The sequence below is a fragment of the Streptomyces sp. HP-A2021 genome (genome assembly GCF_022807935.1).
Classification (GTDB): domain Bacteria; phylum Actinomycetota; class Actinomycetes; order Streptomycetales; family Streptomycetaceae; genus Streptomyces; species Streptomyces afghaniensis.
Genome location: NZ_CP094344.1, coordinates 8,494,195 through 8,551,865 on the forward strand (window position 1 = coordinate 8,494,195; position 57,671 = coordinate 8,551,865).

At 71.4% G+C, this 57,671-nt stretch carries 45 protein-coding genes and 1 pseudogene (2 of these 46 only partly in view); 32 read left to right on the forward strand and 14 right to left on the reverse strand.

What is annotated here, in order from left to right; translation table 11 throughout:
• Positions 1 to 137, reverse strand: the 5' end (the start) of a protein-coding gene (locus MQE23_RS38340) for a non-reducing end alpha-L-arabinofuranosidase family hydrolase (protein WP_037672182.1). 1,318 nt of this gene lie to the left of the window's left edge; only the first 137 of its 1,455 coding nucleotides appear in the window; it begins with the start codon at positions 135 to 137; its stop codon lies off the left edge, out of view.
• Positions 138 to 508: 371 nt separating this feature from the next.
• Here MQE23_RS38340 and MQE23_RS38345 point away from each other — a divergent pair, with 371 nt between their 5' ends.
• From MQE23_RS38345 to MQE23_RS38355, 3 genes are all read left to right on the forward strand, one after another.
• Positions 509 to 1,939, forward strand: coding sequence for an endo-1,4-beta-xylanase (locus MQE23_RS38345; RefSeq protein ID WP_243381531.1), 1,431 nt, complete (start codon positions 509 to 511; stop codon positions 1,937 to 1,939).
• Positions 1,940 to 1,970: 31 nt separating this feature from the next.
• Positions 1,971 to 3,350 (forward strand): RICIN domain-containing protein, encoded by a 1,380-nt coding sequence (locus tag MQE23_RS38350; protein ID WP_243381532.1) that lies wholly within the window; start codon positions 1,971 to 1,973, stop codon positions 3,348 to 3,350.
• A 238-nt stretch (positions 3,351 to 3,588) separates the two neighbouring features.
• Positions 3,589 to 4,968, forward strand: coding sequence for a DEAD/DEAH box helicase (locus MQE23_RS38355; protein ID WP_243382889.1), 1,380 nt, complete (start codon positions 3,589 to 3,591; stop codon positions 4,966 to 4,968).
• A 126-nt stretch (positions 4,969 to 5,094) separates the two neighbouring features.
• Here MQE23_RS38355 and MQE23_RS38360 read toward each other — a convergent pair whose 3' ends face one another.
• Positions 5,095 to 5,730 carry a TetR/AcrR family transcriptional regulator gene (locus MQE23_RS38360; RefSeq protein ID WP_020275785.1) on the reverse strand — a complete coding sequence of 212 codons (636 nt, stop codon included), beginning with the start codon at positions 5,728 to 5,730 and terminating at the stop codon, positions 5,095 to 5,097.
• Positions 5,731 to 5,865: 135 nt separating this feature from the next.
• Here MQE23_RS38360 and MQE23_RS38365 point away from each other — a divergent pair, with 135 nt between their 5' ends.
• The 6 genes from MQE23_RS38365 (at position 5,866) to MQE23_RS38390 (ending at position 13,310) form a co-directional block, all read left to right on the forward strand.
• Positions 5,866 to 7,011, forward strand: a complete 1,146-nt coding sequence (locus tag MQE23_RS38365; protein ID WP_243381533.1) for a VOC family protein — start codon at positions 5,866 to 5,868, stop codon at positions 7,009 to 7,011.
• 28 nt (positions 7,012 to 7,039) lie between these two features.
• Positions 7,040 to 8,017, forward strand: coding sequence for a fumarylacetoacetate hydrolase family protein (locus MQE23_RS38370; RefSeq protein ID WP_020275783.1), 978 nt, complete (start codon positions 7,040 to 7,042; stop codon positions 8,015 to 8,017).
• 9 nt (positions 8,018 to 8,026) lie between these two features.
• Positions 8,027 to 9,604 carry a bifunctional 3-(3-hydroxy-phenyl)propionate/3-hydroxycinnamic acid hydroxylase gene (locus MQE23_RS38375; RefSeq protein WP_243381534.1) on the forward strand — a complete coding sequence of 526 codons (1,578 nt, stop codon included), beginning with the start codon at positions 8,027 to 8,029 and terminating at the stop codon, positions 9,602 to 9,604.
• Positions 9,601 to 11,568 (forward strand): acetoacetate--CoA ligase, encoded by a 1,968-nt coding sequence (locus MQE23_RS38380; RefSeq protein ID WP_243381535.1) that lies wholly within the window; start codon positions 9,601 to 9,603, stop codon positions 11,566 to 11,568. Before MQE23_RS38375 ends, MQE23_RS38380 begins: the two co-directional genes overlap by 4 nt.
• A gap of 636 nt (positions 11,569 to 12,204) precedes the next feature.
• Positions 12,205 to 12,585, forward strand: a complete 381-nt coding sequence (locus MQE23_RS38385) for a hypothetical protein (RefSeq protein ID WP_020275781.1) — start codon at positions 12,205 to 12,207, stop codon at positions 12,583 to 12,585.
• An 89-nt stretch (positions 12,586 to 12,674) separates the two neighbouring features.
• Positions 12,675 to 13,310 (forward strand): hypothetical protein, encoded by a 636-nt coding sequence (locus tag MQE23_RS38390; protein ID WP_243381536.1) that lies wholly within the window; start codon positions 12,675 to 12,677, stop codon positions 13,308 to 13,310.
• A gap of 29 nt (positions 13,311 to 13,339) precedes the next feature.
• Here MQE23_RS38390 and MQE23_RS38395 read toward each other — a convergent pair.
• Positions 13,340 to 13,460, reverse strand: a pseudogene (locus MQE23_RS38395) (IS5/IS1182 family transposase); the annotation flags it as partial.
• Positions 13,461 to 13,735: 275 nt separating this feature from the next.
• Here MQE23_RS38395 and MQE23_RS38400 point away from each other — a divergent pair.
• Positions 13,736 to 14,104: a hypothetical protein gene (locus MQE23_RS38400; RefSeq protein ID WP_243381537.1), complete on the forward strand. Its 369-nt coding sequence runs from the start codon at positions 13,736 to 13,738 to the stop codon at positions 14,102 to 14,104.
• Positions 14,105 to 14,365: 261 nt separating this feature from the next.
• Here the strand turns inward: MQE23_RS38400 and adh are convergent, their stop codons facing one another.
• Both adh and MQE23_RS38410 read right to left on the reverse strand, forming a co-directional pair.
• Positions 14,366 to 15,883, reverse strand: a complete 1,518-nt coding sequence (gene adh, locus MQE23_RS38405) for an aldehyde dehydrogenase (RefSeq protein ID WP_020269451.1) — start codon at positions 15,881 to 15,883, stop codon at positions 14,366 to 14,368.
• Positions 15,884 to 16,016: 133 nt separating this feature from the next.
• Positions 16,017 to 17,249, reverse strand: coding sequence for a helix-turn-helix domain-containing protein (locus tag MQE23_RS38410; protein ID WP_243381538.1), 1,233 nt, complete (start codon positions 17,247 to 17,249; stop codon positions 16,017 to 16,019).
• Positions 17,250 to 17,551: 302 nt separating this feature from the next.
• Between MQE23_RS38410 and MQE23_RS38415 the strand changes: the two genes are divergently transcribed.
• On the forward strand, positions 17,552 to 17,854 hold the full coding sequence (locus MQE23_RS38415; protein WP_020276124.1) for a hypothetical protein: 303 nt from the start codon (positions 17,552 to 17,554) through the stop codon (positions 17,852 to 17,854).
• On the opposite strand, the gene MQE23_RS38420 is transcribed toward MQE23_RS38415, so the two are convergent.
• Entirely contained in the window at positions 17,820 to 18,308 is a 489-nt protein-coding gene (locus tag MQE23_RS38420; protein WP_243382891.1) for a hypothetical protein, read from the reverse strand. The two genes, MQE23_RS38415 and MQE23_RS38420, sit on opposite strands and share 35 nt — an antisense overlap.
• 709 nt (positions 18,309 to 19,017) lie before the next feature.
• Here MQE23_RS38420 and MQE23_RS38425 point away from each other — a divergent pair.
• The 20 genes from MQE23_RS38425 to MQE23_RS38520 all read left to right on the forward strand — a co-directional run bounded on the left by MQE23_RS38425 (position 19,018) and on the right by MQE23_RS38520 (position 49,151).
• The gene (locus MQE23_RS38425; protein WP_243381539.1) at positions 19,018 to 20,883 is read left to right on the forward strand and encodes a phage tail sheath subtilisin-like domain-containing protein; all 1,866 of its coding nucleotides are present in this window, start codon (positions 19,018 to 19,020) and stop codon (positions 20,881 to 20,883) included.
• Positions 20,884 to 20,917: 34 nt separating this feature from the next.
• Complete coding sequence (locus MQE23_RS38430) at positions 20,918 to 21,442, forward strand: phage tail protein (protein WP_004003113.1); 525 nt, start codon at positions 20,918 to 20,920, stop codon at positions 21,440 to 21,442.
• Positions 21,443 to 21,463: 21 nt separating this feature from the next.
• Positions 21,464 to 22,198: a hypothetical protein gene (locus MQE23_RS38435; RefSeq protein ID WP_243381540.1), complete on the forward strand. Its 735-nt coding sequence runs from the start codon at positions 21,464 to 21,466 to the stop codon at positions 22,196 to 22,198.
• Positions 22,191 to 23,036, forward strand: a complete 846-nt coding sequence (locus MQE23_RS38440; protein ID WP_243381541.1) for a hypothetical protein — start codon at positions 22,191 to 22,193, stop codon at positions 23,034 to 23,036. The genes MQE23_RS38435 and MQE23_RS38440 overlap by 8 nt, the downstream gene beginning before the upstream one ends.
• A gap of 21 nt (positions 23,037 to 23,057) precedes the next feature.
• Complete coding sequence (locus MQE23_RS38445) at positions 23,058 to 23,933, forward strand: DUF4255 domain-containing protein (RefSeq protein WP_243381542.1); 876 nt, start codon at positions 23,058 to 23,060, stop codon at positions 23,931 to 23,933.
• 35 nt (positions 23,934 to 23,968) lie between these two features.
• Positions 23,969 to 26,149, forward strand: a complete 2,181-nt coding sequence (locus tag MQE23_RS38450) for an ATP-binding protein (protein ID WP_243381543.1) — start codon at positions 23,969 to 23,971, stop codon at positions 26,147 to 26,149.
• Positions 26,140 to 26,475 carry a DUF4424 domain-containing protein gene (locus tag MQE23_RS38455; RefSeq protein WP_243381544.1) on the forward strand — a complete coding sequence of 112 codons (336 nt, stop codon included), beginning with the start codon at positions 26,140 to 26,142 and terminating at the stop codon, positions 26,473 to 26,475. Before MQE23_RS38450 ends, MQE23_RS38455 begins: the two co-directional genes overlap by 10 nt.
• The gene (locus MQE23_RS38460) at positions 26,472 to 33,278 is read left to right on the forward strand and encodes a DUF4157 domain-containing protein (protein ID WP_243381545.1); all 6,807 of its coding nucleotides are present in this window, start codon (positions 26,472 to 26,474) and stop codon (positions 33,276 to 33,278) included. Before MQE23_RS38455 ends, MQE23_RS38460 begins: the two co-directional genes overlap by 4 nt.
• A 21-nt stretch (positions 33,279 to 33,299) precedes the next feature.
• Positions 33,300 to 33,929 (forward strand): hypothetical protein, encoded by a 630-nt coding sequence (locus tag MQE23_RS38465; RefSeq protein ID WP_037672461.1) that lies wholly within the window; start codon positions 33,300 to 33,302, stop codon positions 33,927 to 33,929.
• A 55-nt stretch (positions 33,930 to 33,984) separates the two neighbouring features.
• Positions 33,985 to 34,671: a hypothetical protein gene (locus MQE23_RS38470; protein WP_243381546.1), complete on the forward strand. Its 687-nt coding sequence runs from the start codon at positions 33,985 to 33,987 to the stop codon at positions 34,669 to 34,671.
• Positions 34,672 to 34,680: 9 nt separating this feature from the next.
• On the forward strand, positions 34,681 to 35,049 hold the full coding sequence (locus MQE23_RS38475) for a hypothetical protein (protein ID WP_243381547.1): 369 nt from the start codon (positions 34,681 to 34,683) through the stop codon (positions 35,047 to 35,049).
• Positions 35,042 to 36,181, forward strand: coding sequence for a hypothetical protein (locus MQE23_RS38480; protein ID WP_037672464.1), 1,140 nt, complete (start codon positions 35,042 to 35,044; stop codon positions 36,179 to 36,181). Before MQE23_RS38475 ends, MQE23_RS38480 begins: the two co-directional genes overlap by 8 nt.
• A 75-nt stretch (positions 36,182 to 36,256) precedes the next feature.
• A complete protein-coding gene (locus tag MQE23_RS38485) occupies positions 36,257 to 36,793 on the forward strand; it encodes a phage baseplate assembly protein V (RefSeq protein WP_020276139.1) in 537 nt (178 codons plus the stop codon).
• A gap of 19 nt (positions 36,794 to 36,812) precedes the next feature.
• Positions 36,813 to 37,157: a hypothetical protein gene (locus MQE23_RS38490; protein WP_020276140.1), complete on the forward strand. Its 345-nt coding sequence runs from the start codon at positions 36,813 to 36,815 to the stop codon at positions 37,155 to 37,157.
• Positions 37,154 to 37,546: a GPW/gp25 family protein gene (locus tag MQE23_RS38495; RefSeq protein ID WP_020276141.1), complete on the forward strand. Its 393-nt coding sequence runs from the start codon at positions 37,154 to 37,156 to the stop codon at positions 37,544 to 37,546. The genes MQE23_RS38490 and MQE23_RS38495 overlap by 4 nt, the downstream gene beginning before the upstream one ends.
• Positions 37,543 to 40,653, forward strand: a complete 3,111-nt coding sequence (locus MQE23_RS38500) for a putative baseplate assembly protein (protein ID WP_243381548.1) — start codon at positions 37,543 to 37,545, stop codon at positions 40,651 to 40,653. The genes MQE23_RS38495 and MQE23_RS38500 overlap by 4 nt, the downstream gene beginning before the upstream one ends.
• Entirely contained in the window at positions 40,650 to 44,498 is a 3,849-nt protein-coding gene (locus tag MQE23_RS38505) for a putative baseplate assembly protein (protein WP_243381549.1), read from the forward strand. The genes MQE23_RS38500 and MQE23_RS38505 overlap by 4 nt, the downstream gene beginning before the upstream one ends.
• Positions 44,498 to 46,657: a hypothetical protein gene (locus MQE23_RS38510; RefSeq protein WP_243381550.1), complete on the forward strand. Its 2,160-nt coding sequence runs from the start codon at positions 44,498 to 44,500 to the stop codon at positions 46,655 to 46,657. Before MQE23_RS38505 ends, MQE23_RS38510 begins: the two co-directional genes overlap by 1 nt.
• Positions 46,658 to 46,716: 59 nt before the next feature.
• On the forward strand, positions 46,717 to 48,261 hold the full coding sequence (locus tag MQE23_RS38515; protein WP_020276145.1) for a DUF6519 domain-containing protein: 1,545 nt from the start codon (positions 46,717 to 46,719) through the stop codon (positions 48,259 to 48,261).
• Positions 48,261 to 49,151 carry a peptidoglycan-binding protein gene (locus tag MQE23_RS38520; protein WP_243381551.1) on the forward strand — a complete coding sequence of 297 codons (891 nt, stop codon included), beginning with the start codon at positions 48,261 to 48,263 and terminating at the stop codon, positions 49,149 to 49,151. Before MQE23_RS38515 ends, MQE23_RS38520 begins: the two co-directional genes overlap by 1 nt.
• 38 nt (positions 49,152 to 49,189) lie before the next feature.
• Here the strand turns inward: MQE23_RS38520 and MQE23_RS38525 are convergent, their stop codons facing one another.
• The 6 genes from MQE23_RS38525 to MQE23_RS38550 all read right to left on the reverse strand — a co-directional run bounded on the left by MQE23_RS38525 (position 49,190) and on the right by MQE23_RS38550 (position 55,163).
• A complete protein-coding gene (locus MQE23_RS38525; protein ID WP_020276147.1) occupies positions 49,190 to 50,440 on the reverse strand; it encodes a glucarate dehydratase family protein in 1,251 nt (416 codons plus the stop codon).
• Complete coding sequence (locus tag MQE23_RS38530; RefSeq protein WP_020276148.1) at positions 50,437 to 51,345, reverse strand: 5-dehydro-4-deoxyglucarate dehydratase; 909 nt, start codon at positions 51,343 to 51,345, stop codon at positions 50,437 to 50,439. Before MQE23_RS38530 ends, MQE23_RS38525 begins: the two co-directional genes overlap by 4 nt.
• Positions 51,346 to 51,372: 27 nt before the next feature.
• A complete protein-coding gene (locus MQE23_RS38535; protein ID WP_020276149.1) occupies positions 51,373 to 52,317 on the reverse strand; it encodes a carbohydrate ABC transporter permease in 945 nt (314 codons plus the stop codon).
• Positions 52,314 to 53,225 carry a sugar ABC transporter permease gene (locus MQE23_RS38540; protein ID WP_243381552.1) on the reverse strand — a complete coding sequence of 304 codons (912 nt, stop codon included), beginning with the start codon at positions 53,223 to 53,225 and terminating at the stop codon, positions 52,314 to 52,316. Before MQE23_RS38540 ends, MQE23_RS38535 begins: the two co-directional genes overlap by 4 nt.
• Positions 53,222 to 54,541 (reverse strand): sugar ABC transporter substrate-binding protein, encoded by a 1,320-nt coding sequence (locus MQE23_RS38545; protein WP_243381553.1) that lies wholly within the window; start codon positions 54,539 to 54,541, stop codon positions 53,222 to 53,224. Before MQE23_RS38545 ends, MQE23_RS38540 begins: the two co-directional genes overlap by 4 nt.
• A gap of 229 nt (positions 54,542 to 54,770) precedes the next feature.
• The gene (locus MQE23_RS38550) at positions 54,771 to 55,163 is read right to left on the reverse strand and encodes a DUF5997 family protein (protein WP_037672488.1); all 393 of its coding nucleotides are present in this window, start codon (positions 55,161 to 55,163) and stop codon (positions 54,771 to 54,773) included.
• A gap of 123 nt (positions 55,164 to 55,286) precedes the next feature.
• On the opposite strand from MQE23_RS38550, the gene MQE23_RS38555 reads away from it, so the two are divergent.
• Positions 55,287 to 56,066: a LysR family substrate-binding domain-containing protein gene (locus tag MQE23_RS38555; RefSeq protein ID WP_243381554.1), complete on the forward strand. Its 780-nt coding sequence runs from the start codon at positions 55,287 to 55,289 to the stop codon at positions 56,064 to 56,066.
• Positions 56,067 to 56,089: 23 nt separating this feature from the next.
• Here the strand turns inward: MQE23_RS38555 and MQE23_RS38560 are convergent, their stop codons facing one another.
• Positions 56,090 to 56,842 carry a DUF4142 domain-containing protein gene (locus MQE23_RS38560; RefSeq protein WP_020276154.1) on the reverse strand — a complete coding sequence of 251 codons (753 nt, stop codon included), beginning with the start codon at positions 56,840 to 56,842 and terminating at the stop codon, positions 56,090 to 56,092.
• Between the two features lie 142 nt (positions 56,843 to 56,984).
• Positions 56,985 to 57,671: the end of a beta-L-arabinofuranosidase domain-containing protein gene (locus MQE23_RS38565; RefSeq protein ID WP_243381555.1), read on the reverse strand. It continues 2,136 nt past the right edge of the window; only the last 687 of its 2,823 coding nucleotides appear in the window; its start codon lies off the right edge, out of view; it ends in the stop codon at positions 56,985 to 56,987.

Here is a 57,671-nt window from a genome sequence, read left to right on the forward strand (position 1 = left end):
GCCTTGCCGCTGTTGCGGTTGACCAGCACATACGAGGCGTTGGGGTCTACGGTCGCCGCGCCGGCGGGCTGGGCACCGAGGAAGGTGGCCACGAGCAGCAGGGGCGCAAGGACGGCGAGTAAGCGTCTCAGACGCATCAGGGGAACTCCTTCGGGGGCGGGGGCGGGGGCGAGAGGGCCCCGAGGGAACCATCTCGAAATGTTTCGAAGAATTCCCGGAAGCTTTGACGCCACAAGCTAGGAATGGGGGGCCCTTTGGTCAAGGCCTGTCGCTGATCTGTCTACAAACAGCGCCTCGGCCAGCCTCGAATGTTTCGGACGAGAAATCGAAACTTCTTCTGTGAGGAGTATTGACGATGCATCGTCAATCCCTCAATCATCCGGTCTGAGAAACCGGCCGTAGTTCGAGATATCGAACCGCGTCGGCCCTGAGCAATCTGTGCTGCACGACAGGTGCCACTTCCCCTGCGCTCCAGTCCTTCCTTGCTTTCGACCTTGGAGGCACAGTCATGGGCTCGTATGCCCTTCCCAGACCCGCTGTCCGCCGGAAGATCCGCGGCCTGCTGCTGGCGCTGGTCGTCGGCGTCCTCGGTGTGGTCACCGCGCTGGTCGCGCCGCCGACCGCACACGCCGCCGAGAACACGCTCGGTGCCGCGGCGGCGCAGAGCGGCCGCTACTTCGGCACCGCCATCGCCTCGGGCAGGCTGGGCGACTCGGCGTACACGTCGATCGCGAGCCGTGAGTTCAACTCGGTGACGGCCGAGAACGAGATGAAGATCGACGCCACCGAACCGCAGCCGGGTCAGTTCAACTTCACCGCCGGTGACCGCGTCTACAACTGGGCGGTGCAGAACGGCAAGCAGCTGCGCGGCCACACCCTGGCCTGGCACTCCCAGCAGCCCGGCTGGATGCAGCGCCTCAGTGGCGGCGCGCTACGCCAGGCGATGATCAACCACATCAACGGCGTGATGGCCCACTACAAGGGCAAGATCGCCCAGTGGGACGTCGTGAACGAGGCCTTCGAGGACGGCAATTCGGGAGCCCGGCGCGACTCCAACCTGCAACGCACTGGCAACGACTGGATCGAGGTCGCCTTCCGCGCCGCGCGCGCCGCCGACCCGGCCGCCAAGCTCTGCTACAACGACTACAACGTCGAGGACTGGACCTGGGCCAAGACCCAGGCCATGTACCGCATGGTCCGAGACTTCAAGCAGCGCGGCGTGCCGATCGACTGCGTCGGCTTCCAGTCGCACTTCAACAGCGGCAGCCCCTACAACAGCAACTTCCGCACCACCCTGCAGAGCTTCGCCGCCCTCGGCGTCGACGTGGCCATCACCGAACTCGACATCCAGGGCGCCCCGGCCTCGACCTACGCCAACGTGACCAACGACTGCCTGGCCGTCCCGCGCTGCCTCGGCATCACCGTCTGGGGTGTGCGCGACACCGACTCCTGGCGAGCGGAGCAGACGCCGCTGCTGTTCAACGGCAACGGCAGCAAGAAGCCCGCCTACACCGCCGTCCTCAACGCACTCAACGGCGGCTCCACCACGCCCCCTGCGGATTCCGGACCGATCAAGGGCGTCGGTTCGGGCCGCTGCCTGGACGTGCCCGGCACCAGTACCACCGACGGCACCCAGCTCCAGCTGTGGGACTGCAACAACGGCACCAACCAGCAGTGGACGCACACCGCCGCCGGCGAGCTCAGGGTCTACGGCAACAAGTGTCTGGACGCCGCCGGCACCGGCAACGGCACCAAGGTCCAGATCTACAGCTGCTGGGGCGGCGACAACCAGAAATGGCGCCTCAACTCCGACGGATCCATCGTCGGCGTCCAGTCCGGCCTCTGCCTCGACGCCGTCGGAGCCGGCACCGCCAACGGCACCCTGATCCAGCTCTACTCCTGCTCGAACGGCGGCAACCAGCGCTGGACCCGCACCTGATGGGGCCTGTCACAGACGAAAGGGTGAGTCGATGAGGACCTACGGTGCGGCTTCTCCCGCCCCTCCACGCAGACATCGCTGGTGGTCCCGGGTCGCCGCCGTGGTGGCCGCGACCCTCGCGATGGGCATGCTCGCCGTGGTGAATCCGGCGCCAGCCGCGGCGGCGACGGTGGACACCAATGCCTGGTACGTCCTGGTCAATCGCAACAGCGGCAAGGCGCTGGACGTCTCCGGCACGTCCACCGCAGACGGCGCGCGGGTCAGCCAGTGGACGCGCACCGACGGAGCCAACCAGCAGTGGCAGTTCGTGGACTCCGGTGGCGGCTTCTACCGCCTCAAGGCCCGGCACTCGGGCAAGGTGCTCGACGTGGCCGGCGCCTCGACCGCGGACGGCGCCGCGATCCAGCAGTGGGCCGACCACAACGGGGCCAACCAGCAGTTCCGCCTGGCCGACTCCGACGCGGGCCACGTCCGGCTGATCAACCGCACCAGCGGCAAGGCGGTCGAGGTGCAGGGCGCCTCCACCGCCGACGGCGGCAACGTCGTCCAGTACTCCGACTGGGGCGGCGCCAACCAGCAATGGCAGATGGTCAAGCTGTCGTCCGGTGGCGGTGGCGGTGGCGGCGGATGCGGCAGCGCCCCGACCCTGACGAGCGGCACGCACACGATTCAGAGCGGCGGCAAGAGCCGCAGCTTCATCCTCAGGGTTCCCGCCAACTACGACAACAGCCACCGCTACCGGCTGATCTTCGCGTTCCACTGGCGGGGCGGCACCGCCGGCGACGTCGCCTCGGGCGGCACGAGCGGGAACGCCTGGTCCTACTACGGCCAACAGGAACAGTCGAACAACAGCGCGATCCTCGTCGCCCCCCAGGGTCTCGGCAACGGCTGGGCCAATTCGGGCGGTGAGGACGTCACCTTCGTCGACGACATGATCCGGCGCATCGAGGGCGGCCTCTGTGTCAACCCGGCACAGCGTTTCGCCACGGGATTCAGCTGGGGCGGCGGTATGAGCTACGCACTCGCATGCAGCCGGGCGAACGTCTTCAGGGCCGTCGCGGTCATCTCCGGCGCCCAGATCAGCGGGTGCAGCGGCGGCAACCAGCCCATCGCCTACTTCGGAATCCACGGCATCAGCGACAACGTCCTCAACATCGGGCAAGGACGGTCCCTGCGCGACACATTCGTCCGCAACAACGGCTGCACCGCCCAGAGCCCGCGCGAGCCCGCGCCGGGCAGCCGCACGCACATCACCAGCACCTACTCGGGCTGCCGTGCCGGATACCCGGTCCAATGGGCGGCGTTCGACGGAGGCCACATACCCGGTCCGGTCGACGGCTCCTCCGGCGAAAGCGGCGTCACCACCTGGACCAAAGCAGAGATCTGGAGGTTCTTCGCACAGTTCCAGTGACATGCCCGCGCCACGGGTGGAGCCAGGATGATCCTGGCTCCACCCGAACGGGACACGACAGGCCCGGGCGGCGTGTCCCGTGCTAGCGTTATGCGTTTGCAGCGTCGCTGTGCCGGTCTCCGTTCGGTGTCTCTGGCTGGTGGCCGCGTCCCTGCCGCGCCTTCCTCGGTACGGTCCCTTCGGAGGAAGGCTCTCTGTGAGCGAATCAGCACGTGCCGATGCCCAGCGGCAGGACGATGTGTCCGAGGCGTCGGGCGCCACTTCGGCGGCGCCCACGGCGCCGTCCTTCGCGCAGCTGGGGCTGCCGGCCGAAATTCTGCGGGCGCTCGATGAGCACGGTGTGACGGTGCCCTTCCCCATCCAGGCGGCGGCGCTGCCGGACGCGCTCGCGGGACGGGACGTCCTGGGCCGGGGCCGCACCGGATCCGGCAAGACCCTCGCCTTCGGCCTGGGGATGCTCGCCCGGACGGCCGGGCAGCGCGCGCAGCCGAAAGAGCCGCTGGCGCTCGTCCTGGTGCCTACCAGGGAGCTGGCGCAGCAGGTCGGTGAGGCGCTCACCCCGTACGTCGAGGCGCTGCGACTGCGGCTCGCCACCGTGGTGGGCGGAGTGTCCATCGGACGGCAGGCCGCCGCGCTGCGGGATGGCGCCGAGATCGTCGTCGCCACGCCCGGTCGGCTGCACGACCTCATCGAGCGCAAGGGCTGCCGACTGGGACGGGTGCGCATCACGGTCCTGGACGAGGCCGACCAGATGTGTGACTTGGGGTTCCTTCCGCAGGTCACCGAGATCCTGGACCAGGTGCGTCCCGACGGGCAGCGGATGCTGTTCTCCGCCACCCTCGACCGCGACGTCGACCAGCTGGTGCAGCGCTACCTGCGCGACCCCGCCGTCCACTCCGTGGACCCCTCGTCCAGCGCGGTCTCCGCGATCGAGCACCACGTCTTCGTCGTGCACGGCCCGGACCGGTACGCCGTGACCACGGAGATCGCCGCTCGGGACGGCCGCGTCCTGCTGTTCCTGGACACCAAGCACGGCGTCGACCAGCTCACGCGGCATCTGCGGGCCAGCGGCGTGGCCGCCGCCGCCCTGCACAGCGGGAAGTCCCAGCCGCAGCGCACCCGGACCCTGGCCCAGTTCAGGAACGGACAGGTCACCGCGCTGGTGGCGACCAACGTCGCCGCACGCGGCCTGCACGTCGACGACCTCGACCTCGTGGTCAACGTCGACCCGGCCACCGACCCGAAGGACTATCTGCACCGCGCGGGCCGCACGGCCCGGGCCGGCCGCTCCGGCACGGTCGTGACACTCGTCCTGTCGGCACAGCGCCGCGAGACGAGCCAGGTCATGGCGGACGCCGATGTCGCCCCCAAGGTCACCAAAGTGCGCTCCGGCGAGGCGGAGCTGAGCCGGATCACCGGCGCCAAGGCCCCCTCCGGAAAGCTGCTCGACGGCGGGCCGGCTGTACCGCGCCCCAAGAACCACAACGCCCCGTTCCGCGGCCTGGGCACCACCAAGGACGCCGGGGGCGGTTCCGGCGGCAGGTCATCCCGCAGGAGCAGCGAGGCCCGCAAGCTCGCGGAGGCCCGCAGGGCGGCCCGTGTGCGGCGCGGCGGTTGAGACCGGCTTCCCGGACTGCCGGGCGGTGTCTTCGTCCGCGCTGCTGGACGGATACCCGGGACCGGAGATCGGCCGGGGTCGGTCACCTTCCGGCCGGGCTTCGCGGCCATCGCGTGGCGGGGTAGGTCAGGCGGGGTCGGGCAGGGGGCGGCGGGCGACCTCGTGGGCGTCGTCCGGTGGCACGCCCAGCATGCGCAGGACCATCTCGGCCAGGTCGACCGCGGCTTCGTCGCCGTCCAGTTCGGGGCGGGCGAACCTCAGCTCCACCAGGGACAGCAGGGTTCCACCCAGTGCGGACAGCGCAACCGTCGGGTCCACGGGGGTGAAGCGGCCGGAGGCCATACCCACCTCCACGTCACGCAGCGCCCGCCGGGCCAGGCCGTTGTCCGAGTGGATGTGGCCCAAGCCCCGGCGGCGCAGAACCTGCATCAGCTCGGGGTGGGAGTCGGCCATGCGGGCGCTGAGCCGGAAGCCCGTCGCGACCAGTTCCGCCGGGTCATCGATCCCGGCCAGGCGCTTGTCGAAGTTCTGGCCGAACTCCTCCAGGGCGTCGACCACCGCCGCCTCGAACAGCTCGGTCTTGGACTGGAAGTGGTTGTAGAAGGAACCGAAGCCCACGTCGGCGCGCTCGGCGATCGCCTGGATGCTGGCGCCGGTGTCACCGGTCTCGGCGAGTATCTGCCGGGCGGCGCGAACGAGCGCGCGTCGGGTCTCGGCGCGGCGCCGCTCGAACCGGTTACTGGGTGGGGCTGACGTAGGCATGCGCTGATTCTAGCCGTCGGGACGATAACGCCAGCAGCTCTGATGAATCCATCATTTCTTGCCGCGAGCACCTTGACGATAGGCCCATCATAGTTGATGGTTTCCTCATTACGGCGATGTCGCTCGGAGGGCACCATGTCTGAAACCCGCGTCCACGGGACCGATGCCAGGACGGCCCACCAGGACCTCCACAGCGAACAGGGCGCCCTGCGCGGCGAGCACCCCGGGCGGGCGCGGAATCCCGTGATCAAGGTGGCGGACCTGGCCTGGTTGGAGTTCGAGAAGCCTGATCTGGTCCGGGCCGAGGTCTTCGCCCGGGACTTCGGGTTCCAGGTCGCCGTGCGCACCGAGAGTGAACTGTGGCTGCGCGGCACCTTCGCCGGCTCGCCGTGCATGGTCATCCGCCGTGGCCGTGCATCCCGGTTCATCGGCCCGGCGTTCCGCGCGGCGGAGTGGGCCGATCTGGACCGGCTGGCCCGGGCCACCGGCTCCGACGTGCGGGACACGGACGTACCGGGCGGCGGCAAGGCGGTCCATCTGCTCGACCCCTCGGGCTTCCCGGTGCGGGTCGTGCACTGCGGCGAGCAGTTGCCGGCGCTGCCCGAGCAGCAGCCGCTGCTGCTCAACTTCGGCACCGATCGCCGCCGTACGAACGCCACGCAACGTCCGCCGCGCGAGCCGTCCCGCATCCAGCGCCTGGGACATGTGGTGCTGGAGACCCGCGTATTCGGCCGGGCCCTGGACTGGTACCTGGACACGCTGGGGATGATCGTGTCCGACTTCCTCTTCCTGGACGGGCAGCGCGAGCGCGGACCGGTCATGGCGTTCATCCGCTGCGACCTCGGCAGTGTGCCGGCCGACCATCACACGCTGGCCATGCACCTGGGGCCGGGGACGGGCTATGTCCACTCCGCCTACCAGGTCACCGACCTGGACTCGATCGCCGCCGGTGGCGAGTACCTCAAGGAGCGCGGCTACCGGCGCAGTTGGGGCATCGGCCGGCACATCCAGGGCAGCCAGCTCTTCGACTACTGGCGTGACACCGACCGCTTCATGCTGGAGCACTTCGCCGACGGGGACCTGTTCTCCCGCGACGTCGAGCCGGGGTGGGCGCCGATGTCGACGAGCGGCCTGGCCCAGTGGGGTCCGCCCGCCACCCGCGACTTCCTCGGCGCGAGCCCTTCCCCGCAGCGGGTCCGCGACGTCATCCAGGCCCTGCGCGGTGACAACGAGATGGACCCGGCGCGCCTGCTGGGCCTGCTCAAAGCCGCCAAGTCCTGAACCCCAACCCCCTCACGAAGGTACTGACATGAGCACCAATGTCCTGCGCACCGCCGACGGATGGTGGGTCGCCCTCCCCCGAGCTCTCGACTCCGCTCGAGCAGGGGGGACCCCCATCGACCGGGCCGTCCCCGTCGACACCAAGGCCGCCACCACCGCCGAGCTGATCGCCGACCTCGACGCCGTACGAGAGGCGGCCCTGTCGGGCGACACGGGCACGCCAGTCGCCGACCTGGTCGCCCTCTCGCCGGTCACCACCCCCTGCCGGGTGGTCGCCCAGATGGTCAACTACCGCAGCCATGCCCGCGATTCGGGCTTCACCGGCGACATCCCGCCCGCCTTCTTCCGCAAGGCGTCCGGTTCGGTCAGCGGGCCTGGCGACACCGTCGTCCGGCCCTCCCACGTGAAGTTCCTCGACTACGAGATCGAGCTCGGCCTGGTCATGGGGGCGCCGCTGCCCGTCGGCACCGTCGTCGAGGAGCGGGACCTGCCGTCGTACGTCGCCGGGCTGGTGATCACCAACGACGTCAGCGCCCGCGATGTCCAGTTGACGAAGACGCAGTTCTACGAGAGCAAGTCGTACCCCACCTTCACGCCGACCGGCCCGTACCTCGCCCTGCTGGAGCCGGAGGACTTCGTCCGTCTCCTCGATCTGCGGCTGCAGTTGTCCGTCAACGGCGAGCTGCGCCAGGACCGCACGCTCGCCGACATGATCGTCCGTCCGGCGCAGGCGCTGACGCTGCTGGCCCGGTTCCAGACCCTCGACCCCGGTGACCTGCTGCTGACCGGCACGCCCGGCGGCACGGCCCTGAAGGCTCCGCCGAAGCCGGTCGAGAAGATCGGCGCGCTGCTGCCGCCCGCCCTGAAGTGGAAGGCGTTCTTCAAGTCCCAGGCGAGGAATCCGCACTACCTGCACGCGGGGGACGTGATCACCGCGACGATCGCGACCCCGGACGGCCGGATCGACCTAGGCGAGCAGCGCACACCCGTCACGGACGCGAAGTAGGGGCCTGAGGTGAGCCGTACCGAACAGCACGTACCGGTGGTCGTCGTCGGCGCCGGACCGGTGGGCGTGACCGCCGCTCTCCTCCTCGCCCGGCGCGGAGTCCGCACGGTGATCCTGGAACGCCACCGGGACCTCTACCCCCTCCCGCGCGCCGTCGCCACCGACGACGAGGTCCGCCGGATCCTCCAGGCCGCGGGCGTGGGGGAGGAGTTCGCCACGATCGCCCGTCCGGCGGGCGGGCTGCGGCTGCTGGACGCCCGGCACCGGGTGATGGCCGAGTTCCGCCGCACCGAGCACGGCCATCACGGCTACCCGCAGACCAGCATGTTCGACCAGCCCGAGCTGGAGCGGCTGCTGCGCGACGCCCTCTCCCGGCGCCCGGAGTGCGAACTGCGCGGTGGGGCGGAGGTCGTCGGCGTCGAGCAGGACGGCGACGGCCCGGTCCGGGTGACCTACCACGACGACGGGGGCGAACACCTGCTGCGGGCCGACGCGGTCCTCGGCTGTGACGGTGCCAACAGCCTCACCCGCGACGCCATCGGCGCCGTATGGGAGGACCTGCGTTTCGAGGAATGCTGGACCGTCGTCGACGTCCGCACGAAGGCCGACGTCCGCTGCTGGGAGGGCGTCGACCAGGTCTGCGACCGGCACCGCCCGGCGACCTTCATGCGCGTCGGCGAGGACCGCTATCGCTGGGAGTTCCGGCTCGGGGACGCCGAGGAACCGGTCCGCGAGCTGGTCGCGCCATGGCTGCCGCCTTCCTACGACGGGGACTTCGAGGTCGTCCGCGAGGCGCAGTACACCTTCCGGGCGCGCCTCGCCGACCGATGGCGCAGCGGACGGGTCTTCCTCCTCGGTGACGCCGCCCACCTCACCCCGCCGTTCATCGGGCAGGGCCTGTGCTCGGGGCTGCGCGACGCCCACAACCTCACCTGGAAGCTCGCCCGTGTCCTGGTTCAGGGCGGCGACGAGCGACTGCTGGACACGTACGAGAGCGAACGTAAGCCGCACGCCCGGCATATGATCCGGCTCGCGATCGCCATGGGCTGGGCCATGACCGGCGGCCAGGACGGCGCCGCCGCGGTGCGCCGCAGACTCCTGACCGCGGCCTGCCGCATACCCGGCCTGACCGCGGCGGCCGGCCGCGACCTCAGCCCGCCCCTGACTGCCGGGCCCCTCGTCCGACGCCGCATCCGCAGGGGCCTCGCGGGCGCCCACTGCCCGCAGCCGTGGATCACCGGCGACGGACGGCGCGCCCGCCTCGACGAGCTGCTCGGCGACTCCTTCACCATCCTGACCACCGCGGAGCCCTGGCCCTCGCTGAATGCGCTCGCCCAGGCGATCGGCGTCCGGGCGATTCCCGTGACCGGCCTCGGCGACGACGGCACGCTCGCGGCCTGGCTGCGCGCCGGACGGGCCGACGCCGTCCTGCTGCGCCCCGACCGCGTCGTCATGGACGTCGTCCCGGCCGGGGGCCGCGACTTCACCGGCACCGCCGCCTGGGCGGCCCTTCTGCACACCACGCGCAGCCCCCACCCACCCCGACGGACCGTCGCGAACGGCCTGCTGAGGAGCGCCACACGATGACCGTGCCCGAGCCTTTCACGACGCCCGATCCGCAGTCCGTCGCGGACAGCCACATCATGGACTTCGCCCGCCACGTCGGGATGGCCGGCTCCGACTATGCCGCCCTGCACCGCTGGTCGGTCACCGACCTGGCGGGCTTCTGGGGCGCGGTGTGGGAGTACTTCGACATCGACGCGGACACCCCGTACGAGCAGGTGCTGGCGGAGGAGCGGATGCCCGGCGCCCGCTGGTTCCCCGGCGCCACCCTCAACTACGCCCACCACGCCCTGCGCAACCTCGCCGACGACGCCGTGGCGATCATCGCGCTCGACGAGACCGGCTCCGGTTACGAGGTGACCGCGAGACGCCTGCGCGCTCAGGTCGCCTCGGTCGCCGCCACCCTGCGCGACCTTGGCGTCGGCAAAGGCGACCGGATCGTGGGCTACCTGCCCAACACCCCGCATGCGATCGTCGCGTTTCTCGCCGCCGCGAGCCTGGGCGCCGTGTGGTCGGTCTGCGGGCAGGACTACGCCCCCAAGGCCGCCGCCGACCGCTTCGCCCAGCTCCGACCCACCGTCCTGATCGGCGCCGACGGCTACCTCTTCAACGCCACCACCCACGACCGCCGCGAGGCCACCCTCGAACTCGCCGGTGCGCTGCCGACGTTGAAGGCCACCGTGCTGGTTGACCACGTGGGCCTGCCGTGGCCGTCGAGGGCGTACCCGTCGCCGGTGGTGCCGTGGGAGGACGCGGTCACACGCGCCGAGGAACTCACCTGCACTCCCGTGCCGTTCGACCACCCCCTGTGGGTCGTGTACTCCTCCGGCACCACCGGCCTGCCCAAGGGCATCGTCCACGGCCACGGCGGCGTCCTGCTGGAGCACCTGAAGACCCTCGGCCTGCACTCCGACCTGGGCCCCGGCGACCGCCTCCTGTGGTACACCACCACCCACTGGATGATGTGGAACCTGGTCACCTCCACTCTCCTGACGGGCGCCACGACGTGCACCTACGACGGCAGCCCCGCGCCCTTCGCCAAGCCCGACGTCCTGTGGGAGCTGGCCGCGCGCCATCGCGTGACCGTCTTCGGCACCAGCCCCCAGTACCTGCTGGGCATGGCCAAGTTCGGCATCGACCCCTCGGTGCACGACCTGTCCTCGATCCGCGTGGTCGGCTGCACCGGCTCCGCTCTGCCGGCCTCCGCCTATCCCTGGGTCCGCCACCACGTCGGCGACCACGTCCTGCTCGCGTCCATCAGCGGCGGCACGGACGTGGTGTCCGGCTTCGCCGGCAGCGCACCCAACACACCGGTCTGGCCGGGAGAGTTGTCGGCGCCCCACCTGGGCGTGGCGCTGGCCGCATACGACGCCGAGGGCTTCCCGATCGTGGACCAGGTGGGCGAACTGGTCGTCACCCGCCCGATGCCGTCGATGCCGCTGTACTTCTGGAACGACCCCGACGGCACCCGCTACCGCGACGCCTACTTCTCCTCCTACCCCGGGGTATGGCGGCACGGCGACTGGATCACTGTCACGGGGCACGGATCCGTGATCGTCCACGGCCGCTCCGACAGCACTTTGAACCGCAACGGCGTACGCCTGGGCAGCGCCGACATCCACGACGTCGTCGAACGCCTCCCCGAGATCGCCGAGGCCCTCGTCATCGGCACCGAGGAACCCGACGGCGGCTACTGGATGCCGCTGTTCGTGGTCCTCGCCGCCGGCGTGACCCTGGACGACCCGCTCCGCGAGAAGATCAAGGAGGCGATCCGGGCCGGCGCCTCACCCCGCCACGTCCCCGACGAGATCCTCGAAGCCCCCGGCATCCCGCACACCCGCACCGGCAAGAAACTCGAAGTCCCCGTCAAACGCCTCCTCCAGGGCGCCCCGGCCGAGCAGGTGGTCAACCCCGCGACGGTGGACGCCCCCGACCTGATCGACCACTACGCTCGGGTGGGGGCCGAACGCCGGGGGCGGTCGACGTGACGACCGCACAGTCACCCTTGCCGTCGTCCTGGTCCTGGCCTTGGTAAAAGCCCAGTTCAGGCGCCCTTCCCGGGCGGATCCGGGTGGCGGGCATCGATACCGGGAGCGTTCGGCTGGTCAGAGCCTTGTGGTCCAGGAGCGTCCACCAGTTGGTGACGCTGTGCTCCGGTGAGACGTGCTGGGCCGCGAACAAGGGCGGCTGTCGAGAACTCCGAGGCGTGCCATCGAAGTCGAGTGGCATGCGGGTCAGCGCCCCAGCATCAGGAGGTGGAGCACCGCCACCACGGCGACACCGACGACGACGGGCGATGCCGAACGGCGGGTGCTCGAAGGCGACGAGCACAGTGAGCCTTCTTCAACCTCGTTCAGGTCATGGTGCGTTGGGACAGGTACATCGCCGAGGCTGTCGAGGTTCTGGGCTCACACCCGTTGACGCGCGGTCGCCGCCGCCCCCGGAGACACTGCCATCAGCTCTGACCCCCAATGGCGCGCCGCTGAGTTACCTCCCCCGACCGCAGGGGCGATTCGGGCGAGCACGGTGAGCGCAACAAGTACGGCCGCGACCCGGACGCCAACCGCAGGGTCATCTGCCCGGACGGCTGGGCCGCCAAATCCGGCCACCCGAATACCACACCGGTGACCGACATCTCCGCCAGCGACAAGCCGTCCTGTGACGAGTTCACCTTCGCGGCGAGTTACAACAGCGGCGGGATGCCCTCCGACATGGGCGGCACCAACCCGGTCACCTCGGGAGACAAGTGCGCGCAGACCTACGCCACCAAGCTGTCGGACGGTACGTGGCGGCTGTACGATGACGAGCGCACGGCCGCGCCGACGTGGTCCGAAGTATGCGGCCGGTCCGCGATGTCCGGGTGGGTCAACTCCACCTGGATGAGCCGCTTCCCCACGTTCGCCAAGGAACTCCGGCTGATCGATCAGGACGCGTATTTCGTCAGGACGCCGGGCTTCGACAAGTGCGACGCCTCGAAGCCGACGATCAAGTGCGACATCCGGTAGCACGATACTGACGCACACCGCATGTGCGGCCCGGGGCCGGTCACAGGGCCGACCCCGGGCCGCGCCACACCGGAGAACGGAGACACGCAGTGAGTTCCGGCGGGATCACTTGGATAGCGGACGCCGACATCTCCTGGCTCGGCTACTACATCAAGCTGGCCCGAGGCCTGACCGGCGAACAGCTCGCCGCCCGCCTCGCCCCTCTCGGCGGCCCCGTACCGGTCCAGGCCACCACCGGGCCGCAGGCTGAAGCGCTCGTCGACCGGCTCGACGCGGAGCGCGGCGACGCCGACAGCATCGCCGTCCGCTACGGCGACCACGCCGGCCTGGGCTTCGCTCTTGCCTACGGCCACTGGCCGTCCGTCCTCGGGCCCGCGTACCACGACGGGACATCCCGAGACGGGGCCCACGTCTTCGAGCTTTACTACGAGAAGCAGAACCCGAAGGTCCCGCCACCCGCATTCGCCTACTTCCACGACGACCACTATGTGTGCGGCTTCGACATGTACATGCACACCTGGTCGCAGGAGATCACCGGCCCCGGCGCCGACCTCATCCGCGCTGAGATCGATGCGGCCGGAATCCCGGAGCAGAGGGAAAGGGACACGGCGCACCGTGCCTCTCTCGCCGTTCTGGAGCAGCGCTTCGAACTGGCGCTGCCGCGTGATCTGATCCTTGACGCGTCACTGCCCACTGCGCTTGTCAGAGGGCAGCAGCCGCGATGAGCCCTCCCCGGGGTCGCAGGCGGCCCTCAGCGACCCCAGTCAGGCACCCGTACCGTTCCGTCGGTGCCGCGGTATTCCTTGTCCCCCTGGCACGCCGCGGGCACGCGCGGCCCTGATGTCGCGGACGGCTCCGGGGAGGGCGGGCGATGCTGCTGTCCGCCATCGGGTACGAAGTGCCGTGTGGACCAACTGTGTTCGGTCCTTCATGAGCAACATGCCGAAGCCACAGCTGGTCTTCCTACACGGCATCGGCGATCCGCGGGATCCGGACGAGGCGCTGACCGAATGGAAGCGGGCGTTGGCAGGCGGAGCCCGCGCCGCAGGGTTCGCCTCCGACATCTCTGCGCTGACCATGGACTGGATGGCGGACTGTTCCTACGCCTACCACGGCGATCTCTTCACTGACGGTGAGAGCCAGGGAGCCGGTGACCTGGGACCCCCTCGACGAGGAGGAAACGGCCATTGTCCTGGGTCTGCTCGCCGAGTTCCTCGACGAGGAGGCGGCCCGTCCGGAGAACCGGGACAACAGGGCACTGGCACGGATGCGCGCCCAAGTGCTGCCGGACGGCCAGTCGCAGGGCGCCGGGGAGGTCGGACGGCAGATAACCATCGGCTCGCCGATCGCAACCAGTGGACTCGTGTGGCCGCGCCTTCGGCCGAGGCTGGCCGCCACACCTGGCTGTGTCGATCGCTGGTTGGACTTCTGGGACAACGACGACGTAGTCGTACCGCGGCAGAAACTCGCCGACCGACCTTTACGGGCGCGTTCGGGCAGGCGGCCAACTCCCGGGTAAGGGCTGCCTATTCCGCATCAACGACGGCGAGCTGCCAGCACATCTTCTTCGTCACACAGCTTCCAGGCTTCGGCCAGCGGCACGACGCGGTGGATGTCCAGCTTGTGTGCGTCGACCGGGCCGTTCGGTCCGCTACTGGTCCGGGAGAATTCGCTTGAGACGCCAATCCTGGCGCGAGGTGCTGAGGCGATCGCGAAGAGCAGCGTAGGTGCAGAGGTTGCCTGGAGTGGAACGGAGTCTCCAGGCAACCGACTTGAGACTCTAGAAGAACCCAAGTTTCTTCGGGCTGTATGAAACCAAAACGTTCTTCGTCTGCTGGTAGTGGTCGAGCATCATCTTGTGCGTCTCGCGTCCGATGCCGGACTTCTTGTAGCCCCCGAACGCCGCGTGCGCCGGGTACGCGTGGTAGCAGTTGGTCCACACCCGGCCCGCCTTGATCTCGCGGCCCAGGCGGTAGGCCGTGTTGCCGTCGCGGGTCCAGACGCCCGCGCCGAGCCCGTACAGCGTGTCGTTGGCGATCTTCAGGGCCTCGTCGACGGAGTCGTACGTCGTCACCGAGACCACCGGGCCGAAGATCTCCTCCTGGAAGATCCGCATGTCGTTGGTGCCGCGGAAGATCGTCGGCTCGATGTAGTAGCCGCCTTCCAGGCCGGGAACCGCACGGGGGTTGCCTCCCGTGACCAGTTCGGCGCCCTCCTTCCTGCCGATGTCGAGGTAGGAGAGGATCTTCTCGTACTGGTCGTTGCTCGCCTGCGCGCCGAGCATGGTGTCCGGGTCCAGTGGGTCGCCGCCGCGGATGGCCCGGGTGCGCTCGACGCAGCGGGCCATGAACGCGTCGTAGACGGACGAGGGGATCAGGGCGCGGGACGGGCACGTGCAGACCTCGCCCTGGTTGAGGGCGAACATCACGAAGCCCTCGACCGCCTTGTCCAGGAAGTCGTCGTCGGCGGCCATGACGTCGGGCAGGAAGATGTTCGGGCTCTTGCCGCCCAGTTCCAGCGTGACGGGGATGATGTTCTCGCTCGCGTACTGCATGATCAGGCGGCCGGTCGTGGTCTCGCCGGTGAACGCCACCTTCGCCACGCGCGGGCTGGAGGCCAGGGGCTTGCCCGCCTCCACGCCGAAGCCGTTGACCACGTTGACCACGCCGGGCGGGAGCAGGTCGGCGATCAGCTCGATGACGTAGAGGAGGCTGACCGGGGTCTGCTCAGCCGGCTTGATGACCACGCAGTTGCCGGCGGCCAGCGCGGGGGCCAGCTTCCACGTGGCCATGAGGATCGGGAAGTTCCACGGGATGATCTGGCCGACCACACCCAGCGGTTCGTGGAAGTGGTACGCGACGGTGTCGGCGTCGATCTCCGCGATGCTGCCCTCCTGCGCGCGGACGACGCCGGCGAAGTACCGGAAGTGGTCCACGGCCAGCGGGATGTCGGCGGCCAGCGTCTCGCGGACCGGCTTGCCGTTCTCCCAGGTCTCGGCGACCGCGATCTTCTCCAGGTGCTCCTCGATGCGGTCCGCGATCCTGTTGAGCACGCGCGCGCGTTCCGCGGTGGAGGTGCGGCCCCACTGGTCGGCCGCCCGGTGCGCGGCGTCGAGGGCCAGGTCGACGTCGGCCGCGGAGGAGCGGGCGACCTCGCAGAAGACCTTGCCCGTCACGGGGGTCGGGTTCTCGAAGTAGCGGCCCTCGACGGGGGCGACCCAGTCGCCGCCGATGAAGTTGTCGTAGCGGCGGGCGAAGGTGACGATGCTGCCGTCCGTTCCGGGCTGCGCGTACACCATGGCGGCTCTCCTCGGTGAGATGACGGGCGGGTTACGGCTGACGCCGTCGTGACGACCTCACTGTGCTCCCGGGAGGTTGGCGCAAGGTTGGCGCCGTGACCGCCGTGACCGCCGTGACCGCCGTGACGTGCGGTCAGTCGCGCCGGGCCGTGGTCAGGCGGCCCCGCGCGATCGCGCGGCGGGTGTCGTCCGGGCCGAGCAGGTGCAGCGCGTGTTCGTGGATCTCCGCGTCGTACGGGGCCCGTTCGCCGTAGCGCAGGGCGTGTTCCGGGCGGGGGCTCGCCAGGACGGCCTCGCGTACGGCCACTTCGAGGCGGGTGCGCCACTCCTCGATGCCGGGGGCTTCGGAGCGGGGGAGCAGCGGGCCGCCGTAGAGGCGCAGCGCGGTGTCGGTGTCGCCCAGCTCCAGGGCGCGCAGGACGTCGGCGGCGTCGCAGGACACCGGGACCGTCAGGGCGTAGCGGCGGGGGGAGACGCCGCCGCCGAGGGCGCGGCGCAGGTGGGAGATCTCCGCCTTGAAGGTGGACGCGGTGACCGGCCGGTCGCCGTACAGGGCGGCGCGCAGCCGCTCCGGGGAGAAGCCGTCGGGTTCGAGTGCGAGCAGGGTGAGGATCTCCACCTGCCGGGGACGCAGGGGGAGGGGCCGGCCCTCCCGTACGGCCGGTACGGCGTGTTCCGTGCCGAGGCAGGTGAGCCGCAGCTGTCCCGGGCGGGGCTGTTCCGTGGTGAGTCGGGCCTCGATGGTGGACACCAGGGTGCGTACGGTCGACATGGCCAGGGGGTGCGAACGGTCCCAGGTGGTCGACAGGTCCAGCACGCCGAGGACGCGCCCGTCCGGGCCGTGGACCGGGGCGCAGTAGCAGACCCAGCCGTGCAGCGCCGACACCAGGTGCTCGGCGGAGAAGACGGAGCTGGGGCGGCCGGTGCGCAGGGCGAGGGACAGGGCGTTGGTGCCCATGGCCTGCTCGTCCCACCGGCCGCCAGGCGCGAAGTTGACGCGCTCGGCCCGGCGGCGCATGGTCGGGCCGCCGCAGGTCCACAGGATGGTGCCGGACTCGTCGGTGACCGCCGTGACGAACCCGGCGTCCTCGGCGATGCTGCGCAGTTCCCCGGCGAGGCCCGAGACCGGCCGGTACAGCGGTGAGGACGTCCAGCGCTGGTGCACCGTGCCGCCGTCGGTGACCGGGGCGCTGTCCCGCCCGGGGTCCACGCTGCTCAGGGAACGCGCCCAGGACTCGGTCACCTCGTGGCGCAACGCCGCGCTGCCGCCCGGCCGCGCGCCCGCGACGCTCAGCCGCGGCACCCATCGGGACCACTCGTGCTCCAGCACGGCCCTGCGCTGCCGGAGGTCAGGGCGCTGTGACATGGCCTCTCCCTGCCGTCGTACGTCGTACCGGGAGGACCCCGTTCCGGGCGCGGTGCCGGCCCGGTCCTCGGTCCGAGGTCAGTGTTACCGGATGCGTAGGGCCGGGGTCGAGGAGACCGTCGGAAAGGGAAGCGGCGGCGCCGGAAGACTTCGCCGGGAACGATGCCGTCCTGAACGGGCGACCGGCTCACTGGATGTTTGTCCGGTGCCCGCGTGCCGCCGTACGGGTGACGGGTTCACTCGACCCGACGGACGGGGCCCGGCCCGCGTACCACCGGCGCGCCGCGTCGCGTTGCCCGGTCATGGACAGTACTGAGACGGCGCGGCGCCTTGCCGGGAACGACGCCGCTCCCCGGTCGTTCGCCGAACTCACTAGCGGGTACGGGGGGCATCCGCCCATCTACGCGGCGCTCGTCGCCGAATGGCAGGCCAGGGGCCACGCGGTCCCGGAGCACCGGGACGGCCAGTGGGTCTCCTTCGCGGCGCCGTCCGCGAGCGAGACCTGGGCCGCGCTCACCACATGGACCGCCGGCCGGCACCCGGGGACGGCCGCCCCCGACGGCACTCGCCTCACCAGCAGTCGACCACCGCGTGCTCCGCGCTGACCGGTGCCAGCACGGCGAGGGTCTCGGTGGCCTCCCGCAGGGCCGACTCCAGCGTGCCGGGGGCGTGCAGACTGCCCGTGCCGTCCGGCGGGACGAGCCACTCCAGGCGGCCGGCGGGCCGGTACGGCGGCGGCACGGCGACCCACGAGCCCCGGCCGACGTGCCGGACACCGGAACCGACCCACTCGCTGACGGGGTCCGGCGGCAGGAAGAAGCCCACTCTGTGTGCCGCGCAGTCCACCAGGGTGGGGCCGGGCACCTTCAAGGGGTCGCGCCACAGATAGTCCAGGGCGAGCAGGCCGAGCCGGTCGGGGACGCTGAGCACGTCCCAGTACCGCCCCGCCTCCACGAGCACCGTCCCCGTGCCGTAGTCCCACTCCCGCTTGCACTCCTGGGGGTCCCTCGCGGCCGCGGCGAGCCACTCGACGGCTTGCTTCCACATCACGCTCTGCATGGCCACCCCAGGCACAGTCGACAGCGCCCCGACGGGCGCACGCTGGACACGGGCCGGTGACCCGCGAGGCCTCGGGCTCCGCGTGCCGGTCCGGCACTGGCCATGCTCGTAGATATTTCTACGCGCTGGAAGGGGTGGCGCGGCCTGGCGTTTGGGTCAGGCATGTCCCGGTCGAAAGAGGGCACTCGGGGGTGGATCCCGTAAGGCATCGATCAACTTCGCGCGTGTCCATGCCGCCCCGCCGAAACCGGCCATCGACGGGTGGACGACCGGGGGAGGACCCGGGGAGCGCGCCGGGCCGATGAGGCACCGATGCCGGAAATGCGGGGTCTTCCAGGCATGCCCTCCGCCCGGCGATCACCGCCGCTGTGCAGGAGGTGTGGACCAGTCCACGAGGGCACGCGGGCGTGATGTGCGGATCGCGGAATTTTGCCTTCACAGAACCTTCCACTGTGCTGGCCAGAACCCGTCTTGTTCGGTCAACTCCGAACGCAGCAAGGTGGGTTGAGCACTTGAGCATCAGGAGTCACAAGCGCGCTGCTTGACCCGTGCGACCGAACCGCACGGGTACTGACGGGGGAACTGATGAGGTGCGCGCGTGTCCACCGCCGACGGGCGGGGGCCCGAGTCCTCGCGCATGGCCAAAACGTCCCTCCCTCACCTCTCTTGGTGCCTTCATCCGGTGCCCGAGACAGGGATAGGAGGGGGAATGCCGATGAGTGCAGTGAGCGCCGCCAAGCCGACGTATCCCGGCGTCTACGTCGAAGAGCTTCCCAGCAGCACCCGCACCATCTCGACCCTGACCACTTCGGTGACCGCCTTCGTGGGCCACACCCGGCGCGGTCCGCTGAACGAGCCGGTCCGCGTCACCAGCTTCACCGAGTTCGAGCGCCGCTTCGGGGGACTGAGCGCCCAGAGCGCCGTCGGCTACGCCGTTCACCAGTTCTTCGGCAACGGCGGCACCGTCGCCGTGATCGTCCGGGTCGCCAAGGCCGGCAGCGGGCAGGCCGCCTGCGTCACGCTGGAGTCCACCGAGGGCCACAGCGAGTGCGACGTCCTCAAGGTGCACGCCAAGGAACCCGGCGTGTGGGGCAACGGCCTGCGCGTCGCCGTCGACTACGACACGCCCCGCCCCGACGAGACCTTCAACCTGCGCGTCCACGACGCCAAGGGCGAGGCCCGCGAGAGCTACACCGGCCTGTCCACCGACCCGTCCCACGGCCGGTACGTGCAGACCGTCGTCAACGCCGGCTCCCGGCTGATCCGCGTCGAGGTCGTCGGCGAGGGCCGCCCCGACCCGTCCGGCACCGTCTCCAAGCCCTTCGGGCACGAACTGCCCGACCTCGCCGTGGACCTCACCGTCAAGATCGGCGACGTCGAACGGGAGTTCACGCTCTACGACCCCGACCACGACGGCGAGGCCCCGCACTCCGTCGCCGAGCTGGCGCTGCTGCTGGAGCGCAAGCTGCGCGCCCTGCCCGACGCACCAGGCAAGCACGCCTTCGCGGGCGCCGAGGTCACCGCCTTCGGCCGGCGCGTCCAGGTCGTCGCGGGCTCCACCGACCCCGAGGACGTCGTCCGCTTCCTCGGCGAGTGCGCCAACGACCTGGGGCTGGAGGCCTCGGTCAACCCGCCCGTCTTCCCACTTGAGGGCGGCGAGGACGGCGAGGCGCCCGGGCCGCGCGACCTCATCGGTTCCGAGGCCGACAAGTCCGGCATCCAGGCGCTGCGCGGCGTCGCCGACGTCAACCTCCTCGTGCTGCCCGAACTCGCGGCGTACGAGAAGACCGAGGACGCCGTCACCGTCGTCTCCGCCGCACAGCGGCTGTGCCAGGAACGGCGGATCTTCCTCCTGGTCGACGCGCCGGGCACCTGGGTCAGCGTGGACACCGCCCGGGCCGGGCTCGCCGCATTCGACGCCGTGCGCGGCAACCACGCGGGCCTGTACTTCCCGCACCTCCAGCTCACCGACCCCCTCACGGGCCGGCTGCGCTCCTTCCCGCCGTCCGGCGCGGTCGCGGGCGTCATCGCCCGTACGGACTCCGAGCGCGGCGTGTGGAAAGCCCCGGCCGGCACCGAGGCCCGCCTCGCCGGCGTGCACTCGCTCACCGTCAACCTGACCGACCGCGAGACCGGCCTGCTCAACCCGCTCGGCGTCAACTGCCTGCGCACCTTCCCGGTGACCGGCCCGGTGGTCTGGGGAGCGCGCACGCTGGAGGGCTCCGACGCGCTCGACAGCGAGTGGAAGTACGTGCCGGTGCGGCGGCTCGCGCTGCACGTCGAGGAGAGCCTGCAGCGCGGCCTCCAGTGGGTGGTGTTCGAGCCCAACGACGAGAACCTGTGGCAGCAGATCCGGCTCGCCGCCTCCTCGTACCTGCACACCCTCTTCCGCCAGGGCGCCTTCAAGGGCGGCACGCCCCGCGACGCCTACTTCGTCAAGTGCGACAGCGACACCACGACCGCCGAGGACATCGAGAACGGCATCGTCAACGTCCTGGTGGGCATCGCGCCCGTCCGCCCGGCCGAGTTCGTGGTCGTCAAGATCCAGCAGACGTCCGGGCAGTTCGCGCTCTAAGGAACGCTCCAAGGAATCCCTGAGGACATTTTCGATGGCAGAGTTCACGGTCAACGCCCATCGTTTCGACCCGTACAAGAACTTCAAGTTCCTGGTCCTGTGGGACGGTCGGACGGTCGCGGGCATCAGCAAGATCAGTCCGCTGAAGCGGACGACGGAGGTCGTCAAGCACCGCCACGGCGGCGACCCGTCCTCCCCGCGCAAGTCGCCGGGCCGCTCCGAGTTCGAGGGCATCACCCTGGAGCGCGGCGTCACGCACGACCCCGAGTTCGACCGCTGGGCCAACAAGGTCTGGCAGGTCGGCGCGGGCCTCGGCTCCGAGGTGTCCCTCGCGGACTTCCGCAAGGACATCGTGATCCAGGTCCTCAACGAGGCCGGCCAGGTCGCCGTCTCGCACAAGCTGTACCGGACCTGGCCCAGCGAGTACCAGGTCCTCGGCGAACTGGACGCCAACGCCAACGCGGTGGCCATCCAGTCGCTGAAGCTCGAGTGCGAGGGCTGGGAGCGGGACTACGAGGTGCCCGAGCCGGAGGAGCCCTCCTTCCTGAACCCGGCGTAGCGCGGGGCTGGGGGGAGAGGCATGGCCATCACACAGGCGGCCGAGTTCCTGGCCACCTGGGAGACCGGTCTCGACCGGGCCCCGGCCGGACGCGCCCTGCTGCTGCACGGGGCCGCCCGGCCGGACCTGGGCGGCGACCGGGAGGCCCTGCTGGCGCTGCCGGTGGGGGAGCGCGAGGCGGACCTGTTCGCCCTGCGCCGGGCCCTGTTCGGCGAGCGGATGCAGGTGCGCCTGGAGTGCGCGGCGTGCGGCGCGGACATGGAGTTCGAGCTGGACGCCGGGGAGTTCGCCCGCACCCTGGCCGACCGGGGCGATCCGCTCGTGCGGGTCGCCGAGGACGGCTGGGAGGTCGAGTTCCGGGTGCCCGCCGTCGCCGACCTGACGGCGGCGGCCCGGGACGCCGACCCGCGCCGGGCCCTGCTCGCCCGGTGCGTGGTCACCGCCGTACGCGACGGGCAGCCCGTGTCCGCGGACGCCCTGCCCGTCGCCGTACAGCGCCGGATCGCCGAGGCGGCCCGGGCCGCGGACCCGGGCGGTGACGTCACGCTCAACGTCGCCTGCCCGGAGTGCGGGGAGGGCACGCGGGCCGAGCTGGACATCGCCTCCTACCTGTGGACCGAACTGGACGCCTGGGCCCGCGACCTCCTGCTCGACGTCCATCTGCTCGCCACCGCGTACGGCTGGAGCGAGCCGGAGATCCTGGCGCTCAGCCCGCTGCGGCGCCGCTACTACCTGGAGCTGTGTGCGGATGTCTGAGTCCACTGGGGACGATCGCCAGGAGCCCGACTTCCTCGACCGGCTGCTCGCCCGGCACGCGGCGCCCACCGCGCGGCGCCCCGGCGTGGTGCGGGTACGGCCCCGGCTGGCCGGACCGTTCGAGCGGATCGAGGCGGTACGGGGCGAAGCGCCGGACCCGGACGGCACCGAGCCGCTGTGGCCCGTCGCCGCACCGGCCGCCGTCGCCCGGCCGGACCTGGCACGCCCGGCGGCCCGCGAGGTCGTCCGTACGGAACGGGAGCGGACGGTCGTACGGACCGAGCAGGCCACGGCACCGTCCGAGACCGGGACGCGTCCGGCCCGGCCGGCCGAGCGTGAGGGGCCGCTGCTGCGTCCCGTGACCCCGACGGGCCCCGCGCTGCGGCCGGTCCCCGACACCGCGCGCCGCGCGGCGGGCCGGGGCCGTACCGAGCGGGCGGCCGCCACGAACGCGGTGTCCGTGCCAACCCCCCCTGGTGCGGACGCCGCTCCCTCGCCGCCGTGTCCGCCGCGCTGCTCCCCAGCGCGGCGGACACGGCGGCAGCACGGGATGCCGTCCGGCAGGCGGCGGCGCGGCGGCCCGGGCGCCAGGCCGAGCAGGTCGTGCAGGTGCAGATCGGGCGGCTGGAGGTCACCGCCGGCGGTGCGCCCCAGGGCGGTGGCGGCAGGCCCCGGCCACGGGACGCGGAGCGCCCGCGGGCCGCGGTCAGCCTGGCGGACTACCTGGCCAGGGGGCGCGAGTGAGGACGACGAGACCGGCCGGCGGGACGAGCAGGACCAGCAGGGCCAGAGGGACCGCGGACAGGACCAGAGGGACCGGCGGGACGAGCAGGACTAGAGGGACCGAGGAACCGACGCCATGAGTAACGCACTTGCCATCGCCCACGTCACCCAGGCCCTCGCCCTGCTCATCGAGACCAACCTGCCCCCGGACATCGACATCGCGGTCAAGGTCGAGCCGCGCAAGCCCCCGGCCGACCCGCCGACCGAGCCCACCATCACCGTCTTCCTGTACCAGGTCACGCCCAACACCTCACAGCGCAACACCGACCTGCCCACCCGTGCCGCCGACGGCACGCTGGTCCGTCGGGCCGCGGCGCCGCTCGATCTGCACTACCTCATCAGCGCCTACGGCGAGGAGGCGGAACTGGTCGGGCAGCGGCTCATCGGGTCGGTCGTACGCACGCTGCACGAGATCCCCGTCCTGCCGAAGGACATCATCGAACTGGCAGGTGAGCGTGCCCACTTGTCCGGGAGCGACCTGGCCGGGGCGGTGCAGCGGGTGCGGTTCACGCCCACCGTGATGGACATCGACGAGACGTCGAAGCTGTGGGGGATGCTCCACCAGACGCCGTACACGCTGTCCGTCGTCTACCAGGCCGCCCTGGTGTTCATCGACGGCCGCGAGGTCCCGGTGCCGGGCAAGCCGGTGGAGCGGCCCGAGGTACGGGTGCTGCCGTTCGGGGCGCCCGGCGCGCCGGTGCCGCCGCGGCTTCCCCACGGGGGAGAGCAGCCGGGCGTGCGATCCGGGGCCGGGGAGCCGGAGCCCGAGCCAGTGCGGGAGGCGGGGACGCCCCCTGCGAAGGCCGCTCCTGCCAAGGCGCCCGCGAAGGCCCCGGTGAAGGCCGCCGCCAAGGCTCCGGCGCGTGCCCGCAGGACCGCGAAGAAGACCGCCAAGTCCCCTGCCGAGGAGACGAGGAACACGAAGTCCGGCGGCGAGGACGCGGAGAGCTGAGGCGGCGCATGGCAGCGACGGGGGCAGGAGACGACATGGGAGCGCACGGTTCGCACGAGGTGCGGGAGCCGCGGGCGGCCGCCGCACACACCGGCGGACCGACACTGACCGCCGAGATCCGGCGTGTTCTGGCCCGCGTCGACGCCCATGCGGAGCGGGCCGGGGGCGGTGACGGTGGCGCGTCTCGGGCGGCTTCGGCGGCTGGGGCGACTTCCGTCTCGGGGCCGGCTCCGGCGTCCCGGGCCGCTGCGGCCGCGGGCTCAGCTCAGGGGCCTGGGGCGGCTTCGGCCTCCGGGGCTGCTCCCGGCACCCAGGCCGATGACGGCGGCGGCCCGTCCGGGGACACCGCGGTAGCGGCAGTCACTGAGGGCACCGCCGGCCAAGGGGCCGCCCCCGTCACCGCCGCCGGTCCCGGGACCGCCGCCCTCGACGCCCTCGTCACCTGCTTCGGACTCACACCCTTCGAGCGCGACCTCGTCGTGCTCACCGCCGCTCAGGAACTCGAACCCACGACCGCCGCCCGCTGCGCCGCCGCGAGTGCCGACCCCGAGCGGGCCCACCCGACCTTCTCGCTGGCCCTGGCCGCCCTGGCCGAACCCCACTGGAGCGCCCTCACCCCGGTGTCGCCGCTGCGCCGCTGGCGGATCGTCGAACTGGAGGACGAGACCCGGCTGACGACCTCCCGGCTCCGGCTCGACGAGCGCATCCTGCACTTCCTGCTCGGCTCGCCCTACCTGGACACCCGGCTGCACGGCCAGGCGCGCCGCACCCCCGTACCGGACCGGCTGCCGCCGTCGTACGACGTGGCCGCGAGCCGGGTCGCGGCGGGCTGGGCGGACGGCGCCCGGCCGGATGCGCCGCTGCTCGTCGAGCTGGTCGGCGGTGACCTGCGCAGCCGCGCCGACATCGCCGCCGCGGGCGCCGCACGCGCCGGACTCGGCCTGTACACCATGAGCGCCGAGGACATCCCCACCGACGCCGCCGAGCGCGACCGGTTCGCCCGGCTGTGGCAGCGCGAGGCGATCCTGCTGCCCGCCGCGCTGCTGGTCGAGGCCGGAGAGCTGGACCGGGACCAGCGGGCCGCGACCGAGGCGTTCCTGGCCGGGGCCGCCGTACCCGTCGTCGTGTCGAGCGCCGACCCGCGCCGCAGCGACCGGCCGCACGGAACCCGCGTGTCCGTGCCGCCCCTGGACGACGACGAGCAGTTCGACCTGTGGGCGGACGCCTTCCGCGACGTGGCCGACCTCGACGACGGCGAACTTCGGTCGCTGGTCGCGCAGTTCCAGCTGCCCCCGCACGTCGTGCGTTCCGCCGCCGCCACCGTACGGCGCGAACTGCCCTACGAGGACGAGCTGGACGCCGTACAGCTGGCCTGGCGGGCCGGTCTGGACGAGGCCCGGATGGGCATGGACGAGCTGGGCCGCCGTATCGAACCGCGGGCCGGCTGGGACGACCTGGTGCTGCACGAGCGGCAGACGAACGTGCTGCGGGAGATCGTCGCGCACGTGCGGCAGCGCCCCACCGTCCACCAGGAGTGGGGATTCGCGCAGACCCTGCGCCGCGGCCTCGGCGTCACCGCGCTGTTCGCGGGCGGGTCCGGCACGGGCAAGACGCTCGCCGCCGAGGTGATGGCGAAGGAACTCGGCCTCGACCTGTTCGTCATCGACCTCTCCCAGGTCGTCAGCAAGTACATCGGCGAGACCGAGAAGAACCTACGCCGAGTCTTCGACGCCGCCGAGGCGGGCGGCGCGCTGCTGCTGTTCGACGAGGCCGACGCCCTGTTCGGCAAGCGCAGCGAGGTCAAGGACAGCCACGACCGGTACGCCAACCTCGAAGTCAGCTATCTCCTCATGCGGATGGAGGCCTACCGCGGGCTCGCCGTCCTCACCACCAACATGAAGAAGGCCCTGGACAACGCCTTCCTGCGGCGCATCCGCTTCGTCGTCGACTTCCCCTTCCCGGCCGAGCACGAACGCGCCGAGATCTGGCGCCGCGTGCTGCCCCCGCAGGCTCCGGTCAAGGACCTCGACCCGCGGCTGCTCGCCCAGCTCACCGTGGCGGGCGGCTCGATCCGCAACATCGCCCTGTCCGGGGCGTTCCTGGCCGCCGAGGAGGGCGAGGCGCTGCAGATGCGGCACATGGCCGCGGCGGCCCGGACCGAATACCTGAAGCTGGAGCGCTCCTTGACGCCGACGGAGGTTCGCGGATGGGTGTGAGCTGGGACGGCAGCAGCCGGAACGCGGGCAGGGGCCGGGTCCCAGAGGGGAACCACGCGCCGAGCGCGATCCGGGTGGACATCGGCGAACTCGTCCTCGACGGCTTCCGCGTGGACCCGGACCGGGTCTCCGCCGCGTTCGAGCGTGAACTCGACCGGCTGGTCCGCGAGCACGGCGTGCCGCTGGCGGCCGACGGCGCCCTGACCGTGGACACGCTGTCCGGACTGCCGCCGCTGCCCGCCGGGCTCTCCTCGCGCCGGCTCGGCCAGGAACTGGCGCGTGCCGTGCACGCCGGGCTCTCCGGCCGCGGGGAGGTGACCCGATGAGCGCGTCCCCGACCCAGGACTCCCGTTCCGAACAGTCCGCCGAGCAGCGCCGCCGCAAGCGCAGGGAGAAGGCGGCCAAGGCCCGCAGCCCGGAGCCCAAGAACATCGTCAGCGGCGCCGGGCAGCCCCTGGACGCGGGCGTACGGCGGGACCTGGAGGAGCAGCTCGGGCACGACCTGAGCCGCGTACGACTGCACACCGGGCCGGAGGCCGGGCAGCTGACCGAGCTGCTCGGCGCGGACGCGGTCGCGGTAGGCCAGGACGTCTTCTTCCGCGAGGGCGCCTACCGCCCCGGCACGACGGACGGCCAACGCCTGCTCGCCCACGAGCTGTTGCACACCGTGCAGAACCCGCACGGCCTGGGCGCGCTGCGGGCCGGGCGCGAACTCGGCGCGGTCAGCCTGCCGCAACAGGCCATCGAGCAGGAGGCCGAGTCCGTCGCGCAGGACCTCGCGCGCCCGCAGGCCGCGGGGAACGACCGGTCCGCCCCGGGCGCCCCGGAGCTGGAGGCGGGACAGGCCACGCCGGGCTGGCTGCGGTACGCCACCGTGGACGCGGACCGGAACCGGCTGGAGCAGATCGATCCGGCCACCATGCTGGACCGCCTGGCGAACTCGCTCGTACGATCGCTGCGCGCCGACCCGGAAGACCTCTCCAAGCGCACGCGGCAGCAACTGGTCCGCCTTCCCGAGGAGTTGCTGGACCGGGTCCTGGAGCGCCTGGAGGACAGGCTGCTCGGCTCGGAGCAGGACAAGGTGCTGGACCTCGTCGAGGAGATCGAGGCCGACGCGGCACTCGGCGGTGACGCGGAGCGTCCGTCGCTCGACGCCCCGGCCGTCGAGCCCGACGCGGCGGAGGAACTGCGGCAGGAGCGGGAGAGCGAGCAGCGCTCCGTCGAGCAGGAGCAGGCCCGGGAGGAGCGGCCGGCCCTGGCACCGGGACCGGAGAAGGACCGTGCCGAGGGGGAGAACGCCCCTGGCAGCACCCCGCAGAACGGCGGGACCGCGGAGAGCGGAAGCACTCCGCAGGGCGGGGGAGCGCCGCGGGGACGGCAGGAGACCGCAGGGGCCGGGGGCCAGAAGCCGGAAACGGCCGGGGGCCAGGAGGGCGCGCCGGCCGCGTCGCAGGAGCAGCCGGGGCGGGCCGGGGGCCGGGGCGCTGCCACGAGCGAGCCGGCCGGCGCCTCCGCGGAGGCCGCCGGGCAGGCCGGGGGGCAGAAGTCCGAGGGCTCCGGTGCGGGCCCCCAGGAGGGCAAGCAGGACGGCGGCGGGGACAAGGGCGGCCGGGACAAGCAGGGCGCGGAGGGCACGGAGGAGACCAGTCAGCAGGGCGCGGCGGCCGCGAGCAAGGAGGAGTCCGCGGCCAGGAACCGCCCGGGAGCAGCCGAGCAGCTCACCGCGGGTCAGAAGCCGAAGCAGGAGGACAAGGGCGGCAAGGACAAGCCCGCGGGTCCGGCCACGGCGGCGGGCAAGGACACCGAGCTGCCCGGCAGGACGAGCAGGCTCGACGGCGTACGCAACCAGGATCTCGAAGGGCCCGAGGAGACCGCCGAGGACGACCCGTTCGGCTCGGGCAGCGAGTCGGAGGTGGACCTCGGCGGCGTCGAGAAGAGCGCCTGGGACGTCAAGCTCCAGCCCGAGGACTTCCTGCCGGAGCAGGACCCGGACGTGTCCGGCGTGCCGACCGCGGACCGGCTCGACCCGACCTCCTCCGGCGGGCAGTCCGTCCCGTCGTTCCCGGCTCCCCCCGTGACCAGGGCCGACAAGGTGCAGGCCGAACGTGACGCGGAGGACGCCGAGGACGAGGCGGCCGAGCTGGAGCCCGAGGAGCCCGACGCCGCGGCGCCCACGGAGCCCGACCCGTCGGTGGAGACCGAGGGCGGCCCGGGGGACAGCCTCCTCGGCGGCCCGGAGGCCGGGCGGGACGCCGCGTCCCGGCCCGGGCCCGGCACACCGTCGAAGGACCCGAAGAGCGGAGACGACCCGAAGGCAGGGCCCGTCGCCGCACAGAAGACGGTGCAGGATGCCCCCGGCAACTCCGAGGGCGGCGGCGCGGAGAAGGAGACCGCCGCCAAGGAGGAGCAGAACACCCGGGCCGCGGGCGACAAGGACCAGGGCGCGCAGGAGAAGCAGTCCCAGAAGGCGGCGGGTGGTACGGCGGCAGCGCCGGAGAGCGCGGGCAAGGGCGAGCAGAAACAGCCGGACACGGCGTCCAAGGGCAGCGCCACCACCGGCCAGGCGCAGGAGGGTGCCGCCGGCTCGGCGAGCGGCGAGGAGCCGTCGGCGGAAGCCAAGTCCCCGTCCCCCGCACGCGATACGCATGTCACGGGCGGTTCCAACGCGGACACCCCGGGCGGCGCGAGCAACGAGGCGGCCGGCGGGACGCAGAGCGGGGCGCCCGACGCGGGGCCGACGAGGAGCGAGGACTCGGCGCCGGCGGCCGCGTCGCCCACGAAGGCGCCGGAGTCTCCGGCCCCCGCTGCACCATCTTCGGCACCGGCGCCGACGGAAGCCCCCGCGCAAGCCTCCAAGGGAGTCCCCAAGAACGCCCCGAAGGCCTCGGAGGAGGCACCGGAGCCCAAGGCCGCGCCCGCGCCCAGGGCACCGCGCGGCGGAGGCGGTCGCGGTGCTGCCGGTGGCGGTGTCGGTGGCGGCAAGGGGTCCGCGTCCGGCAAGGGCAAGAAGAAGGACTCGGCACCGGCGCCGAACCTCTCCCAGGTCTCCCCGGAGGCGGGCCTGTCCACGGCCGCCAAGCTCAAGCCCCACAAGGCACTTCAGGCGATGGGCGGCGTCGGCGGAGCGGTGGACCGCACGGTCGGTGACGAGCACCAGCAGCTCGCCGCCGCCCCGCCGTCGATGCAGCGCCCGGCGGGCGCGCCGCAGACCCTGGAGGGCAAGCCGAAGGCCGGCGCACCGGCGCAGTACTCGCAGGATCCGGCGCAGAAGTCCGAGGCACCCAAGGACGAGAAGGCCGAGGTCAAGGGCGAGAAGAAGCCCGAGGGCCAGATCGAGGCGGAGAAGGCCGAGGAGCCCGGCGGCTGGGACACCTTCAAGATGGCGCTGGGCTTCGTCGGCGCCAAGATCGTCAACGGGGTCACGAGCCTCTTCGGCGCCGACGAACCGGTGGTGGATCCGCAGGAGCTGGCCGCCAAGTTCGCCGGGCTGCCCACCAAGGACGAAGCCCTGAAGCAGGCCCAGGCCGGCAACGCGCCGGGCGTGGAGATGCAGGGCGCGGCCGAGCAGACGGCCGGCGAGCAGGGCGCAGCGGTCGACAGCAAGGGCCAGGAGACCGTCGCGACGGGCAAGGACGACGCCGCCCGCCCGATGGGCGAGAACCAGGTCTACCCCAACGCTCCCAGGGAGCAGTTGAAGGGGAAGGTCCCGGGACAGCAGGGTGGCGGCAAGGGCGGCGTGCCCGGGGCTGAGGGCGCGGGGACCGGCGCCGTGCCGGCCGAGGCGGCGTCCGAGGTGGCGGAGCACGACCGCGGCCCGGAGTTCCAACGGGCGTTCAGCCAGGGCCAGAAGGGCATGTCCGAGGGCCGGCAGGCCAAGGACCGGGACTTCCGCGACTCGCAGCACAAGCACAAGCAGAAGGTCGACAGCGAGGTCGGCAAGAACACCGACGCGCAGACGAGCGAGCGCGGGAAGGCCCTCAACGAGGTCACGTCGCAGCGTGCCGACTGGCGCGCCGAGCAGGACGCGGAGCTCAAGAAGCTCGGTACGAAGAAGACCGAGAAGCACGAGAAGGTACGCAAGGACGTCAAGGAGCGCGAGAAGAAGACCGACGACGACGTCGAGCAGGAGAAGAAGGACAGCGACACAAAGATCCAGGAGAAGGCCACCACTGCGGAGTCGGACGCGAAGAACAAGACCGACACGGCCGCCAAGGAGTCAGGCAACTGGGTCACCAAGGCCTTCGAATGGCTCAAAGAGAAGGTCATCGAGATCAAGAACGCGATCGTCCGGATCATCCGGGCGGCGCGTGACGCGGTCGTCAACTTCATCAAGAACTTCAAGGAGAACGCCGAACGCTGGATCAACGAGGCCCGCAGGTTCATCGTCGACACGGTCAAGAACCTGATCAACGATCTGATCGAGTTCGCCAAGGCGATGGTCCGGGCCGTCATCGAACTGGCGAACCGCATCAGGAAGTTCATCACCGACCTCATCGCGGCGGCGATCGCGTTCGTCACGAAACTCGCGGCGCAGCTGAAGCAGATCATCTCCGATCTGCTGGACGCCATCGCGAAACTGCTGAGCGACATCCTGAACATCCTCAAGAAGATGCTCATGGACGTCATCAAGGCGGTCGTGGACGCGGTCAAGATGGTGCTCGACTACGCCTCTAAACTCCTGGCCGGGCTCGGCGAGTTCATGATGATCGCCGTCGACTTCCTCTCCGACCCGGGCGGCTGGCTGAGCGGCGCGAAGAACTCCGCCGTGGACGGTGCGAAGAACCACTTGTTCCGCGAGGTCCAGGCGGCGGTCAAGTCGTGGTTCCAGTCCAAGATCGAAGAGATCATCGGTATCCCGAAGGCGATCCTCGACAAGCTGATCAAGGGTGGCTACACCCTGGAGAAGATCGTGAAGGAGACGTGGGACGCCATCGTCCCGCAGCTCCCCTTCATCATCGGCGAGATCGTCATCACCAAGGTCATCGCCAAGCTGATCCCCGGCGCCGGCTGGGTCACGGCGGTCATCGACGCGATCCGCACGGCCATCGGCGCCCTCGGCGAGATCCTGCGGGCCATCGGCGCGGTCCTCGACTGGCTGAAGGCGGTCCGCCAGGGCGGCGCGGGCGTCCTCTTCGCCAAGGCGGTCGCGGCGGGCATCGTCGCGCTCCTCGAACTGGCCTACGAGGCGCTCCTGAGCGGCATCGGCAAGTACGTCGCGAAGGTCGGCCGCCGCCTGAAGGGCGTGGCGGCGAAGCTCGGCAAGCCGGACAAGGGCGGCGACAGGCCGAAGCCCGCCCGGGGCGACGACCCGAAGCCGGCCGGTCCGAAGCCGGCCCGGCCCGCTTCCACCGACACCCTGCCGAAGCCGGGCAGGGCCACGGGCCCCGGCACGAAGCCGAACGCGAAGCCGGAGCCGAAGGCGGACCCGAACAAGCCGACGACGAAGACACCGGCCAAGGACCAGGACACGACTCCGGGCAGGCCCAGGCCGGACCAGCCCGTCGACACGAGGAAGCCCACGGCCCCCGACGCGCCGGCCCGCCCGAAGACGGACAAGGACCCCGACACCAAGCCGGACACGCGCCCGACGCCGGCGCCGAAGCCGAAGCCGGAACCCAGGCCGAAGCCGAAGCCCGAGCCGGACACCAAGCCGAAGCCGAAGGACGACGCCCCGGGCAAGCCGAACGCCGACAAGGACACGACCAAGCCGGACGCCGACCAGGACACGACCAAGCCGAAGGGCGAGAAGTCAACGCCCGACAAGCCGAAGGAGCAGGACCCCAACACGCCCAAGGACGGGGACAAGGACGCTCCGGGCAGGCCCAGGAACCAGGCTCCGACGAAGCCGAAGGACCCCGACAAGCCCAAGGACAAGGACGGGGACGGCACCAAGCCCAAGCCGGACCAGAAGGGGCCGAGGAAGCCGAAGGACAGGCCGGGCAGGAAGGACGGCGACAAGACCAGGCCGAAACCGGAGAAGGCCGGGCCGGGCCGGCCCAAGTCGAAGCCGGAGAAAGCCGACAGGAAGAAGGAAGAGAACTCGGAGGAGTCGAAGAACGACCGCTTGCGCAAGATCGTGGCCCGCATTCGACCCGTCATCAACGCAAAGTTGGAGCGCGGCATAGCGGAGTCGGACCATCAAGCCATGCGCGAACGGCTGCGGGCCCACTACCGGCTCACAGCCCTCAGTAAGTCGAACGACCAGAAATTCACCATCACGGCGCGCCTGAACCCCAGCCAGCAGGTCACCAACGGGCAAACCGACACCGCGGACCACATCGACTACCGCACGGCCCCGGAAAACACCCAGCCCGCGCTGCCGCCGACGAAACTCCCGCCCTTCACGAATGGACGCGTGAAGGCGCCGAGTTTCAAGGCGCACCACATCCACGAACCCCTCAAGAGGGGCACGGAAGCAGATGAGTCGCCGGACGCCCTGCCCGTGGGCTGGGACATGGTGGCCGACGAGCGCGGCCCGGACGGAAAGCCGTACAGTGCGGGCGGCAAATGGGTGCGCATGCATCTGCTCCCCGCGCCCCTGGGAGGCGACGCGACGACCTCCAACCTGGTACCCGCACGCGGGGCTCAGAACAAAGAAGCCGCCATTGCCGTGGAACACCCTGCGGCCCGGGCCCTTGGCAAGGAGGTGCGGAAGTCCAAGTGGCGGGGGAAGCTGAACAACATGATCTGGTACGACGTCAATATCTCCTACTACAGTGATGACACCTTCCCCGGATTTCCGAGCTCCATCAAGGTCATGTGGGGCGGCTACAGTTATACGGGCAGCCACTGGAAACGGGATCCGGCCACGGTGACCTGGCCGCGCAATTTCATGCCGCCGCCTGAACAGCAGGACTACGCGCCGCATTCCGCCAACGTGAACAGTGCCGACGCGCATGCGATCCGCAGGGCGACGGGCATCAGCATGTACTTCGCCGAGCGAATCGTCCGGATGCGGAAAACCAGGACGTTCAAGAACATGACCGCCCTGGCCAGGGCTCTCAACAAGGATGAGCACCTCTCCTCCGGGGAAGTGGACGAGACCTTCACCGGCGGCAGTCACAAGAACAAGGCGGAGGTCATCAGGAGGCTCCGGAGAGCCGCCCGGAACAAGTGGTTGACCTTCTAGGTGATGGCAAGGGAAAGCGGAATGCAGAACTTGACGCAGTGGGAGCAGGAATGGGTCCGTGTCCAGGAGGAGCTCCGACAGCATGCTGGAGTGCGAGTACTTCGGGACACCCGGGGGCCGTTGCTCCAGGACGCCGACGCTCCTGTTCCTGAGCGGAGCCTTCGGTTCTCCGAGTTCGGAAGTCAGTGGCAGACTGTGGAGCCGTATCCATTGGTCACCGGTGAATTCTTTCTCACACCTTTGTCGAAGGCTGTGCGCGAGGACCCGCCCAGTTTTGACCCTGCTCTCTACTCGGACGAGGAGCAGCGTGTCGGAGCGGAACTGCACGTCGTCGACGATGCCCCGTTCACAGGTGCTGGATCATTCGTCGCGATCCGAACGCAGTCTGGGGCGACGACCCCCGAGATGTGGTTTTCCGACCATGTACGGGGGTTGTGGCGGTTGGATCTCGACTACACCACATACATGGAACTCCTCCGTCTCACCAAGGGGGCATTCGGCTGGCAGCACCTCTACACCGAGGCACCGCTCGACGACTGGGAGTTCGAGCGGACGGCCGACCGGATAGCGAGAATGCTCGACGTCCTGCCGCAGGTGTTTCCGGACTGCGACTACACACCCCTGCGGGAGAAATGGGATGCACGACGGTGACTCTCCTCCCCGCCTGGGATGACCCGAACCCCGCCCGACGCACGGAGGTCAGGCCATGACCCGCTACGCAGACATCCCCAAGCCCATCCGCTCCGGAATAGTCCTCGTGGACCCCGAACGCGGCACCCCCCAACGCATCATCGTCCTCCAGTTCAACCCTGACACCCTGGAACGCAGCCTCGCGCCCCAGTCCGCAGGCGGCAGCGGTGACTCCGGGGGAGGAGGCAGCGGGAACGGGGACCGGAACGAGGCCCTTCGACTGAAGGGCCCCGCTCAGGAGACCTGGAAGTTCACCGCCGAGATCGACGCCACCGACCAGTTCGAGATCGCCGCGCCCGACGGTATCCACCCCCAGCTCGCCGTGCTCGAAATGCTCGTGCAGCCGACCTCCGCGCAGCTCAGGGAAGCGAGCCGGCTGTCGAAGAAGGGGACCATCGAGATCAGCCCGATCGAGATGCCGCTGACCCTGTTCACCTGGGGCAGCAAGCGCGTCATGCCCGTGCGGCTGACCGAGTTGTCCATCAACGAGTCCGCCTTCGACGTCCACCTCAACCCCATCAGGGCCTCCCTGAGCATCGGCTTCAAGGTGCTGACCGTCAGTGATCTGCCGCTCGGCCACCCCGGCGCCGAGCTGTACTACGCGCACCTCGCGCAGAAGGAACGCCTCGCCGGCGCGGCACGCACCGCGGGGCTCGGATCGCTGGGGCTCAGGCCCGGTGACATCACGGTGGGAAGGGGCTGAGCACCGGACATGGCCGGCATCGAACCGTACGAGAACGCGCTCGACGCGATACCGGGGGCCCATCCCTACCCGCGTACCAGCCGGTATCACGACGCCGAGATCGGGGTGCACCGGCAGCCCGACGGGACCGAAGTGCGCTACACCAAGCGCCGGTTGCTTCCGCCCCTCGAGGAGAGCGAGGACACCCAGACTCATACCGTCCGCACGGGCGAGCGTCCCGACCTCCTCGCCCAGCGCTACTTCGGCGACCCCGGCCAGTGGTGGCAGATCGCCGACGCCAACCCCGTACTGGACCCGCGTGAGCTGACCGCCGAGCCGGGCAGCGAGGTCGACATCCCGCTAGCCGGGCACTTCCCGCGGGGGGAGCGGCGTGGCTGAACTGCCCGTGGGCCGCGGCCCCGTTCACATCACGCTGCACATGGGACCGCAGCTGGTGCGTCCCGTCCCCGCCGAGGTGACCGAGGCCCTGCTGTCCGCCCAGATCACCGCCACCGCGGGGGAACGCAGCGGTTTCCAGCTGGCCTTCGACCTCACCAAGAACGGCCTCATCAACCGCACCCTGCTGCCCGAGGGCTTCTTCGATCCGAAGACGCGTCTCGTCGTGACCGTCACCGTCCGCGGCACCCCCGAGGTGCTGTTCGACGGGCTGATCGTGCGCCAGGAGGTCGGGGCCAGCAACCAGCCGGGCCACTCCACCCTCACCGTCACCGGCGAGGACCTGGCCCTGGTCATGGACCTGGAGGAGCGCACGGACCGGTACCCCAACATGCCGCCGTCGCAGCGCGTCCTCACCCTCCTGCGCCGCTACTCCGACTACGGCATCCGGCCCGACGTGTACACCGAGAAGGTCACCCAGCCCCCGCACCAGGACCTCCGCGTCCACTACCAGACGGGCACCGACCTCCAGTACATCAACGAGCTCGCCCGGGCGAACGGCTACACCTTCTACCTGGAGCCCGGCCCGGCCCCCGGACAGTCCAGCGCACGCTGGGGGCCCGAGGTCCGGCTGGGCATCCGCCAGCACGCCCTCAACGTCAACATGGACGCCAACTCCACCGTCGACCAGCTGACCTTCGCCTACGACGGGACGGCGCGGGAAGAGCCGCAGGCCCGCTGGCAGGACCCGGGGACCCGGCAGTCGACCCTGCTGCCGCAACCGCCGATCAGCCCGCTGCGGCCGCCCCTGGGCAGGCGGCCCACTCCCGCCCTGAAACGCAGGACGCTCTCCGGCACCGCCAAACAGCAGCGGGAGCAGGCCGAGGCCGAACTGCTCGCCCGGGCCGCCGTGTCCGCCGACGTCATCTCCGGTTCCGGCTCGCTCGACGTGAACCGGCACGGCTACATCCTCCAGCCCCGCCAACTGGTCGGCGTGCGCGGCTCGGGCCGTGCCTACGACGGCGACTACTACGTCAAGTCCGTCACGCACACCCTGCGCCCGGGCTCCTTCCGGCAGAACTTCACGCTCTCCCGAGAGGGACTCGAAGCACGCAGCGCCTACGTCAGGCCCTGATCAGCGCCTACCTCGGGCCCCTGCGTCAGGGCCCTGATCCACCCGAACCGATCATCACGACCAGGAGCAGTTCACATGGCGGCACCCGGCAATCGCTACCTCGGCAAGTTCCGCGGACGGGTCGTGGACAACAACGATCCACTGCACATCGGCCGCATCACCGTCGAGGTCCCGGACGTCCTGGGCGACGAGCCGTCGACCTGGGCGCTGCCCTGTCTGCCGTTCACCGGGCCGCAGGCCGGGCAGTTCGTGGTGCCGTCGCCGGGGGCCGGTGTGTGGGTCGAGTTCGAACAGGGCGACCCCAGCTTCCCGGTGTGGACGGGGTGCTGGTACGGGGAGCAGGCCGAGCTGCCGCCCGACGCCCGTCGGCTCGTCCAGCCGGCGTCCCAGGCCAAGCCCGTCGTGGTCCAGACACCCGAGGCGCACAAGATCGTGATGAGCGATCCGCCCGGCACCGACCAGGGGATCCTGCTCCAGGCCCAGGGCGGGGCGTACATCCGCATCACCAAGGAAGCCATCGTCATCTCCAACGGCCTGGGCGCGGAAATCACCCTGCGCGGCGACCAGGTGGACGTGAACGAGGGCCAGTTGACCGTCGCGTCCAAGCGATAGGAACGGGGGAACGAAGAACGTGTCCGGAACATCCGGGAGTCTGCTGGACGCAGCCGCCGTGATCGGCTGCCCGCACGGCGGACGCGTCACGGCGGCCACTCCACCGGCCGGCGGCGTACGCGTCGCGGGCGCCGCCGTCGCCACCACCGCGCACAGCTACGTCGTCACCGGCTGCCCGCACACCGTCGACCGGGTGCCCATGCCGTGCGTCACGGTCCGCTGGACCGCGGACAGCAGCGGCATCACCGTCGACGGCGCGCCCGTGCTGCTCGACATCTCCGCCGCCCAGTGCTTCACCGCGGCCTTCGTCCCGCAGGGACCGCCCGTCGTCCAGGGCACGCAGCGAAAGGTCACCGTCCGATGAGTCCCACGAGCCGCGGTACACGCCCCCGCAGCGACATCGCCTTCCCGTTCCGCGCGGACCGCCGTGGCCGCACCGCGCACGCCGGCCACGGCGAACACGTCCACGACCTGATCGAGCAGTTGCTGTTCACCAGCCCCGGCGAGCGCGTGATGCGCCCCGACTTCGGCTGCGGGCTCCTCGACCTGGTGTTCACGCCCAACAGCCCGGAACTGATCAGCACCCTCGAACTCTCCGTGCAGGCCTCGCTCCAGAGCTGGCTCGGCGACCTCATCGACGTGGAGGCTCTCGACGTCGTCAGCGACGACCACGTCGTGCGCGTGTACCTGTCGTACGCCCTGCGCGCCACCGGCACCCGGCACGAGGACGTCTTCGAAGGGAGGGCGGCATGACCTCCGGCACCACCACGTCCCGCCGGGCCCGCGTACGGGCCGCCCAGCTCAACGGAGTCGACACCGTGGAGGCCGGCGACGACGGCCTGCTGCTCACCGTCACCTTCCTCGGCAAGGCCCCGCACGGCCTCGGCCCCGAGAACGTCCGCATCGACGGCGGCCGGCGCATCACCGGCATCACCGTCGTCGACGTCAGCGTCGAACGCGAGGAGGACCCCGAGCTCGACGACCGCCTTTTCGTCACCCTCGACAAGGCCGGCGACACCTCCCGCTACCGGCTCTCCCTCGTCGAGACCGACCCGTACGGACGGCCCGGCACCGAGCCGTACCGCGGCTTCGACCAGCGCTACCACAGCGCCACGTTCTCCTTCCGGCCCGACTGCCCGACCCCCTTCGACTGCAAGGACCAGGACCGGCCGGAGCAGGACTTCCCCGCCGCGCCCGTCATCGACTACACCGCCCGCGACTACGACACCATCCGCAAACTGCTCCTGGACCGGCTCGCGCTCACCACCCCCGACTGGGCCGAGCGCAACCCCGCCGATCTGGGCACGACCCTCGTCGAACTCCTCGCGTACACCGGCGACCAGATCAGCTACCAGCAGGACGCCGTCGCCACCGAGGCCTACCTCGACACCGCCCGCCGCCGTGTCTCCGTACGCCGCCACGTCCGGCTCATCGACTACGCGATGCACGACGGCTGCAACGCCCGCGCCTACGTCACCGTCCGCACCGCGGACGACCGGACGCTCGCCCCGGGCACCTTCCGCTTCGCCTCCGTCGACGTGCGCAGCCTCGACCCGCACGACCGCCCCGAGCCGGGCACCGTCATCGACGAGACCGAGCTAGGCGACCTCGACGAACGCGGCTCGGTGGAGGTCTTCGAACCCGTCGTCGCCACCGACCCGCTGGAACTGCGGGTCGCGCACAACACGATCCGGCTGTGGACGTGGGGCGGCGAGGTGTGCACCCTGCCGAAGGGCGCCACCGCCGCGACCCTGCGGGACGCCTGGGTCGATCCGGAGACCTGCCGCGAGCGCCGCCTCGACCTCAAGCCCGGCGACGTCATCGTCCTGGAGGAGGTCAAGGGCCCCCGCACCGGCACCCCGGGCGACGCCGACCCCGCCCACCGCCAGGCGGTCCGCCTCACCTCCGTCACGCCCGGCCTGGACCGGATCGAGGACCAGCCGGTCCTGGAGGTCACCTGGGCCCCCGAGGACGCGCTGCGCTTCCCGCTCTGCCTCACCACCCGCGGCGGACGCGACTGCCTGCCCGTCGAGGACGTCACGCTCGCCCGCGGCAACGTCGTCCTCGTCGACCACGGCCGGACCCTGACCGGGCTGCCCGAGACGGTCACCGTGCCGCCCGTACCCGCCGTGACCGCCCCCTGCGACCCTCCCGCGTTCGGCTGCCGGGACACCGAGGAGGGCAACGCGCCCGCGCGGCTGGTCAACGCCCTGACGGAACGGACGCAGTCGGGCCGGGCACTCGTCCCCGACGACGTCCGCGAACTCTTCGAGGTCGTCGGCGAGCGCGCCACCGCCCGCGCCGGCCTCGGCCTGGAGAGCGCCGGGCAGCGGCACGAACAGGTCGTCCCCGGCACGGCGTACGCCCAGACCGCCGCGCTGCGCACCCTGCTCGCCCAGTCCGTCTACCCGGGCATCGCGCCCCGCTTCCGCCCCGTCCTCGGCCGCACCCCCGTCACCCAGGCGGTGCCTTTCCCCGACCCCGGCACCGTCGCCGCCGGGCAGGCCGAGCGGATCGCGGCCATCCCGGGCCGGATCCGGCAGCGGCTCGTCGAACTGTGGCGCAGCGCCCGCGACCGGGACGGGCTCGGCGAGCGGGAGATCGCCGAACTCGCCGTGGTCTACGGCCTGAACGTGCTGGAACGCCTCGAACTGCGCCGCCACCCGGTCCGCGCCCTGCGCGAACTTCTGTACCGAAGCGACCAGTTGCTCGACACCAAGCTGCGCCGCATCGAGGTCCTCGCCGCCCGGGCCCGCGCGGGCACGGTCCTCGACGGGCACATCGCCTGGGAGATCGCGCACAGCTGGGGCCCGGCCTACGCGGCCGGCCTCCACCCCGAGGAGACGGTGCTGCGCGGCTCGGCGACCGCCGCCCTCGCCCAGGACCCGCGCCGGGCACTGCCCGCCGTCCGTGTCCACGGCGACGACGAGACCTGGGAGCCGCGCCGCGACCTGCTCGACAGCGGTCCGCGCGAGCGGCACTTCGTGGGCGAACTGGAGGACGACGGCCGCCTGGCCCTGCGCTTCGGCGACGGCCGGCACGGCGCGAGGCCCACGCCCGGCTCCCGGCTGGCCCTGCGCTACCGGCTCGGTGGCGGCACCGCGGGCAACGTCGGCGCCGAGGCCATCAACCACCTCGTCGTGCAGGGCGGTTGCGAGGCCCCGGCCGTATCCGTACGCAACCCGTTGCCCGCCCTGGGCGGCACCCAGCCCGAACCCGTCGAGCAGGTACGCCAGCTGGCCCCGCTCGACCTGCGCCGCACCCGGCTGCGCGCCGTCACGGCCGACGATTATGCGGCCCTCGCGGGTGAACTGCCGGGCGTGCAGCGGGCGGCGGCCGAACTCCGCTGGACAGGCAGCGTCCAGGAGGCGCACATCGCGATCGACGCGTACGGCACCGCCGCCCCGTCGCCGGACCTGCTCGACTCGGTCGCCCAGGCGCTGGAGACGTACCGGCGCATCGGCCACGACCTCGTCGTGGGCCCCGCCCGCCTGGTACCGCTCGACGTCGCGCTGACCGTGTGCGCCCGGCCGGGCCACCAGCACGGGCAGATCCTGGCCGAGCTGTACCGCGTGCTCGGCAGCGGACGCCTGCCGGGCGGACGGCTCGGCTTCTTCCACCCCGACGCGCTCACCTTCGGCGAACCGGTCCGGCTCAGCCGCCTGGTCGCCGTCGCCGCGGCCGTGCCCGGAGTGGAGAGCGTCGAGGTCACCCGGCTGCGGCGGCTGTACGGACAGGACCGAGGAGAGAGGGAGGACGGCGTGCTGCGGCTCGGCCCGCTGGAGATCGCCACCTGCGACAACGACCCGGACCGGCCGGAGAACGGCCTGCTGGCGATATCCCTGGGAGGTGCCCGATGACGGACCCGCACCCGGTCACCGCGACCGACGAGTGCGGCTGCGGCGGCGCCTGCCGGGGCGGCCACGACGAACGCCTCGCACCGGCCCCGCCGCACAACCCGCCCGGCCGCACCGCGCTGGACTACCGCGTCGGCGAGTACGGCTCCTTCCTGGCCGCCCTGCTCGACCGGCTCGCCTCACCCGCCTACCCGGCGCTGAACCGGCTCACCGTCCGCACCCCGGACGACCCGGCGATCGGCCTGCTCGACGCCACCGCCGTCCTCGGCGACCTGCTCACCTTCCACTCCGAGCGCATCGCCGACGAGGCCTACGTCCGCACCGCGAACGAGCACCGCTCCCTGGTGCTGCTCGGCCGGCTCGTCGGACACCGGCCGCGCCCCGGCGTCGCCGCCGCCACACACCTGGCGTACACCCTCGAACGCGACCCGCGCGCCGAGGCCCAGAACGTGCTGATCCCGCGCGGGGCGCGCAGTCACAGCGTGCCCGCGTCCGCCGGCGAGGAGTCGCTGACCTTCGAGACCAGCCGGGATCTGACGGCCCGCTGGGACTTCAACGAGCTGAAGGTCCGCCGCCGCCGTCCCTCGCTCGTCACCCCGCGGGATCTCGAGAAGCGCTCCGAGCTGTTCGTCGAGGGCACCGCGCACTCCCTGCGGACCGGCGACCAGTTGCTGTTCGTCTTCGGGGAAGGCGCCGGCGGCGAGCGCAAGCTGGTGCCGGTGGCGGACACCCGCGTCGACCGGGACGACGACGTCACGGCGATCTCCCTGCCGAGGTCGGCGCCGCCGAGCCTGAAGGAACTCGTCGACGAGGTACGGCGCTGGACCGCGCTTCCGGCGCAGCCGGGGGAGCCGGGGGAGGAGCCGCCGACCCCGGAGGTCCCCAACCCGCGTCCGGTCAGCCGGCTGATCGAGGACTTCGAGGACCAGGTCCTGGAGCCCTTGCGTGACGACTTGGACGGTGTGAAGACGCCCGAGCGGCTCGCGGCACGCCTCGCGGAACCTCTCGCCCGGCTCGGTGAGGCGCAGGTGCTGGCCGAGCCGTATGAGGACGTGGCGGAGTGGTTCGAGCAGCTGGAAGCGGTGCTCGCCGAACTCGCCGAGCGGGCACTGGAGTTGGCGCCTGCTCAGACGGATCAGGAGGGTGCGTCGATGGGTGGTCGGCCGCCCGCGGCGCCGCCGGGGCCGGTCGCGCCCACGCGGCGGAGCCGCAAATCGACACGGCCCGCGCCCCTTCAGGGCGACTCGCGCACCGCCGCTCTGGAAGCCCTGGGCGCCATACTCCCCGCCCTTCGCGCCACCACGCCGGCCCCAGTGGGCACCTTCGGCCGACAACTCCCCGGCACCGACACCGCCCGCCTCCTCTCCGCCCTCAACCCCGGCCTCGGCAGCCTCTACCCGGCCTGGCGCACGGCCGCCGCCCCCGGCGCCCCGCAGCTTCTGCGTGAACTGCTCGCCCTGCGCGTCACCACGGCCCCCTTCGGTGCCACGGCCCCGCTCAAGCCGGTTCAGGACGACCGCGGCCGGGTCATCCGTACCGCCGACTGGCCGCTGACCGGAGCGGTGCTGGCGACCATGCGCGTCGTGTACGACACGGCGGGCAAGACCCCGGTCCGGGCCGAGTTCCAGTACGTCGAGGGCAGCAGCTCCGACCAGCGCGCGGAGAACCTGCCGGTCACCCAGCCGGTCACCTTCACGCTCGGCCCCGGCCAGGTCGAACTGTCCGTGCGCTCCGGCCAGGACCGCGACCTCAGCTGGCTCAACCGGCGGCCCGCCGACTCCCAGGAACCCGGCGTCACCGCCCGCCTCCACTCCGGCCTGCCCGAGCGCACCCTGTTCGTGTCCCGGCCCGACGACGAGGGCCTGATCCACGTCGGCGTCCACAACGGCACGTCCGAGCAGATCGCCCTCCGGCCGGGCGCCGGCGAGCAGTTCACGCACGGCGAGCACGAGGTCAGCCTCAAGTACACGGTGGGCAGCGCCGAACCCAACGTCGAGATCGTCATCGCCACCAAGCCGGAGCCCGTCAACCGCCGCACGCTCCAGCTGGACACCGTGCACGAGGGCATCACCGTCGGCAGCTGGGTGGCGGTCCAGCGGCCCGCCAAGGGCGCCGACAAGGGCGTCCCCGGCGATCCGAAGCTGGCGTTCGTCACGACCCAGGTGGTGGCCGTACGCACAGCCGCGTACACCAACTACGGCATCACCGGCCGCGGCACCGAACTCACCCTCGCCGACCCCTGGCTGGACGAGTTCGACGTGCTCCTGTCGCACATCCGCGACACCACCGTGCACGCCGCGGGCGAGCCGCTGCGCCTCGCCGACGAACCGCTCGGCGAGGACGTGCACGGCAACGAGATCGAACTCGCCGAGCTCTACGAGGGCCTCAGGCCGGGCCGCACGCTCATCGTCGAGGGCGAACGCAGCGACATCCCCGGCACGGCCGGGGTACGGGCCACGGAGGTCGTGACGATCGCCGCCGCCGACCCCGCCGCGGACCGCGGGCTCCCCGGCGACCACGTCCACACCCGGCTCACCCTCACCGCCGACCTCGCCCACCGCTACCGCCGCGAGACGGTCCGCGTCCTCGGCAACGTCGTCGAGGCCACCCACGGCGAGAGCCGCGAGGAGGCCATCGGCAGCGGCGACTCGGACCGCGTCAACCAGACCTTCGCGCTCTGGCAGTCCCCGCTGACCTGGCTCGCCGACGACAACCCCCTCGGCGCCACCCCGGTCCTGGAGATCCGGGTCGACGGTGTGCTGTGGCACGAGGTCGACAGCCTCGCCGGACGCGGCCCGACCGAGCGGGTCTACATCACCGGCTCCACGGCCGACGGCCGGACCACGGTGACCTTCGGCGACGGCGTGCACGGCGCCCGGCTGCCCTCCGGCCACGAGAACATCCGCGCCCGCTACCGCTTCGGCACCGGCAAGGCCGCCAACGTCCCGGCGGACCGCGTCACCCAGCCGCTCACCCGGCCCCTCGGCGTCACCGCGGTCACCAACCCGCGCCCCGCCACCGGCGGCGCGGACGCCGACGGCCCGGCCCTGACCCGCCGTACGGTCCCGCTGGCCGTCTCGGCCCTGGACCGGCTGGTCTCCGAGTCCGACTACGAGGACTTCGCCCGCTCCCGGGCCGGCATCGGCCGGGCTTCGGCGCGCGAACTCTTCGACGGGCGGCGGCGGGTGCTGCACGTGACGGTCGCGGGCACGGACGACGTGCCGATCGCGCCCGACTCGGACACGCTGCGCGCCCTGCGCGGCGCCCTCACCGAGTACGGCGACGCGAACCTCCCGGTCCGTGTGGACGGCCGGGAACTGGTCCTGCTGCTGATCGCCGCCAAGGTGAAGGTGGCACCCGATCACGCCTGGCAGACCGTGGGACCGCGACTGCGGCAGGCCCTGCTGAACCGGCTCGGTTTCGAGGGCCGGGAGCTGGGCCGCCCCGCCCGACTCTCCGAGGTGCTGGCCACCGCCCACACCGTGCCCGGCGTCGACTACGTGGACGTCGACGTCTTCACCGGCGTGCCCGCCTCCGCCACCACGGAGGAGCTGACCGAGCTGCTCACCCGGCCCGGCCCGCCCAGGGCGACCGTCCCGGCGCACCCGGCGACGTACGACGAGAAGACCCACACCGTCCGCGCCGAGAACGGCGAGACGCTGTCGGAGATCTGCGCCCGCTACGGCGTCCCCCTCGCCGAACTCCTGCGCCTCAACCCCGACATCACCGACACCCGGCGCCTGCCCAAGGGCCGGTCGGTGTACGTCTTCCGCGGCATCCGCCCGGCCCAGCTCGCGCTGCTGTCGCCCCGGGCCGCGGACACCCTGATTCTGACGGAGGTCAAGTGATGTCCCCGGACACCCAGTTGGAGACGCAGGCCCCGGTGGTGCCCAGGGAACCCGACGGGCTCGCCGAACTGCTGCCCCGCTGGCACCTGCTGCGCGACGCCGAGGAGGGCGGGCCGCTGCGCGCACTGCTCGCGGTGATCGCCGAGCAGCTCGACCGCGTCCGCGACGGCGTCCAGCAGGGCTACGAGGACCTGTTCGTGGAGACGGCGGCCCCCTGGGTGCTGCCGTACCTGGGCGACCTGGTCGGTTACCGCACCCTCCCCGGCTACGAGCGGGTCCTGACCACCGGCCTGCACGACGGCGGCCGGGCGGCCCTGGCCGAGGCGGTCGCCCCGCGCCGGGACGTGGCCGCCACGGTCGCGGGCCGCCGCCGCAAGGGCACGCTGCACCTCCTGGAGGAACTGTCCGAGCGGGTGGCGGACTGGCCCGCGCGGGCCGTCGAACTGTCCCGGCAGGTCGCCCACACCCAGCCGGTGAAGCTGTACGGCACCGGGGAGCGTGGTACGCGCGGACGCCTCGTCGACCTGCGCGACGGCGCCGAACTCGCCCTCGGCGGCGGCCCGTTCGCCAACTCCGCCCGCACGGTCGACGTCCGCCGCGCCGACTCACGGCACCGGCAGGGCGGCTGGAGCCCGGCCGGCGTCGCGCTCTTCGTGTGGCGGCTGAAGGCGTACCCGCTGACCCGGACCCCGGCCTACTGCATCGACCGGGCCCGCAACCTCTACACCTTCTCGATCCTCGGCAACGACACCCCGCTGGTCACCAAGCCGTTCCCGGAGCCCTCGCCGGCGCACATCGCCACCGTCGACAACGTGCCGGCGTTCGTCACCCGCCGTCTCCTGCACGACCGGCTGCTCGACTACTACGGCCCCGGCAAGAGCTTCGTGATCCGCCTCGACGGCGAGGACAACCCCGTACCGCCCTCGGACATCGTCGTGGCCGACCTGTCGGACTGGCGCTACCGGCCGAAGCGGGGCCAGGTGGCCGTCGACCCCGAGCTGGGGCGGATCGCCTTCGGCTCGCGCTCCGCGCCCCGGCAGGGCGTGTGGGTCGACTACCACTACGCGTTCGCCGCCGACATGGGCGGCGGCGAGTACGAGCGCGACCGCGAACCGCGGCCGGACGCGGAGTTCTACCGGGTGGGGCCGGGACAGCCGTACCGGCAGATCATGGACGCCTACCGGGCCTGGCAGCACGACCGCCGGGCCGACCGCACCGGACCCGCCGGCATCATCGAGATCACGCACAGCGGCGCCTACCAGGAGCAACTCGACTTCGACCTGGACCCGGGCGACCGGCTCGAACTGCGCGCCGCCGAGGGCACCCGCCCGGTCATCCGTCTGCTCGACTGGTACAGCAACCGCCCCGACGCCCTCAACATCCGCGCGGTGTCCGACGACTGCGCCCCGCACGAGCGGCCGCGTGCCGTGCTCGACGGGCTGCTCGTCGCCGGGCGCGGCATCAACGTGGCAGGTGCGGTGGGCGCCGTCGTCGTACGGCACAGCACGCTCGTGCCCGGCTGGTCCCTGGAGCCCGAGTGTGAGCCGCACTCGCCGGAGGAGCCGAGCATCGTCCTGGACCGCACCACCGCCTGCCTCCAGGTCGAGCACAGCATCCTCGGCACCATCGAGGTCATAGGCGACGAGGTGGGCGAGGACCCCCTCGGCATCCACATCCGCGACAGCGTCCTCGACGCCACCGCCGACGACCGCGAGGCCCTGTCCGCCCCGGACTGCCGCCACGCCCACGCCGTGCTGCACCTGCACCGCACCACCGTCATCGGCGAGATCCACACGCACGCGGTGAAGATCGCCGAGAACAGCGTCTTCACGGGCCGGCTCCACGTGGCCCGGCGCGGCATCGGCTGCCTGCGCCATTCCTACGTCCCCACCGGCTCCAGGACCCCGCGCCGCCACCGCTGCCGGCCCGAACAGGCCGCGGACATCAAGCCGCTGTTCACCTCCCAGCGCTACGGGACGCCCTGGTACGGCCTGCTCGCCGACCGCTGCCCCGAGGAGATCCGGCGCGGCGCGGACGACGGCGCCGAGATGGGTGCCTACCACGACCTGTACCGGCCGCAGCGCGAGGACGGACTGCGGGCCCGGCTCGCCGAGTACACGCCCGCGGGCACCGACGCCGGGATCTTCTTCGTGACGTGAGGCGCGCGCCCGCCACCGACCTTTGAACCCGCACTTCTGAACCAGGGGGGACACCCTTCATGCACGCAGACCTCTCCCGCTCCACGTTCCGCCCGGAGCGGCACTACTCCGCGGTCGTCGCCCAGCAGGGCCGCGTCCAGCTCGACGCCGACCTCAACGAGCAGACCGCGATCCAGCTCCACCAGGCCCGCAGCCTCGCCGCCGACCTGATCGGACCGCACGGCGGGCCGCGCGACGCAGCCGGCTTCCGCATCGAGTACGTCGGCGGCAAGCACGAGATCGACACGCTCCTCATCCACGGCGGCCGTTACTACGTCGACGGCATCCTGTGCGACGCCGACCGCCCGGCCGCCGGGGTCCCCGTGACCGACGAGGACAGCGAGGAATCCGCGCCGGAGCCGCCCGCGACCTGGACCTACTGGGACCAGCCCGACGGCTTCCGCGACCCGGAGAAGCCCGGCGACCGGCTGCCCTCGCCCGCCCAGTCGCCGTTCGTCGTCTACCTGAACGTGTGGGAGCGCTCGGTCACCGCCGCCGAGGACCCCGCGCTGCGCGAGGTCGCCCTCGGCGCCGCCATGCCCGACACCGCCGCCCGCGTGAAGGTCGTCTGGCAGGTGCTGCCCCTGTCCCTCGCCGCCCTGGAGATCGAGGAGACCGACCCCTCCAAGGAGGTCGTCCGCGCCGCGTTCACCCGCTGGGCGCAGCGCCGGTCGGCCCCCTCGGCCCGGCTCGCCGCCCGCAGCGAGCGGCCCGACCACGCCGACGAGGACCCGTGCCTGGTCAAGCCGGACGCCCGCTACCGCGGCCCGGAGAACCAGCTGTACCGGGTGGAGGTCCACGAGGGTGGCGAGGCGAAGGACGCCACCTTCAAGTGGTCCCGCGAGAACGGCTCCGTCGTCTTTCCCGTCGACGAACTCGACGGCACCTGGGTGCAGTTGGCGTCCCTCGGCCACGACGACAAGCTGGACCTCGACGTCGGAGACCACGTGGAGTTCGTCGACACCGCCTACGCCTCCCGCCTGGAGCCCCTGCCGCTGCTGCGGGTCGAGGAACTGGACCTGCCGGGCCGCCGCGTCCGCCTGTCCGCCGAACCCGCCCCGGGCGTCGGACGGCTCGCCCACCTGAACCCGTACCTGCGCCGCTGGGACCACCACGGCGGTCCGAAACGCAAGGGCCGCACGACCGCCCTGCGCGGCGGCGCGGTCCCCGTCACGGAGGGGGAGTGGCTGCCCCTGGAGGACGGCGTCGAGGTGTACTTCGCCAAGGGCGGCACCTACCGCACCGGCGACCACTGGCTCGTCCCCGCCCGCACCGCCACCGGCAGCGTCGAGTGGCCGGCGGACGCGGCCCGCCGTCCGCTGCTCCAGGGCCCGGCCGGCATCGCCCGGCACTTCGCCCCGCTGGCCCTGATCAAGGGCGAGGGCAGCGCCGTCGACCTGCGCCTGGCGTTCGGCCCGCTGGCAAGCAGCATGCCGCCCGCCGACGAGGCCACGCTCGCCGCCGAGGAGCAGGCCCACCGCGAGGAACTGGCCGCCGAGGACCCCTCCCACGGGCGGTCCCACACCACCGCCGAGGCGGAAGCCGCCGTGGAAGGAGACAACTGATGGCCAAGCCGCTGAGCGCGTCCAAGCTGGTGGAGATCCTCCGGGCCGAGGGCCTGACCGTCCACGAGGTCCGCAACTGGCGCACCCACAACCGCAACAGCAAGGGCCCCTGGGGGCCGGTCAACGGCGTGATGATCCACCACACCGTCACCTCCGGCACCGCGGCCTCCGTCGACATCTGCTACGACGGCTACTCCAGCCTGCCCGGCCCGCTCTGCCACGGCGTCATCGACAAGAAGGGCCACGTCCACCTGGTCGGCAACGGCCGCGCCAACCACGCCGGCCTCGGCGACAGCGACGTCCTGCGCGCCGTGATCAACGAGTCGAAACTGCCGCACGACAACGAGGCCGACACCGACGGCAACCGGCACTTCTACGGCTTCGAGTGCATCAACCTCGGCAACGGCAAGGACCCCTGGCCCGAGGCGCAGAAGGAAGCCATCGAGAAGGTGTCAGCGGCGATCTGCCGCCACCACGGCTGGTCAGAGCGCTCCGTCATCGGCCACAAGGAGTGGCAGCCGGGCAAGGTCGACCCGCGCGGCTTCACCATGGACGGCATGCGCAAGCGCATAGCCCAGCGGCTCAGCGGCGGGGGCGGCAGCAAGCCGGCCCCCGACCCGAAGCCGGCGCCCAAGCCGTCCTACGAGCCGTTCCCGGGCGCCGCGTTCTTCCACGCCGGGCAGCGCTCCCCGATCATCACGGCGATGGGCCGCCGCCTGGTCGCCGAGGGGTGCAGCCGCTACGAGGAGGGGCCGAGCCCCGACTGGAGCGAGGCCGACCGCCGGTCCTACGCGCTGTGGCAGCAGAAGCAGGGCTTCTCCGGCAAGGACGCCGACGGCATCCCCGGCAAGCTCACCTGGGACCGGCTGAAGGTGCCGAAGTCGAAGTGACCGCGTGCGCCCCTCCACAGGGGAGGGGCGCACGCCCGTCACCAGCGGGGGAGTCGCAGCTCGTACTCCGGCTGGATCCGCCGCATGTAGCCGGTGTCGTCCCTGCCGCGCATCCCGGAGTCGACGTAACGCCGGTGCAGCTGCTCCAGCTTGTCGTGGTCGAGCTCGACACCCAGTCCCGGCCCGGTCGGCACCCGTACCTCCCCGTCGCGCAGCTCCAGTACACCGGGGACGATCACGTCGTCCGCCGAGTTCCACGGATAGTGCGTGTCGCAGGAGTGGTCGAGGTTGGGGATGGCCGCGGCGACATGGGTCATCGCGGCGAGGCTGATGCCCAGGTGCGAGTTGGAGTGCATCGACAGGGCGATCCCGAACGCCTCGCACACGGCGGCCAGTTCCCGGGTCCGGCGCAGCCCGCCCCAGTAGTGGTGGTCGGTGAGCAGGACCTGGATCGCGTTCTGCTCGACGGCCGGCCTCAGATGCTCCCAGGCGATCACGCACATGTTGGTCGCGAGCGGCATGGGCGACTCCTTCGCCACCTCCGCCATGCCGTCGATGCCCTTGGTCGGGTCCTCCAGATATTCGAGGACGCCGTCGAGTTCACGGGCGACGTACTTCGACGTCTCCACCGTCCACGCCACGTTCGGGTCCAGCCGCAGCGGCTGCCCGGGGAAGGCCTCCGACAGCGCCCGGATCGCGGCGATCTCCTCGTCGGGCGGGAACACACCGCCCTTGAGCTTGAACGACCTGAAGCCGTATCGCTCCTGCATCAGCCGGGCCTGCTCGACGATCCCGGCCGGGTCGAGGGCCTCGCCCCAGTCGTCGGTGACGGCCGGCCGGCCGTCGAGCGCGGGGTGTTCGGCCCACTTGTAGAAGAGGTACGCCGCGAACGGCACCGCATCGCGGACCCTGCCGCCCAGCAGGTCGCTGACCGGTCGGCCGAGCAGCTTGCCCTGCGCGTCGAGGCAGGCCACCTCCACCGCCGACGTGGTCCAGCCGCGCTCGTGCGAGCTGGGCACGGCCGGCAGCAGGGCCGAGTCGATCGCGGCGGCGACGGCGGTGGTGTCGAAGACGTCCATGCCGACCACCACCTTCGCCGCGGCCTGAAGCCGCTCCAGCCGGGCGGTGCCGCCCGGGGACTCGCCCAGCCCCACCGTGCCGTCCTCCAGGACGAGTTGGAGGATGATCCGCAGCGCGAGCGGCTCGTGCACGCCGTTGGAGTTGAGCAGCGGCGGGTCGCCGAAGGCGATCGGGGTGACGATCAGCTCCCGGATGCGCGTCTGGCTCATGCGCCGACCACCTCCAGACCACGGTCGATGAGTTCGGACAGCCGGGCGATGTGCTCCGGTGCCGGATCCAGCAGCGGAGCCCGTACGCCGCCGACGTCCAGGCCGCGCAGCGTCACCCCGGCCTTGACGAGCGACACGGCGTACCCGGGAACCTCGTCGCGCAGGGCGACCAGCGGGCCGTAGAACTCGTCGAGGAGCCGCGAGACCAGCGCCTCGTCGCCCTCGGCGAGGGCCCGGTGGAAGGCCAGGGCGATCTCCGGGGCGAAGGCGAACACCGCCGAGGAGTACAGCTCGACGCCGACGCCCTGGTAGGCGGGCGCGGTCATCTCGGCGGTGGGCAGCCCGTTGAAGAACTGGAAGTCCTCCGTGCCCGGCACGGCACGCACCGCGCGGACGATGCGGTGCATCCGCTCGATGTCCCCGATGCCGTCCTTGAGGCCGACGACCCCGGGCAGGGCGGCGATCTCGGCGGCCGTGTCCGCAGTGAGCCGGGCGGAACCGCGCTGGTAGAAGACGACGGGCAGCCCGGTGGCCGCGGTGACCTCCCGGACGTAGCGCACCAGGCCCTGCTGCGGGGCGCTGACCAGGTAGGGCGGCAGCAGCAGGATGCCGTCGGCACCGGCGCGCTCGACCCGGGCCGCCTGGTCCCGGGCGACCGGTGCGGGACCACCGGCGGCGGCGAAGACCGGGACCCGTCCGGCCGTCGTCCGCACCGCGACCCGGGTGGCCCGCTCGATCTCCTCGGCCGACAGGGCGTGGAACTCGCCGGTGCCGCAGGCGACGAACACACCTCCCGCGCCCGCGGCGACACCCGACTCGATGTGCTGGGCCAGCCGTTCCTCGTCCAGTGAACCGTCCGCCGCGAACGGCGTGACCGGGAAGAACAGCACTCCGTGGAACTTCATGTCTCCCTCATATGTGGGGGTGGGTGGTCAGCCCTTGGTGGCACCGGCGGCGATGCCGGTGACCAGCGAGCGCTGGAGGAGCAGATAGACGATCAGGCTGGGGATCAGGGCGATCACCGCACCGGCCAGCACCACCCCCGAGCCGACCTCGGGGTCGGTGCGCAGGATGGACAGGGCGACGGTGACCGTGTAGTCGGTGGGGTCCTTCGCGGCGATCAGCGGCAGCAGGTACTGGTCCCAGATCATGATGAAGCCGAGGACGCCGGCCACGCCGAGCGCGGGCTTGCACAGCGGCAGGATGACCTGCCACAGCATCCGCAGCTCACCGACGCCGTCGATGCGGGCGGCCTCCTCGATCTCGGCGGGGATGTCCTTCATGAACTCGGTGAGCACCATCACCGAGAAGCCCCAGGCGCCGAGCGGCAGGATGACGCCCCAGACGGTGCCCTTCAGATCGAGGCCGATCACGGGCACATGGCCGAGGACCAGGGACAGCGGGATGGCGATGACCTCCTCGGGGAGCATCATCGTCAGCATGAACAGGGTCAGGATCAGCGCCTGCCCGCGGAACTTGTGCCGGGCCAGGGCGTACGCGGCGAGCGTGCAGACGACGAGCTGGAGCAGCAGTCCGCCGCCCGCGATGACCAGGGAGTTGCCGAAGTAGTCCCAGATGCCGCGCTCGCCCGCCACCTCGAAGTTCAGCAGGCTCGGGTGGTGGGGGAGGAACGACAGGGTCGAACCGCTGGCCTTCTCGCTGAACGAACCGGAGAAGACCGTCACGAACGGCGCCGCGAAGACGCCCAGGGCGAGTACGCAGAGCAGGACGCGCAGCGCCCAGGCGAGGCCCGGCCGGTCGCTCCAGCCGAGGGCGGTGTCGAAACGGGCGGGTGTGGTGCGCTGCTTCCCGGCGGACTTCCCCGCGGGGGAGGCGGTCACCGGGGTCCGGACGGGGTCGATGGCGGGCGCGCTCATCTCACGTCTCCCCTCTTGCGGAAGTAGTTGACGGTGACGGTGAGCAGCAGCGTCACGCAGAGCAGGAGCACGGAGGCGGCCGAGGCGCCGCCGATGTCGTTGCGGGAGAAGCCGAGGGTGTAGGCGCGGGTCATCCAGACGTCGGTCGATCCGGCCGGACCGCCGCCGGTGAGGACGTACACCTCGGTGAAGACGCGCAGTCCGCGGATGGCGGCGAGGGTGAGGACGATGCCGAGGGCGGGGCGGATCGCGGGCAGGGTGATGTGCCGGAGCCGCTGCCACAGCGACACCCCGTCCATCGCGGCGGCCTCGTACAGCGAGCGGTCCACACCCGCCAGCCCGGCGAGGATGATCACCATGTTGTACGGGGCGAGCATCCAGATGCCCATGGCCATCGTCGCCCACAGCGCCGTGTCGGGGTTGTCGAGGTACGGCACGGGCCCCAGGCCGAGGAGCCCGAGACCGCTGTTGATCAGGCCGTCGGAGGTCGGGTGGTACATCAGCCGCCACATCTCGCCGACCACCGCGGTGGCGGTGACGACCGGCAGGAAGACGGCGGTCCGGATGATCCTCAGCGAGCGCGCCTGGCCTTCGAGCAGCAGGGCCAACAGGACGCCGGCGACGATGCCGCCGAGAGACATGCCGATGCCCAGGACCAGTGTGTGGCCGATCGCGTCCTGGAAGCGGTGGTCGGTCAGGACCCGCGTGTAGTTGTCGAGGCCGACCCACTGGTCACCGAGGAAGGGCCGTACGTCGAAGAAGCTGAGCCAGACGCCCTTGCCCATGGGGAGGAACTTGAAGACCAGCGCGAGCAGCAGACCCGGCGCGAGGAACAGCCAGGGCAGTACGGCCTTCTTGCTGAGGAACCGGGCTCTGCGCGGCCCGGGTGTCGTCACGGTCGCGGTCATTTCAACAGGTCCTGGTCCTTGAGGTCACCGGCGAGGGTGTCGTTGAGTTCCTTGAGACCGGCCTCGACGTCACTGCCGCAGTACGTGAAGAGCGCGTTGAGCGCGTCGGCGGTGTCCTGCTTGACCGGTGCGAAGTCGGGCGCGTTGGGGAACTGCACGGAGGCCGTCTCGTAGGCCTTCTGCACCACGCTCCAGCGCGGATCGTCGCGCACCTTCGCCGCGTCCAGCGTGGAGTTGACGGGGATGCGCACGACGGGCTGGTGGTCGCCGGTCATCGCGAGCGTCTGGCCCTCGGGGGAGATCAGGAAGGCCGCGAGCGTCTGTTCCAGCCTGGCCTTCCCGGTCTTCGCGCCGAAGTAGACGTTCTCGCCGTCGGCGAGCACGTCGTTGTTGCCGGCCGGGCCCGACGGCGCGGGCAGGACCTCGTACTTGTCCTTGCCGAGCGCCTTGTCGAAGGTGGAGATGTTGTACGGGCCGGTGAGGTACATCCCGGCGTTGCCGTCCTGGAAGTTGGTGGTGTTCGCGGTGACGGACGTGAGGGCGCTGGGCTGTATGACACCGTTGTCACCGCAGAAGAGGTTGTTCTTCATCCAGGTGACGGTGCGCAGGGCGGCCGCCGAGTCCATGGCGGGCCGGTAGCCCGTGCCGTCCTTCTCGATGATCCGCACGCCGCCCTGCCACAGCCAGCTGGCACCCCACCAGGCGACATAGCCGTTCTGTGCGCTGCCGGGCACGACCATGCCGTACGTGTCCTTCTTGCCGTCCCCGTCCGGGTCGCGGGTGGCGAAGGCCTTGGCGAGGGCGAGGGTGTCCTGCCAGGTCTTCGGCTGCGGCAGGCCGAGCTTTTCGCGCCAGTCCTTGCGGACGAACAGCGTCATGGCCTGTCGGGAGTACGGGATGCCGTAGTGCCTGCCGTCGCGGCCCACGGTGGACGACCAGGACTTGGCGGTGATCTCGTCGTGTCCGGCGATCGAGGCCGGAGTGATGGGCTTGAGCAGGCCCTGGGCCTGGTAACTGCCCATCAGGGCCGTGTCGTTGATCATGACGTCCGGCAGGTCCTTGGTGGACGCGCGGCTCTGCAACTGCTGGTCGAAGTTCATGACCGGCTGGTAGTCGATCTTGATGCCGGTCTTCTTGGTGAAGGCGGCGAACACCCTCTTGTAGGTCTGGGCGGAGTCCGGATCGCTCCGGGTCCACACCTCCAGCGTGTTCGGATCGCCGGCCCGGGCGCTGCCGGAACCGGAGCCGCAGGCGGCCGTTCCGAACAGGAGACCCGAGATGGCGAGTGCGGCAGCCAGGCGTCGGCGATCCCGCATAGGTGGCTCCGTTGCTGTTCATATCCGTGAACCTACTTCACGAATCTAAATGATCGGCCAAGCTAGGATCGTTTCATCACCATGTCAATACATGGCTGAAAGATTTCACCGAGGTCACACGAGGTCACACGAGGCCACACGGGGCCACACGGGGCCGTGCGCGGACCGGAGAACGACAGCGGCCCCAACCGGATGGACCGGTTGGGGCCGTGTGAGAGAAGGTTCGAGGTCAGCCGCGGTGCTCAGCGCGCTCGGCGTTCCTCTTCTTGATGCGGGCCGCCTCCTTGCGGACCTCCGCCTGGGTGGCGCGCTCCCGCTGCAGCCACTCTGGGTTCTCCTGCTTCAGCGTCTCGATCTGCTCGGTGGTGAGGGGCTCGGTGAGGCCGCCGCGGGCGAGACCCGCGATGGAGACGCCGAGCTTCGCCGCGACCACCGGGCGAGGGTGCGGGCCGTTGCTCCGCAGGTCCTGGAGCCACTGCGGCGGGTTCGCCTGGAGCTCGTTCAGCTCGGCGCGCGAGACGACACCCTCCTGGAACTCGGCGGGGGTGGCCTCGAGGTACACACCCAGCTTCTTCGCCGCGGTCGCGGGCTTCATGCTCTGGGTGCTCTGGTGCGACGTCATGCCGTCCAGCGTATCGAGCGTGTGCGCGACCGCTGACCACGGCCGGTGACCACGGCCGGTGACCACGGCCACCCACCATGACCGCTGACCACCCCCACTCACCACGGCCGGTAACCTGGCCGGGTGACAGGCTCGGATGAATCTCCCTCGTTCCGGCTCGTGTACGTCCCCGGGGTGATGCCCGACAAGTGGGTGCGCATCTGGAACGAGCGGCAGCCCGATGTCCCGCTGGCCCTGACGCAGGTGCCCGCCGGAGAGGCGGCGGCCGGGCGGCTGCTGGACGGGGACGCCGACGCGGGCCTCGTACGCCTCCCCGTCGACCGGACGGTCTTCAGCGCGATCCCCCTCTACACCGAGCAGACGGTCGTCGTCGTGCCCCAGGACCACCTGGTCACGGCGGTCGACGAGGTGTCCCCGGAGGACCTGTCCGACGACATCGTGCTGCACCCTCTCGACGACGTCCTCGACTGGGAGGACCTCCCCGGGCGGCCCGCCCTGGAACGCCCCGCCACCACGGCCGACGCCATCGAACTGGTCGCGGCGGGGATCGGCGTGCTCATCGTCCCCCTGTCGCTCGCCCGCCTCCACCACCGCAAGGACCTCACCCACCGTCCCCTCAAGGACGCCCCCGAGTCGAGCGTGGCCCTGGCCTGGCCCGAGGACGCGACGACGGACCTGGTGGAGGACTTCATCGGCATCGTCCGCGGCCGCACGGCCAACAGCACCCGGGGCCGCCGGCAGCCTCCGGCGCAGGAGAAGCCCCAGCGTGACGACCGCCGCAAGCAGCCGGCCAGGCCGACGGGCGCGAACCGACGCGGGTCCTCCAGCGGCACCCCCAAGGGCGGCAAGGGCGGCAAGAACAGCAGGGGCGGCAAGCAGGGCAAGCCCCGCCGCCGCTCCTGACCACGAGCCCTCCGGGAGTCTCGCTACCCCGCCGAAGGAGACGGCTGGATCGAGTTCGGTGCCTCCGTGCGCAGGTCCTCCATGCCCTTCGGTATCTGCAGGGTCAGCACCGGCGCGCCCGGCTGCGGGGGCGGCGGCGTGGTCTGGTCCTCCGGCATCTTGGGCGGGCTGGTCTGCTGGAGGTTGACCTGCTCGTGGTTGACCAGGCCGGTCTTCTCCAGGATCGTGATGTGGTCCAGCACCGTGGAGTTGGCCTGGTCGGCGAGCTGACGCACCAGCGTGTTCCGCGTGTTGGCGCGGATCTTGGCGATCGTCGAGAAGATCTGACCGTGGGTGACCCGCATGATGCTCACCGCGGTCGAGTCGAACTCCTGGCCCTGCGCGCCCTCCACCGTCGCCACGAACTGCTGCTGCTGCGGCGACGCCTGGTTGGGGAGCGTGATGCCGAGCTCCGGGGCGACCTTGCGGCAGGCGGCGTCCAGCCGCCCGTGTCCGACGACGAGGTGCTCGCCGGCCTCCTTCATCGCGGCCGACCCTCCGCGCTGCATCACCAGCAGACCCAGGGGGTGCTCCCACAGCCCGGCCGCGCGCACCTTCACCACGAAGTCGCGGTCCGCCTCGGTCAGCGGACCGTACTGGGTGTTGGCGATGATGCGGTCCTGGCCGGCAGCCGTGTTCTGCACGCCCAGCATGCTCGGGTAGGCGAGCGCCGTGAGCGTAAGGATCATCGCACCGCCCACGAACGCGGTTCCTGCCGTGCTGCGCGAGATGCGCATCGTGCCTCCTGGGATATGAACGGCCCAACGCCAGGAGGTACGTATGCCAGGGGCGAAACAATCACCGCTGCCGCAAAAAATTTCGTGAACCGGCCGGGCCCGGTGCCGAGGGCGACACGGCACCGGACCTGCGCGGGAGGGCTCAGGGCCGGTACGAGGCCGCGCCCGCCGTGCTCACCACCTTGTCGCCGTCCGCCCTGCTCAGCAGCCCGGCCGACACCCACGCGTCCACGGTGGACCGCACCCGCGCCACCAGCGCCCCCTTGTTCCGGAACGGCGCCCCGGCCCAGACCTCGTCCAGCAGCGTGGTGCCGTCGGCCTTCGCCGGGTTGGCGACGCCCGAGTCCCGTCCGCCGAAGACGACCTTCGGCTCCGAGCACCGGAAGTAGGCGTGCGTCGGATCCTCCGTCCCCTCGAAGAACGGCGCCCACCCGGTCCCGTCCAGCGTGAAGTGCAACGGCTTGCCCGGAACCGGCGTGAGGGAGTGCGACAGATCGCCGGACAGCCCGGCATCGCGGTACAGCCCGACCTTCAGGTACTCCGTGGCGGCGTCGCGGGCGACGAGGTTGACCGGGCCGTGGAACAAAGTCTGCAGGGACGGGTCGTCGAGAGCCTTCTCCACCCGCGTCCGGAACGGCATGACGATACGGACGGTGTCGCCGGCCCGCCAGGTCCGGGACACGTCGAAGTAGCTCCCGGGCTTCGGAGTCCCGGACACCGCGCGCCCGTTGACGGTCACCCGGAACCCCGCGGTCGCCCACGCCGGCACCCGCAGCCGCAGCGTGAAGGAGGCCCGGCCGCCCCCGAAGGCCAGCGTGCTGCCCTGCTC

Bases quoted from the DNA above. Each gene is read 5' to 3' on its own strand.
- MQE23_RS38345 (WP_243381531.1), top strand. From the start codon at position 509: ATGGGCTCGTATGCCCTTCCCAGACCCGCTGTCCGCCGGAAGATCCGC.
- MQE23_RS38350 (WP_243381532.1), top strand. From the start codon at position 1,971: ATGAGGACCTACGGTGCGGCTTCTCCCGCCCCTCCACGCAGACATCGC.
- MQE23_RS38360 (WP_020275785.1), bottom strand. From the start codon at position 5,730: ATGCCTACGTCAGCCCCACCCAGTAACCGGTTCGAGCGGCGCCGCGCC.
- MQE23_RS38365 (WP_243381533.1), top strand. From the start codon at position 5,866: ATGTCTGAAACCCGCGTCCACGGGACCGATGCCAGGACGGCCCACCAG.
- MQE23_RS38370 (WP_020275783.1), top strand. From the start codon at position 7,040: ATGAGCACCAATGTCCTGCGCACCGCCGACGGATGGTGGGTCGCCCTC.
- MQE23_RS38380 (WP_243381535.1), top strand. From the start codon at position 9,601: ATGACCGTGCCCGAGCCTTTCACGACGCCCGATCCGCAGTCCGTCGCG.
- adh (WP_020269451.1), bottom strand. From the start codon at position 15,883: ATGGTGTACGCGCAGCCCGGAACGGACGGCAGCATCGTCACCTTCGCC.
- MQE23_RS38410 (WP_243381538.1), bottom strand. From the start codon at position 17,249: ATGTCACAGCGCCCTGACCTCCGGCAGCGCAGGGCCGTGCTGGAGCAC.
- MQE23_RS38415 (WP_020276124.1), top strand. From the start codon at position 17,552: ATGGACAGTACTGAGACGGCGCGGCGCCTTGCCGGGAACGACGCCGCT.
- MQE23_RS38420 (WP_243382891.1), bottom strand. From the start codon at position 18,308: ATGCAGAGCGTGATGTGGAAGCAAGCCGTCGAGTGGCTCGCCGCGGCC.
- MQE23_RS38425 (WP_243381539.1), top strand. From the start codon at position 19,018: ATGCCGATGAGTGCAGTGAGCGCCGCCAAGCCGACGTATCCCGGCGTC.
- MQE23_RS38430 (WP_004003113.1), top strand. From the start codon at position 20,918: ATGGCAGAGTTCACGGTCAACGCCCATCGTTTCGACCCGTACAAGAAC.
- MQE23_RS38435 (WP_243381540.1), top strand. From the start codon at position 21,464: ATGGCCATCACACAGGCGGCCGAGTTCCTGGCCACCTGGGAGACCGGT.
- MQE23_RS38440 (WP_243381541.1), top strand. From the start codon at position 22,191: ATGTCTGAGTCCACTGGGGACGATCGCCAGGAGCCCGACTTCCTCGAC.
- MQE23_RS38445 (WP_243381542.1), top strand. From the start codon at position 23,058: ATGAGTAACGCACTTGCCATCGCCCACGTCACCCAGGCCCTCGCCCTG.
- MQE23_RS38450 (WP_243381543.1), top strand. From the start codon at position 23,969: ATGGGAGCGCACGGTTCGCACGAGGTGCGGGAGCCGCGGGCGGCCGCC.
- MQE23_RS38455 (WP_243381544.1), top strand. From the start codon at position 26,140: ATGGGTGTGAGCTGGGACGGCAGCAGCCGGAACGCGGGCAGGGGCCGG.
- MQE23_RS38460 (WP_243381545.1), top strand. From the start codon at position 26,472: ATGAGCGCGTCCCCGACCCAGGACTCCCGTTCCGAACAGTCCGCCGAG.
- MQE23_RS38465 (WP_037672461.1), top strand. From the start codon at position 33,300: ATGCAGAACTTGACGCAGTGGGAGCAGGAATGGGTCCGTGTCCAGGAG.
- MQE23_RS38470 (WP_243381546.1), top strand. From the start codon at position 33,985: ATGACCCGCTACGCAGACATCCCCAAGCCCATCCGCTCCGGAATAGTC.
- MQE23_RS38475 (WP_243381547.1), top strand. From the start codon at position 34,681: ATGGCCGGCATCGAACCGTACGAGAACGCGCTCGACGCGATACCGGGG.
- MQE23_RS38485 (WP_020276139.1), top strand. From the start codon at position 36,257: ATGGCGGCACCCGGCAATCGCTACCTCGGCAAGTTCCGCGGACGGGTC.
- MQE23_RS38495 (WP_020276141.1), top strand. From the start codon at position 37,154: ATGAGTCCCACGAGCCGCGGTACACGCCCCCGCAGCGACATCGCCTTC.
- MQE23_RS38500 (WP_243381548.1), top strand. From the start codon at position 37,543: ATGACCTCCGGCACCACCACGTCCCGCCGGGCCCGCGTACGGGCCGCC.
- MQE23_RS38505 (WP_243381549.1), top strand. From the start codon at position 40,650: ATGACGGACCCGCACCCGGTCACCGCGACCGACGAGTGCGGCTGCGGC.
- MQE23_RS38510 (WP_243381550.1), top strand. From the start codon at position 44,498: ATGTCCCCGGACACCCAGTTGGAGACGCAGGCCCCGGTGGTGCCCAGG.
- MQE23_RS38515 (WP_020276145.1), top strand. From the start codon at position 46,717: ATGCACGCAGACCTCTCCCGCTCCACGTTCCGCCCGGAGCGGCACTAC.
- MQE23_RS38520 (WP_243381551.1), top strand. From the start codon at position 48,261: ATGGCCAAGCCGCTGAGCGCGTCCAAGCTGGTGGAGATCCTCCGGGCC.
- MQE23_RS38525 (WP_020276147.1), bottom strand. From the start codon at position 50,440: ATGAGCCAGACGCGCATCCGGGAGCTGATCGTCACCCCGATCGCCTTC.
- MQE23_RS38530 (WP_020276148.1), bottom strand. From the start codon at position 51,345: ATGAAGTTCCACGGAGTGCTGTTCTTCCCGGTCACGCCGTTCGCGGCG.
- MQE23_RS38535 (WP_020276149.1), bottom strand. From the start codon at position 52,317: ATGAGCGCGCCCGCCATCGACCCCGTCCGGACCCCGGTGACCGCCTCC.
- MQE23_RS38540 (WP_243381552.1), bottom strand. From the start codon at position 53,225: ATGACCGCGACCGTGACGACACCCGGGCCGCGCAGAGCCCGGTTCCTC.
- MQE23_RS38545 (WP_243381553.1), bottom strand. From the start codon at position 54,541: ATGCGGGATCGCCGACGCCTGGCTGCCGCACTCGCCATCTCGGGTCTC.
- MQE23_RS38550 (WP_037672488.1), bottom strand. From the start codon at position 55,163: ATGACGTCGCACCAGAGCACCCAGAGCATGAAGCCCGCGACCGCGGCG.
- MQE23_RS38560 (WP_020276154.1), bottom strand. From the start codon at position 56,842: ATGCGCATCTCGCGCAGCACGGCAGGAACCGCGTTCGTGGGCGGTGCG.